Source organism: Nostoc sp. NZL (genome assembly GCF_015714705.1).
GTDB lineage: Bacteria > Cyanobacteriota > Cyanobacteriia > Cyanobacteriales > Nostocaceae > Nostoc > Nostoc foliaceum_A.
Map to the genome: position 1 here is coordinate 1 of NZ_WBKL01000138.1, position 50,324 is coordinate 50,324.

A 50,324-nucleotide genomic window follows, 5' to 3' on the forward strand; every position below is an offset into this window, starting at 1 on the left:
AAGGGGACAAGGGGACAAGGGGAATAACCATGCCCCATTCTCCATCACTAATGACTAATAACTAATGACTAAAAAATGAACTTTATATCAATTTTCTATGGGCTGTTCTTGTTGAGTGTGCTAGGAATTTATTGGTCTTTAGCACAACAGAAATTGCGATTGTGGACGTTGCTAATTGCCAGTTTGGTTTTCTACGCATCTTTGCATATCCAGTACATACCCTTACTATTAGCATTGACGTTTATTAATTTCCGTGTGGGGCTAGAGATTGGTAAAAATACATCACCGGGAAAACATTCTCTTGACTGGCAAATTTCTAATGAAGAGTGGCAATTTGCCCAAGGTGACTGGAATCGTCGTCGTCTAAAACTTTTGTGGTTGGGGATAATTATAAATGTTTTACTGTTATTAGGTTTTAAGTATTTTACCCCTTTAATCAAGTTTGTTTTTCATGTGCAAACAAACTCACCAGATAGCTCTTTTAAGTTGATTGCACCCTTAGGAATTTCATTTTTTACCTTTGAATGCATTGCCTATTTAATAGATGTCTATCGTGGTGCTCCTGCTACTGAGCAGTTTCTCAAATTTGCCACCTATAAATTATTCTTCGTCAAACTTATTTCAGGCCCAATTACGCGCTACCACAACTTAGCAAATCAATTTAATACACTAGACTTCCCCAGTAGCGATAGAGTAGCTGAGGCGCTGTGGTTAATTGCTAGGGGCGCAGTCAAAAAAGGTATTTTGGCAGACCACCTTGGTATTTTTGTCGATTTATGTTTTGGTAACCTACAACGGGCAGGTAGTACCGATCTGTGGTTAGCTACATTCGCCTACGGTTTGCAGTTATATCTAGATTTCAACGGTTACGTAGACATTGCCCGTGGTAGTGCTATGCTTTTCGGCTTGGTTCTACCTGAGAATTTCGACTTTCCTTACTTCAGCACCAATATTTCAGAATTTTGGCGGCGCTGGCACATGACTCTAGGAGATTGGCTACGTAATTATGTCTACTTTCCTTTGGGTGGTTCCCGTCGGGGTTTAGTCCGTACCTGCTGGAATTTATTTCTTGTGATGCTAATCGCTGGTATCTGGCACGGTGCTGCCTTGGGCTATGTAGTTTGGGGAATATTCCACGGGTTAGCCTTGGTGGTTCATCGACTTACAGATACTATGAGCGATCGCTTTGAAAATCTAGAACAATTCTGGCAAAATCCTCTGGGTATCTTTGTCGCTTGGTTCTTGACCCAACTGATGGTTTTTACCTCTTGGATTTGGTTCCGCCTACCTAATCTCCAAGACTCTTCTTTGGTAATTCGGCATCTTTGGGGTTACCCTGCTGACGCGCAGTTTGCTCAAAAGGTTTATGTAGATGCTTTAAATATGAGCCAATACCAACTCACTTGGATACTTCTAACTTTAGGTGCCCTGATGGCTATAGTCTATGCCTTCAACCGAATGCTGAAGTTAGAGTTTAACTGGCCTCTTAAGCTTGTCTTCGTCCCCCTATGTTTCTACGCTGTTTGGTTATTAGCTCCAGAAGGCAGTTTGCCCTACATCTACTTTGATTTTTAAGTTTCTACAAACAATTAAACAGAAACATAAGACAACTTACAACTTATTATTTCGTTACAAATCAACAAAACTTAAAATTTTTCCAGCGGGCTATTTGTAAAGGAATGTAAAGAGAAAGAACTAGGCGATCGCGTCATTGAAACTTATATCTAGTTTCGTATTGAAAGGGCTTACAAAGCTTCAATTCATTACTTTTATCACTATTGTTTATAGTATGAAAACTTTACAGTTCGATGAGCTTTTTAAAGTATTCTGTTACAGAATATTAAGTCAAAGATCGCCTCAAAGTAAATTCATGTAGACTGTGTTTCAACAGGCAAAAAATAAATCTGCTTGTTCCATATTTAACAACCCATAGCACTTATAAAACAATGACCACAACCTTACAACGGCGCTCCGGCGCTAACGTATGGGATCGCTTTTGCGAGTGGATCACCAGCACTGACAACCGCATATATGTTGGTTGGTTTGGTGTACTGATGATCCCAACCCTGCTAGCTGCTACTGCTTGCTTCGTAATCGCCTTTATTGCAGCACCTCCAGTAGACATCGATGGTATCCGCGAACCAGTTGCAGGTTCCTTGATCTACGGAAACAACATCATCTCTGGTGCAGTTGTTCCTTCCTCCAACGCCATCGGCTTGCACTTCTACCCAATTTGGGAAGCTGCTTCCTTAGATGAGTGGTTGTACAACGGTGGCCCCTACCAATTGGTAGTTTTCCACTTCTTGATCGGTTGCGCTTGCTACCTAGGTCGTCAGTGGGAACTTTCTTACCGCTTAGGTATGCGTCCTTGGATCTGCGTCGCTTACAGCGCACCTTTGGCTTCCGCTACCGCAGTATTCTTGATCTACCCAATCGGTCAAGGTTCATTCTCAGATGGTATGCCTTTGGGTATCTCTGGAACCTTCAACTTCATGATTGTGTTCCAAGCAGAACACAACATCTTGATGCACCCCTTCCACATGTTAGGTGTGGCTGGTGTATTCGGCGGTTCCTTGTTCTCTGCAATGCACGGTTCACTAGTAACCTCTTCTTTGGTGCGTGAAACCACCGAAACCGAATCACAAAACTACGGTTACAAATTCGGTCAAGAAGAAGAAACCTACAACATCGTTGCAGCCCACGGCTACTTCGGTCGTCTAATCTTCCAATACGCTTCCTTCAACAACAGCCGTTCACTGCACTTCTTCCTAGCAGCTTGGCCTGTCGTCGGTATCTGGTTCACCGCTTTGGGTATCAGCACGATGGCATTCAACCTGAACGGTTTCAACTTCAACCAATCAGTAATTGATTCCCAAGGTCGCGTTATCAGCACCTGGGCAGACGTAATCAACCGCGCTAACTTGGGTATGGAAGTAATGCACGAGCGTAACGCTCACAACTTCCCCCTAGACTTAGCTGCTGGTGAAGTTACTCCTGTAGCAATGACTGCTCCTGCTATCAACGGTTAATTCTGAAGATTAGCTAAATAAAAAGCGCCTTCCAGAAATGGAGGGCGCTTTTTTGTTGTAATTATTTTAAAACGGAGCGTTTAATAAATCCTGTACTAGATTTTGTTCTATGGCGTATTAAATAAGAAAGATTTTTGAAGCTTGTCGTACTCCTATGAGAAAGCAAGCTATGTGCAGCAGCTACCACACGAGAAAACATGGCGCTTCACTATGTTAGATTCAAGCTACAACTCCTGCGGATGAGGAATTAGGTAATGGCGGCTTCTGTGGAACATGGCTTCAATAATAGCGCTTTTATCCCTCCTTTAGAAAGTGGCGATCGCTTAACCCGCCACGAATTCGAGCGTCGTTATACAGCAATGCCCGATAAAAAAGCAGAATTAATCGAAGGAGTCGTTTACGTGGCATCACCCCTGCGTTTTAGAAGTCATGGTTTACCTCATGGAAACTTAATTGTCTGGTTAGGAAATTACAAAGTTTCCACCCCAGGGGTAGAGTTAGGCGACAATGCTACTGTGCGCTTGGATTTAGACAATGAACCACAGCCTGATGTTTTGCTGTTGATAGATAAACCAGCCAGGGGACAGGCACAAATAAGTGAAGATGATTACGTAGAAGGTGCACCGGAATTAGTAGCAGAAGTAGCAGCCAGTAGTGCATCTATTGATTTGTACGACAAAAAACGCGCCTACCGTCGCAACGGAGTGCAGGAATATATAGTTTGGCAGACTTTAGAGAATAAACTCGACTGGTTCTGTTTGCAGAATGGGGAATATTTGCCACTGGTGGCAGATGCAGATGGTGTGATTAAAAGTAGGGTATTTCCAGGTTTGTGGTTAGCTGTCACCTCACTAATTACAGGAGACATGACGAAAGTTTTAGCAGTACTGCAACAAGGGTTAAATTCAACAGAACATGCTGAGTTTGTTGAGAATTTAACTTAGCAAAACTTAAAAATAATATCTTGAAAAATACAAATTATTAATGTAAAACCTGATATTAGGAGCCGGGAAAGTTTTCCTTTTTTTCATACAGTCTCCCTGAGGAAGTTAGCTAAAAGCATTTGTGGTGTGATGTAATTCCAGAGAGTCCCGGCTATTAGGGAGAAGGTATTTGGCGAAAGCTTTTGAAAACAGCTTGATTCTCAATTCCTGAAAATTAGGAAAGTTTGTTGTCAGCGATTTATAAACAACACAGTTATGACCACAACTCTAGGAAGAAGAGAAAGCGGCAACCTGTGGGATCGTTTTTGTCAATGGATTACTAGCACCGACAATCGGCTTTATATCGGCTGGTTCGGCGTTTTAATGATTCCTACCCTATTGACCGCTACCATCTGTTTCATTATTGCCTTTATTACTGCACCACCTGTCGATATTGACGGCATTCGGGAGCCAGTTTCTGGTTCTTTATTATACGGCAATAACATTATCACTGGTGCTGTTGTACCCACATCTAATGCCATTGGTTTGCACTTTTACCCAATTTGGGAAGCCGCTTCAATGGATGAATGGCTCTACAACGGCGGCCCTTATCAGCTCATTGTCTTGCACTTTTTGATTGGTATCTTCTGCTGGCTCGGTCGGCAATGGGAGTTAAGCTATCGTCTGGGAATGCGTCCTTGGATTTGTGTGGCTTACTCTGCTCCCGTAGCTGCTGCGACTTCGGTTTTTTTAATTTACCCAATTGGTCAAGGTAGCTTTTCTGACGGAATGCCTCTGGGAATTAGCGGCACGTTTAACTTCATGTTCGTGTTTCAAGCCGAGCATAACATCCTCATGCACCCATTCCATCAACTGGGCGTAGCGGCGGTGTTCGGTGGTGCGTTTTTCTGCGCGATGCACGGTTCTTTGGTGACTTCTTCTTTAGTTAGGGAGACCACTGAAAGTGAATCTCAAAACTACGGATACAAGTTTGGACAAGAACAAGAAACCTATAGCATTGTGGCGGCTCATGGTTACTTTGGGCGGTTAATCTGGCAATATGCCAGCTTTAACAACTCGCGTTCCTTGCACTTTTTCTTGGCTGCTTGGCCTGTAGTTGGTATCTGGTTGACGGCATTGGGCATCAGTACGATGGCGTTCAACCTCAACGGGTTCAACTTTAACCAATCAATTCTTGATTCCAAAGGTCGTGTAATTAATACATGGGCAGATGTGCTAAACCGCGCCAATTTAGGTATAGAAGTAATGCACGAGCGGAATGCTCACAACTTCCCCCTAGATTTGGCTGCTGGTGAGGCAGTACCTGTGGCTTTGCAAGCGCCTGTAATTTATAGCTAATACTTAAGTCTTAGCGAAATCAAAACCGCTCTCTGGAAACAGAGGGTGGTTTTTCGTATGTCTAAACCAATACGCTTGGGTTAAGGGCTACTGGCAAAAATTTTGGGTTTTTGAGACGCGATAAATCGCCGTCTCTATTTTTGGTCTTATCTGAACTGTATTGATGTCTAAACAGGTGCTTCAGTGAACTTATATTTACTTAAATTTCTGCTCTTTTGGTACGGGATATCCTCTATACTCAAAAATATTTTTAATTACGCCACATATCTTAAAAACTTCAGGAAGCGTGAAGATTACTATGAAACTCGGTTTCTTTGCTCATATACTGAGTACCATTGCGATCGCACTTGGTTCTACTGCCACTCTAATTCAACCTGGCTATACGCAGGATAATAAGTTTTACTGTGGAATGAGTGGAGGTGTTCCAGCAACACTAGTTCGGACTTCCAGAGGAAACATTCCAGTAATTCGCTGGGTTGACGATTCTTTTCCCCCACCTTGGACTCCCCAACAGCGCTGTGAAGAAATATCTGCCAGATTCCAACGTTTCTACGGCAATGGGACTCTAAATTTCGTCAGGGCAGGAAAACTCAGCAATCAACCTGTATTGTGTGTTGCCAGTTACAAAGGTGGTTCTTGTCTGCCTAACGGAGTGCTAGTAACATTGAAAGTCGGTACTAATGCCCCGCTGACACTACAAAGGTTATTAGATCGTCAAGGTTCGGGTGGCGGCAGACCAATTAACCTGAGCGGTGGCGATAGTAAAGAATTGTTCTCCTACTACCAAGAGGCGGCTTACCTGGATGTAACCAAGTTCATCTCTCAGGTAGAAAGTTCAGGGCAACGCGAATCCTGTCCAGCAGGAAAACCGGCTTGGGAATGTTGAGTAAATCGCAATCTGAACGAACATGGATTGGCGCTTAATGATGCTGATTGCCTGTATTGGCAGTTTATCTATTTCACCGCTAGGCTCAAAACCAAATGTTAGGGCTTTAGATACAAAAAGTTCAACCCAAGGTTCTGCCAAGCAAGTGCAACAACTAGCTGAGTTGATCGCAGTCAAAGTCCTATCAAAAGACTTTTTGGGATCGGGGATTCTGATTCACAAAAAAGGGTCGGTTTATCAGGTGCTTACCAATGCCCACGTACTCAGGTCGGGTAACCCACCTTATCAGATTCAAACTCCTGATGGCTTAATCTATGCGGCTGATTTGTCCAAGATGAGCAATCGCTCTGTTCCTTTCTATTTTAAGGGTAACGATTTAGCTGTATTACAGTTTCGCAGTCCCAAAATTAGCTATACAGTTGCATCTCTCGGCCATGCATCCACTTTGAGTGTAGGAAATGAAGTTTTTGCTGCTGGGTTTCCGTTTGACAGCCAAGGCATCCAAGATACGGGATTTGTTTTCCGCAGAGGTCAAGTTTCTCTAGTGCTAGACAAAGCCTTGGAGGGCGGGTATCGGATTGGGTATACCAATGATATTGTCAAAGGTATGAGTGGAGGCCCACTGCTAAATCGTGCAGGTCAGCTTGTGGCTATTAACGGAAGACATGCTGAACCTCTATGGGGTGAGCCATACATATATCAAGATGGAACACAGCCCGAACCACCCCTGCTCGAACAGATGAGCAAGTATAGCTGGGGTATTCCGATTGAAGAGTTTATGCAGATGGTATCACCATCATTTACAAATAATTATTCTGATACAGATATTCAGGCAGAGGTGAGGCGATGAATTTTACTCGTAGTCTTTCGGCAATACTTGTTGGTGCAGCTGTGGTATTGCTGAAACCTCAAGTTGCCTTATCCTTAACTCCGGTAGAGGTTAACAATATTGCTCAAACAGTTACTGTTCGCATTGATGGAGATGGTGTCGGTTCTGGAGTAATTTTTGAACGTAAAGGTGAAACTTACTTTGTCCTCACCAATCGACATGTAGTGTCCAGAGACGGAAGATATGAGATTCATACCCAAGATGGCGGTAAGTATCCCGTTTATTACAGCAAAGAATTGCCGGGATTAGATTTGGCCGTGTTGCAATTCAACAGTAATAAAAGTTATCCGATCGCTAATTTAGGCAACTCTGACCAAATTAGAGAAGGAATGACGGTTTATGTGGTGGGTTGGGCCGACCGTTTACCAGGTATTGATGAACGCAGCTATCAATTTACTAATGGCAACATTCGCAGTCGCCTGAAAAACCCAGATGAAGGCTATGCCTTGGTTTACAATAACGAGGCGCTTCCTGGGATGAGTGGCGGCCCAGTGTTAGACGAGAATGGACGTTTAGTAGGGATTAATGGGCGAGCTACACAACCAGAAGAGAAGACAGGTACTGTTTTAAGGTTGGGAATTCCGATTAATACCTTTTTGGCAGCCAGAAATAATGTACAACCAGTAACAGCGAGTTCACCAACTCCGGCACCAAAACCAGGTGGTAAACCCAATATAGCTACAGCTGGACAATCAAATACTACAGAAAAACCAGCCCCTAAACGACAACAAAATGCTGAAGACTTCATCAGCTTGGGGGGGGCTAAAGCCGATAAAGGAGATTATAAAGGAGCGATCGCTAATTACAACCAAGCCCTACAAATTAATTCCAACAATCCTGATGCTTACTTCCGACGGGGTGCAGCCTACAATGAACTAAAAGATTACCCAGCAGCTTTTAAAGACTTTGAACAGGTAATTCGCCTCACTCCCAAAAATGCAATTGCTTATGCCTACCGAGGTTTTGTCCGCGCTCAACTAAAAGACTATCAGGGTTCGCTTGCCGATGCTGACAAAGCCATTAGCCTCAACAACGATCCCAAATCTCGTACTTCTGCCCTTAGCTACGCTGTTCGGGGTACAGCTAATTTAGGTTTAAATGACTATCAACGAGCGCTTGCCGATATCGACCAAGTAATACAGCGGCTACCTAACCAACCCGAACCTTACGGTTTACGGGGTATAGTACGCACGGTGCTGAAAGACTATAAACTAGCGATCGCCGATTATAATCAAGCACTGAGTTTTTTAGAGTTCTCCGGGATTGGGATTCGGCTCAATAACGAACAAAATCAGGGACTAATAATTGAACAGGTTAACGACAACTCTCCGGCCTCAAAAGTGGGCGTGAAAGTTGGCGATCGGATTTTGGCAATTGATGGTAAACCCACTATCAAGATGAAAGTGGAAGATGCTACTAAGCTGATTCGCGGTGAGGAGGGTAGTACAATTACCTTGCGAATTAAACGCCAAGGTAGAAGTGACTTTGACCTCAAGGTAAACCGGATATTGATTAGCGATCCCAAAGCTGCGGAAATATACAAAAACCGGGCTATTGCCCGCGCTGGGTTGGAAGATAAACAAGGAGCGATCGCGGATTTGCAAAAAGCCGCAGATTTATATCAGAGGCAAGGAAAAAAAGCAGAATCCCAAACTGTACTCAACTCTCTCAGAGAACTACAAAATATTCCATCAACTTCACAACCACCTACCCCATCAAACCAAGCAGAGCCTGAGACAATTATTGCCACTGCCAACGAGGCAATTGTACGAAATCCTAAAGATGCCAATGCCTATACTAGAAGGGCATCTGGGCGCTATCAGCAAGGAGACAAACAAAAAGCATTAGAGGATTTAAACCAAGCTACTCGCTTCAATCCCAAACATTCCCTAGCTTGGTTTTTTCGCGGTGGCGTATTACAGGAATTGGGACGAAACGAAGAGGCGGTTACTTCCTATAACCAGGCAATTGAAGCTAACAGTGAATGGGGTAAGACCAGTGTTGCTGATGTGTATTTCAGCCGAGCAAATCTTTACTCTGATAGCGGAGACTATCGACGAGCGATCGCAGATTATAACCAAGTACTTCGCCTGAATCCTAAAAATGCTGTAGCCTATGCCTTACGAGGTTTGAATCACCAGCGTCGGGGAGACAATCAAGCAGCAATCAAGGATTTTAACTCCGCAGTTCAGATCGACCCTAATAATGCTGTTGCTTACTTCGCACGGGGTATTAGCTACCATTTCCAGGGAGACTATCAGGGGGCACTTGCTGCTTATGAAAAAGCAACTGTCCAGGATGCTAAATTAATAGCAGCTGTTAACAACCTGGGGCTAATCAAATATGAACTCCAAGATATTGAAGGAGCCATCCGTCAGTTTCAGGCTTCTATTAAGATTGACAGCAAATCCGCAGAACCTCAACTAGCCTTGGCAACAGCATTATATGTTAAAGGCGATCGCGAACAAGCTCTAGAATTAGCAAAAGCCGCTCTGCGCTTAGACAAAAGGTTTGCTGATTTAGACGTTCTCAAGAAAAATCTTTGGGGCGATCGCATCTTAGCAGACGTACAAAAGCTCCTACAGAATCCGCAAATTCGAGCGTTACCATCTCGTCGATAAAGAGTGCTGATTACTGAGTTAGGAGTTAGGAGTTAGGAGTTAGGAGTTGGGATTTAGAATTTTCTCTCCCTGCTCCCTTGCTCCCGCTCTCTGCCCTTTTAGGAAATTAGTAAATTTCTAATAAATCAATCATTTGTTCAGCAGTTTTTAATAAATCATCATATTGACTTTCTTCGGCTGCATAAGTAATTATGTAGGCTTTATTGTTGTTTAAAGTCCAAACTGCTTTCCGTTTTATAGTATATTTATCTTCTTTACCGGAATAAACTACTTCATGTGCTGGGCGATTTGCTAGCTGAGTTAAACGTGATTTATCAATTTTTGCATCCGCCAGAAACTGCGTTATTTCATTAACTCTTGAGCTAGTATATTCATCCAATGAAATAGGTTGTTTTAAATCTTCAATTTCTACAGTCAGGTTGCTTTGATAAGGCTTGTCTACATTTTTTTGAGGTGACCAAAATCTAGCTACATCTGTCGTAGTTGTGTTGTTTTGTTCTATTTTTTCGATTGACCAAGTTTGAGGATATTTTATTTTAATTCCATAAGCAAGATTTTCGTAAATCAAGGAATTTGTTACAAGTGATGGCTCTTGTGAGGTTGAGCTAAATATTTGTTGTAATTTTGGAATCACCAGCACAGTCATAGAAAAGATGATCGCTAACACTGTCAAAGCTAGGGTGATTTTCTTAGTTTTTGACCACTGTTTATTATTTATAGTTAAGTTTGTCAGTGCTTGTAAAGCTGTAGGTGCTGACTGGTAGCGTTGACCAAAATGGTATTTCACCATCCGATCTAAAATGTCTGCTAGTTGAGGACTGACTTGGGCTTGGTTACGCCAAATAAATTCTAATGTTTTCGGGTCAATTGGTAGTTTGAGAGGGAAAATACCAGTCAGTGCTTGAATTCCAATCATTCCCACAGCGTAAATATCGCTGCAAAGTTGTGGCTGTCCGTTATATTGTTCGCTAGGCATATAACCAGGAGTGCCAACGGCCACTGTTCTTCCCTGATTATTAGCCATTAAGGTGCTGATTTCTTTTACTGCCCCAAAGTCAATTAAAAAAAGCTTGCCATCAGCAGCACGTCTGATTAAATTGGCAGGTTTGATATCGCGGTGAATAACGTTCTGTTGATGGACAAACTCTAATATTTTCAATATGTCCCATAAAAAAGCAATTACTTTCTCTTGACTCCATTGTTGACCAGGTTTTAATTCTGTGCTTAGGTCATCACCCTGTACGTATTCTTGAACTAAATAAAATTCTTGATTTTCTTCAAAGTGAGCCAACAGTCGCGGTATTTGCTCGTGGTTGCCTAACCTATAAAGAACATCCGCCTCCGTATCGAATAACCGCATTGCTTGTTGCAAAGCTTGCGGGTTAGTAAATTGAGGCTTGAACTGCTTGACAACGCAATGAGGATTACGAGGTAAATCCATATCTTCAGCCAGATAAGTCTCCCCAAACCCTCCCTGTCCCAATTTTCTGACGATTTTGTAGCGCCCTCGGAGCATTGTTCCTAGCATTAAATTCACCTAGGCTCTTGTCACCTATCACTCATCGAATGATTGATACTGATTTTCTCACAGAATTTAACATAGAGTCCAAAACTACAAGCTTTAGTCAGTTCAAGGGTGTATGATCAGGAACGAAAATAGGTTCTGGGTTGGAGTTGTGAGAGGTTATTTTCTAAAAATATTGTGTGCTTTTGATTACATTTAATAAAATATTACTCGTTATATATGAGTAAAATATTGATTTTAGATTTCCAGCGGGTTTTTACTAAGCAATTCAATATAAAATCTAAAACTTAAAATCCAAAATAAACATGGCAGACCTAACTCCGAATTCTAGTTTTAGTTTGACACTGCGCTTGCAGATTCCCAATCGTGTAGGAATGTTAGCGTCAGTAACCCAGGCGATCGCAACCACTGGTGGTAATCTTGGTCAAATTGATTTAATCGAGCAAAGCCGCAAAGAGTCTACCCGCGATATTACCGTTGATGCTGCTAGTACCGAACATGCTGAAACCATTGTGCAAGCAGTAAAAGCATTGCCAGACATCAAGCTACTCAGCGTCTACGATCGCACCTTTAATTTGCATCGTGGTGGCAAAATCAGCATTACTAGCAGAATTCCCCTGAAGAGTGTGTCTGATTTAGCAATGGCTTACACACCCGGAGTTGGTCGAATTTGTACTGCGATCGCTCAAGATCCAGAGGAAGTTTACAAGTTAACCATCAAACAAAACACTGTTGCCATTGTTACCGATGGTAGTGCCGTTTTGGGTTTGGGAAATCTCGGCCCAGCGGCTGCTCTCCCAGTCATGGAAGGCAAAGCAATGCTGTTCAAGGAATTTGCGGGGCTAGATGCTTTTCCGATTTGTCTGGCCACTCAAGATACAGAAGAAATTATCCAGACAGTCAAGAATATCGCTCCAGTTTTTGGGGGTGTGAATTTAGAGGATATCGCTGCACCTCGCTGCTTTGAAATTGAAAAGAGATTACGCCAAGAGTTAGATATCCCCGTTTTTCATGATGACCAGCATGGTACAGCAATTGTCACCTTGGCAGCATTGTTTAATTCCCTAAAACTGGTACATAAGTCAATGGCGGAAATCCGCATCGTGATTAATGGTGCTGGGGCGGCTGGAGTAGCGATCGCTCGGTTACTGCGGAAAGCTGGCGCAGAAAAAATCTGGATGTGCGACTCTAAAGGAATTATCTCTACCAGTCGCACCGATTTGACAGAAGAAAAACTCGAATTTGCCGTGAAAGCTCAAGGTACATTAGCGGGTGCAATGCAAGGGGCAGATGTCTTTATTGGAGTCAGCGCACCGGGAGTTTTGACACCAGAAATGGTGCATTCGATGGCGAAAGACGCAATTGTGTTTGCAATGGCGAATCCCATTCCAGAGATTCAGCCAGAATTAATCAGTAAAGATGTGGCTGTGATTGCTACCGGTCGCAGTGATTACCCGAATCAAATCAATAACGTTTTAGCTTTTCCTGGGGTATTCCGTGGTGCTTTAGATTGTCGGGCCCATACAATTACCACCACAATGTACCTAGAAGCTGCAAGTGCGATCGCTTCTTTAGTCAAGCCTTCAGACTTGAATCGGGAACATATTATTCCTTCTGTCTTTGATGAGCGTGTCGTCACTGCTGTTGCTGCTGCTGTACAACAAGCCGCACGTCAAGAAGGTATCGCTCGGAATTAATTACCTAAAAGAATTACTCTTACGGGATGGGCATCTCACCCGTCCCTGAACTTGGGAGCAATGCGATTTTGTGAGGTGAGGCAGGAGGCAGAGGGCAGGAGGCAGGAGGCAGAGGGCAGGAGGCAGGAGGCAAGAGACAGAAGGGTTTCAAGACTTAATCTTTTGAATACTTGACACTAAAATTCCTTGAAACCTATCGACTTCTTCCAAAACAGGAGTAAATAGTTCAGGCGATGCTAATCCGACTTCCTTAGAAATAATCAATTGAGTATCAAGTTCTCGAAGCGAACCTAAAGCAATGTGTAGAAATTGGATATATTCGTTCTGCGTCCGTCTTCCATAACCTTCAGCTATATTTGATGGCACGGAAACTGCCGAGCGTCTAATCTGGCTAGTTAATCCGTAAAGTTCAGATTTCGGGAATTTTTCGGTAAGTCGATAGCAGTTAATGGCAAGCTTGACACCACGCTGCCAAATAAATTGTTCTCTGTAACTCATGGCGCAAGAAGTTTGAAGTAGGAAGTTGGGAGAAATTACATCATTATACACCTCCTGCCCCCTGCCCCCTGCCTCCTGCCTCCTGCCTCCTGCCTTGAACGCAGAATTCTCACAAAATCGCGTTGCTCCCCCTGAACTTTTAGGCTGCAATCAATTTGCGCTATGAACTGATGTTAAACAGATAAGAATTGATGCATGATTGGTGATTAGATGAGTTGGGGCTACCAATTTAGGAGCAAAGTCACACATCTAAAACACCACTACTTTGTCAACTGTTTGCAATGAAGTATCAAGTTGGGGACGAGTTTTTACAAGAACTGCCACTGATTTTAGGGGGGCCAATCCTCAAACATACTGAGCCAGATTCAGTGACGGTATGGATGGCACTGAAACAGTCTTGTCAGGTAGAACTTAAGATTTATGACACAACAAATGATGGTAAAGCGCTAGGAAATTGTTTATTAGAGGGGAAACGCTCTACCGTTGCTCTGGGTAAGTATCTTCATGTACTTGCGATCACGGCTTGGTCTACAGTTGGACATCACCTAACTAGCCATTGCATCTATGCATACGACCTCCAATTTACTGTTGCTGACCAAAAGCAAACTCTGCAACAAGCATTATGCTCAAACTCCTTTCCTACAGTCAGCATCAGCTACTTTGAGCATCAAAAACCAACCTTTGTTCTGCCGCCAAACCATCTTCAAGATTTGCAAATTATCCATGCTTCCTGCCGTAAACCTCATGGTCATGGGTTTGATGCACTGCCGATTCTTGACAGTTTGATTGAGGCTTCAGCTAATCAACCCCAACACCGCCCCCACCAGCTATTCCTTACCGGAGATCAAATTTACGGCGACGATGTAGCAGAACCATCCTTGTGGGTTGCCAGTACCCTTGGTGATGCCCTCTTGGGTTGGGAAGAACAACTTCCTGTGAATGGAGTATACTGCACTCCCCAGCAGCTACCCCCCGGACAGCGGGCTGATGTTGCGACAAATCAAGCAGGTTTGACCGCAGGATTACATAATAAATCTGATAAAGTTAACAGTCATCTTTTCAGCCTGGGTGAGTACTACGCTACTTATTTACTAGCTTGGTCACCAGTGTGCTGGCCGGTTGCATTTCCCAAAGGACACCAAGTAATGCGCGATCGCCATGCTATCAAAGACTGGAATCGAGCAGTGCGGCATTTGCGCCAATTCATTTATACGCTTTGGAAAGTGCGCCGCGCCCTTGCCAATATTCCCATGTACACCATCTTTGATGACCATGATGTTAGTGATGACTGGAATTTAAACCAAGCTTGGTGTTTGCGAGTGCTGGGGCGTCCCTTGGGGCGAAGAATAGTCCAAAATGCATTATTAGCCTACACGGTTTTTCAAGGGTGGGGCAATACGCCAAAGCAATTTACAGAAGGTCAATCCGGTGAAAAGCTGTTGGCGGCTGCCCAAGCTTGGTCAGCTTCCCAAGGGAAGGATGCAAAGGCTGATCAGGCGATCGCTCGTTATGTAGGTATGCCAGCCAACGATACCCACACAGATTTACCTATTTTAGTCCGAGACGGTCCAGTATTCATTTTGGATCGACATCCTGAAGCAATCACTTGGCACTACATAGTTCGGAGCAATTGCCATGAAGTAATCGTGTTGGATACACGAACTTGGCGGGGTTATCCAGCCGATCAAAAAGCGATCGCACCGCCGATGCTGCTGTGTCCAAAAGCTTTTGAGCAACAACTAGTTTTACCTTTACAAGAAATAGCGGAACAAACTCAGATTCAAACTACGTTTGTGATTGCGCCCACAAATGTATTTGGATTACAAGTGATAGATTGGATTCACCACTGGCATTTGCAACGCGAAAAAGTTTTTTCAACCGATGTTGGAGATGCTTGGAACATCAATGTTGAAGCACTGGCGAAATTCCTAACCACCTTGTTTGAGGAACGTCAACAAGTCGTTATTCTATCCGGGGATATTCACTACAGTTCGGTTGCTCACTTATCTTATGCACGCACTCATTCCAAATTACAATCTGTCTTGGTGCAGTTAACCGCTAGTGCATTGAAGAATGAAGAGATTTTGACGCGGCTTATTCATACACGATTGAAAGATTGGCTACTACCAGAAAAGGTGCGACATTGGATAGGGTGGAGTAATCCACCCAATATGGTAGAAATTTCAGAGAAACAATTACACCATAATCGCCAGATTCTGACTAATTCTGACTGGCATTGTGTGCTGGAGTGGATACCTCGAAACAGTGTTCAGACTTCTGCCTACACAGCAGATATATTATCGTTGATAGCTCCCTGGAAACGAGCCGAAAATGCCAAATGGAAATGGTTACAACCCCTGATGTTTTGGAAATCTCGTTGTATTCAGGAGGGGCGAGAAGTAGTTGGATTTAATAATTTAGCTCTGGTTCACTTTGAGTTAGCAGATGGAAGTAGTTCTGGCAAAGTTATTCAAGATTTGTACTGGTTTTCTTCTTGGTATCCAACCCAAGTTGTTTATAGCCGTTTTGAGAGCCAGTTAACGCCCAATCAGTCATTGTTACGATGACAAGCTTTGCGATCATCGGAAAAAAACTCTGTTACCAAAATTGTTACGAGTGTGTTCTTGTTGGGCAGCTAATTTATCATGATATATAGTTAAACTCCTCATACCACACTGAAAGCCGTGAAACATCATGTTTTGCGGTTTTTCCCTTTTCAAGAATGAGATAGGGACGTTAACGCGATGTCTAAGACGGGCTACGCCTACGCAGTTTTCCCCCAGACATAACTTTGTGTCCACACTCTTGCGCTAAAGTTGCAAATGAACGTGCATCTAAAGCCAGGAGGAAAGAGTTGTGAAAGCAGTCTTGATGACAGCAGCTGGCAGTCCAGAAGTTCTGCAAGTACAGGAAGTGCCAAACCCTGCTATTCCCGTAGGTAATACTGAACTTTTAGTGCGTTTGGTGGCGGCTGGCGTTAACCCCATTGATACTAAACTTCGTAGCCGGGGCACTTTCTACCCCGATCGCACGCCGACAATTTTAGGATGTGATGGTGCAGGTGTAGTCGAAGCAGTGGGTGCTAGTGTTCAGCGTTTTCGCCCAGGCGATGAGGTATATTTTTGCTATGGCGGCTTGGGCGCACACCAAGGTAATTATGCTGAATATACCGTTGTGGATGAGCGGTTTGTGGCACGTAAACCCGCGTCTATCTCCTTTGCCGAAGCAGCAGCAGCGCCTTTGGTGTTAATCACTGCCTGGGAAGCTTTATACGAACGGGGACGATTGGAACCTGGGGAACGGGTTTTCATTCATGCGGGTGCTGGTGGTGTCGGTCATGTAGCAATTCAATTGGCGAAACTCAAAGGTGCTACTGTTTCCACCACAGTCAGTTCTGAAGAAAAAGCTAATTTCGTCAAACAACTAGGTGCCGATCATGTAATTTTTTACAAACAAACAGACTTTGTGCAAGCGGTATTAGATTGGACTGGCGGCGAAGGCGTAGACTTGGCTTTTGATACCGTAGGCGGCGAAACCTTTCATAAAACCTTCCCCGCAGTGCGAGTATATGGCGATATTGTGACGATTCTCGAACCAGATGCCAATACTGTTTGGAAAACTGCTAGGCTACGCAATCTCCGCATTGGTTTAGAATTAATGCTGACACCAGCGTTGCTAGGATTAGAAGAAAGCCTCCAGCACCATGCAAAAATTCTCGAACAATGTGCTACCTGGATTGATGAAAGCAAATTAAAAATCCATGTTAGTCACAAATTTCCCTTGAAAGAAGCGGCTAAGGCGCACCAACTAATTGAAAGCGGTTCTGTGACGGGTAAAATTGTTCTACTGATTAGCGACGATTGATCGAACAATTTGCATAATTTATTTTTTAAACGCATAGGCGCTTCTCTACGAGACGCTACGCGAACGCCTTCCCGCAGGGTAGGTACGCAGAGGTTAAACGCAAAGGTACGCAGAGGTGTTTCTTGGCGCTACTCTGCGCTTTCCTTCTCTGCAAGACGCTTTGCGATTGCGCTCCTTTGCGTTTTATCAATTCTCCTCTTCCTCCCTCTACCAACGTGGGCAGCACAGACGCAACCAGAACGCACACCCTTAACTCTGGAATTATTACAAGAACGTCTACGCACACCCACACTCCGCGAAGGCAATTTGACGGTAGATTTGCAGAAGATGGTGATTGATTTGCGCCCAGAAAATACTAGCTTTCGTGATGCCTTTTACCAACTACTACGAAAAGAACTAGGTGCAAAACCTCTAGGTTTAGACCTTAGCTATACTCTGATTTTAGGAGATTTTGTAGGCAGCGATTTGGGTTTAAGAACACCTTTGTATGCCCAAGCGATCGCTGCGATTTTCACCGCCACCGAACAAAAAGAACTAGAGCGTTTGCGCTTCGTTTGTCTGGAGTCACTCACGAACTCTAAAGATTGTCGATCGCTTTTGGGAACAAAGTCAACTCCATCGAGTGAAATTTCCGTTTTTCGTGGTGTCTTGACACTGGTGCAAACTCGTTTCAATGGCGAAATGAAGTTCTCTAATACATTCTTTCTTCAGTCTGTAGATGCCCAAGGTGCAACTTTTCTCCAATCCACTAACTGGGCTGAAACTCGATTTGGTCGTCCCGTCAGCTTTAGCGGTGCTAAATTCAAGCAACGAAGCAATTTTCAGGGCAGTATTTTTTTTGAAAAAGCTAATTTTAAACAAACCCAATTTCAGGAACTCGCTGATTTTCAAGGCAGCATCTTTGAAAAGGTTACCAACTTCAACCAAGCAAATTTTAAACAATTGGCTAAATTCAATAGTGGGCAGTGGCAAGAAAATGCTGATTTTTCTGATGTCCGCTTTGCGAATCAAGCCCAGTTTACTAAAGCAAATTTTAATCAGTTCCTCCTTTTAACAGAAGCTACTTTTGAGCAAGCTGTCATATTTCGAGAAGTGGAGTTTAATCAATCAGTAAATTTGCAAGGTGCAAGCATTCTCAATCAAGCAGATTTTAGCGATGCGAGGTTTTCTACAGAAGCTTGTTTAAGCGTACCTAGTTTAACTTTTAACTCTAATCAAGCAAAAATTTTAGGTAATCCTGGTCAGATTGGTAAGATGTTCTGCATCCCTACATTGCAAGGTAATCAAAACATCTTGCGGAATTTAGGACAAAATTTCCGTCAGCAACAACAAGTTGCCGATGCTAATGAACTGGAATACACAAAACAACAACTGCGATTAGTAGAAATGAGCCGCAGTTTGACAGCTACAAATATTAACAGTGCAACTGTTGCAAGTTTGATTAATCTGGGTTTTTCTGCAACTCAAGCCGAAGCGATCGCCCAGCGTCGTCTGATAAAATTATTTCGTAACAGTAGTGAGTTACTCACCTTAGCAGACATCGATTTAGAAAAATACACACAACTAAGCGATCGCTTAATTGTTAGTGAACCTCTTTCCATTGTTGGGTGGTTACTGCAAGCTTGGAGTTGCTTGGGGTTGAGTGTACTGCTGTTGTTGAGCGGCTATGGTACGAATTTTTGGTTAGTGTTTGGCGTGGGAGGAGTTGCGATCGCTTATTTCGGCTTACTGTTTTGGTTAGTAGATCGCTATCGTCGGCTGCATCCTGTACCAATTATTCCTACATCTTATGAAACCATTTCGATATTAGTGAGTTTTAGCGTTTTAGAATTCTTGAGCTTACTAGCCATCTTTCGCAATGCTCAAAAACCTTGGCTGACATTGGGGTGTCTTTTACTTATTATTGTCCCTGTCCCAATGGCTTTATTGATTCGACTTTACCAACAAGGTCGTTATCACAATTTAATGGACGTTTCTTACTTCACAGAAGACGGCACATTTCGCCAGTTACGATTGTTGATTGGACGTTTGCCAGTGATACCAAGGAATCAGACATTTCGGGAACGATATATGCCTCTGTTGTGCGATCGCCGTTGGAACTGGCTCAACTACTATGATTTTAGTCTCAACAACCTAGTTAAATTAGGATTTAACGACATTCGCTTGCGAGACGAACACCTACCTGGCATCATCTCTGCACTAGCTTGGTATCAATGGAGTTTGGGTTTAATTTACATTACTCTGGTTTTGTGGACACTTTCTCGCACAATTCCGGGATTGAATTTGCTGATTTATCTGAAATAATCCCTGCATCTGAACCTTATACCAGTGACTGCGCTATTTATTGCTATCAGCATAGCGGTATAATGTCGAACAAAAGTGATAGAACCCTAGATAAATGCAAATTAAGTAAATATCTAAAAATTTGACAAATTTACCAAAAGATTATTCATTGCAATATAGTATTTTACCTAAATTGAATTTCATTATACAAATATCTTAGTTAATTTCCTTAACTTATTGTCTAAAAACATCTACAACTTTGATAAAAATACCAAAATATTTTGCATTGCCCTTCAAAATGAAATCACATACATTGTTAATGTAAGTAGCATTAATTAAATAATGAATTATCTGCACTTAAAAAGATAACCAAATAATCTAATGGCTACTAACTAGTGTTGCTAACAATAAAGACAAGAAAAAAGTCCTTATAAAGACTTAATTTTGTCTATTTTATGTAGCTATGCTAGCAAGATTTTTATCCCAAGAATAGGAGGCTTAATCCTAATGGCAGATTTGAATAATGGTGGTAGCGATAACTCCTCTACTAGTGGGAACAATCCGCTTAGAGATTCACCCTTCGGTCGTTTGAGTGAAGTTCTCAGTGATGAACAACTCACCAATCTATTCAGTGGTGTTGGAAATGGAGAAGGTGGCGGTAGCCCTATTGGCGGCGGTGGCGGTGGCAGTCAGCCTGATTTACCCTATGGTGGTAATCCTTTCGCTGGCGACAACTTCTGGAATATCTTTGCAGGCGGTGTGAACCCATCCGCAGGCGGTGGTAATCCAGGTAGTGGCAGAGACCCTTTGACTGGTGCTGGTAGCCAGACTGGTACTATTAGCACAACTGAAATACCGGACGGGTTCAGTTTGAGGGTTACTATTGACAAGCTAATTGAATCAAGACTTGACAAGGAACTGGGTGGTGAACAAATCCCATCATTTGGCGGTAGTGGACAAATCCCATCATTTGGTGGTAGTGGACAAATCCCATCATTTGGCGGTAGTGGACAAATCCCATCATTTGGTGGTAGTGGACAAATCCCATCATTTGGCGGTGGTGGACAAATCCCATCATTTGGCGGTGGTGGACAAATCCCATCATTTGGCGGTGGTGGACAAATCCCATCATTTGGCGGTTGATAAATACCGTTCGCTTAATAGAATTCTTGCGAAAACTAACAGATAAATAGAGGAGAACAATAATGAGTTCTTCAGTACATAGTATGCTAGTACAGTTTGGCGCAAATAAACATACCATTCGATAAAACTGAGAAGCGTGTATTATCGGTGATGTGCCTTCTGCATTCTTGTACTAGTTTGCTATTTTACGCCTTTTAACTCTTTACAGATAAGGATTTAAGGAATACTTTCTGTTAGTTTGACAGTAAGATGATTAAAGCCTTTATTTTAGAGATATTTTGGGTTTAGCAAATTCATAATTGGTATAACAGGTGCTGAATACCCCATAATTTTTTTTAAGTAAAAATAGGAGAATTAGTGCCAATGGAAGCGTCTGCTATCAATCCCATTAGTGGTGAAGTTAGCCCCTTAAATGCAGGCGACGGTAGCAACCTGTATAGCGTTAGTTCCTTTGCTGCCAATAACAGTTTCTCTGCTGAAGGCAACCTATTGACAAGTGGTAGCAATCTATTCATAGGTAACGGCAACAATCCCATTCCAGGTGGTGGTATTAACCCGTTTGCAGGCGATGGTGGTAGTAAGCTTCAGCAATTAATATTTGATCGATTAAAGTTAATTTTGGGTGATAGCTTTTTTAAGGATATTGACAACACATTGGCGGGAGGTAGTAACCCGTTTGCAGGTAGTGGTTATCCTATTGCTGGTGGGGCTAACAATCCGTTTGCAGGTAACAGTAATCCTATTACAGGTGCCGCTAGCAATCCATTTGCAGGTAACAGTAATCTTATTGCGGGTGCTGGAAGTCTGCTTCAACAATCCCCTTTCGATCCGTTGAAAGAAGTCCTTGGTAACAATATACCCTTTAGTAACGCTGGGAATACATCTAATACTGGTAGCCAAACCTTTAATGAGGGCAACGCACCGGTTGGTAATGGTAACAAGAACTTTGGTAATAATAACGCAACCATTGGTAATTTTAACTCGGATTATGGCAGTAACAGCGCAACCATTGGGAATGGGAACTGGAACTTTAATAATGAAAATACAACCATAGGTAATGGCAACTGGCTATTTGCAAAGAGTAACACAACCCTTGGTAACGGCAACTGGTATTGGGACAACGGAAGTAACAACGCAACATTAGGTAATGGTAATTGGCACTTTGACAGTAACAACACAACACTAGGTAATGGTAATTGGCATTTCGGTAGTGATAACGCAACGATTGGAAATGGTAACTGGGACTTCGGCAGTAATAACACAATTATTGGTAATGGTAACTGGGTTTTTACCAGTGGAAATGAAATTATTGGTAATGGCAATTGGTTAGTGGATAGTGAAAAAACAATAATTGGAAAAGTCAACAATACCAGCAGTTTAGATTTATCTCTACAAGAGATTAAGACTGATGTTAACAATCTTATAGACTCTCTGATAGGTAAAATGGGTCAAAATTTTCTTGGGTTAACAGGAGATTTTGATGTATCAAGTAGCCAGACGTTTAACCGACTCATCTCTTCTAAAAGTGTTGGTATTAATGACACAAATATATCTAACGACATTGAGCAACTTCTGGCATCACTTAGCCCAATTCAAGGGAATATGATCGATTATCAGCCTGTGCAAAACCCTCAGTCTGTCCCAGAACCTGTTTCTTCAGTGTCATTGGTAGTAATTGGACTCGTATGTTTGCTGTTATCACTGTTTAAAAAACAACAACTAACGTAAATTTAATTCTTCTAACCTGATTGCGATCGCACTAAGTAAGTTGTGCGCGGACAATATGGCTTAGATAGCGATAAAAGCCAAATTCTACATAATTATCAATGCCAAAAATACGCATTATTGGCAGTATTTTTGAGTTTATTTAATTCTACCAATTATTTCCTATTTTCTACTTCCTAGCCCAACAGGTTCTTGGAGATTATTTTCCTCAGTTGAGTAATAGTAATTGTATCGTTCAGTCTGGGGAGTAACTCCATTTACCACCTGTCCAAGGACATTTTGACCAGATTTTTCTAAAAGCTCCTTGGCAATACTGGCGCTAACAGAATCAACAACCCCTGGACGAACTACAAACAAAACACCATCAGCCATTTGACCTAGAGTAGCAGCATCAGCAGCAACGTTTAATGATGGAGCATCAATAATTACGAAGTCATAGTAGACAGATAAAGTTTGGATTAATACAGCCATCTTTTTCGAGTCCAGAAGAGAACCTGGATTAGGAGGTGTAACTCCAGAAGTTAGGACATACAAATTATCCATTACTTGTTTGATAGCTGTCCTTATTTCAGCTTGTCCAACAATCAAATTGCTTAGACCTTGATTATTAATCAGTTCCCAGATTTTATGCTGAACAGGACGGCGCATATCTGCATCTATCAGTAAGACTTTCCGCTCCATCTGAGCCATTATTAGAGCTAAATTAGCTGCTACCGTTGATTTGCCTTCTCTGGGTACAGAACTAGTGACAACTATAACTTTTACCTCCTTATCAGCACTCATAAACTTCAGATTTGCCCGTAACATTCGGTAAGCTTCATTAATGGGCGATCGCGGCATATCTCGAACTACAAGTCTTTTGCTATATAACTCTAGCTCTTCATTTCCACGAATCATTTTTTTTGAGTTATTAAATTCAGGAATAGTCCCTAATAAAGTAAATTTCAATAGCTCCTTCGCTTGCTCAACATTCTTAACTGATTTATCTATGGTTTCCAAAATATACACAGTTGCCAAAGCTGCTAAACTTGCCAATATTCCTGTACTCAAGTACAAAAACATTGGGGAAGAAATTGACTCTTCCGGTACTTCGGCTTTGGATATCATGCTTGCATTACCTAAATTTTGATTTTCAGCTATTCGGCTTTCTTGCAGCTTTTGTAGTAACAATGAATAGGTAGATTGCGCGGCTTGTACTTTACGTTCAAACTGGCGCTGTTGTTGTTCTAATCTCGGTAGATTATTCAAACGTTGTTTATAAGCAGCTTGTAAACCAGATAAAGTAGTAATTTGGCTTGCTAAACCCAGACGGTTTGACTCTAATTCTACAAGCCTTGCAGAAAGCTGCTGTTGTAACTCTCCCAGTTGAAAGTTATGATTTAATTGTGCCTGAGTTGTTCCTACAACGTTTTTTATCCGTTCTTGTAGTAGCTCATTTAAAGACTGCAATTTGTATCCCAAATCGATAATTTGTGGATGGTCGTCTTGCAAAGCAGTGCGTCTAGCTGCCAGTTGTGATTCTAGCTGTTGAATTTCTTTCAGAATATCTTGTACCCCTGAAGTTTGGCTAAGAGAAGTCATAAGTACTGCTTGCTTGGAGTTCATGCCTAATTGTTGGCGAATTCCTTGAGTTTGTGCTTCAGCATCAGCAAATCTAGATTGAGCTTCACTAATTTGCTGTTGTAATGCTGTAATGACCTCCAATGAATTAGTTGCTTCTTCTTGTAGAGAAACAATTTTGTGCTTTTCTTTAAACCCTGCTAGTTCTGCTTCTGCTTGTCGAACAACTAATTCCGCATTTGGTAATTGTTTTTCTATAAACTTACGAGCGGTGGTTGCTTGACTTCTATGAGCAGATATATTGTATTCTAAATAGACATCTATTAGAGTATTAACAACTTGTGCGGCTATTTTTGCATCTTTATCCTTATAAGAAATACTTAGAATATCAGCCCCATTAATTTCCTTTACTGTGAGCATTTTCAAAAACTGGTTAATTTTTAAATTAATATTCTTCTCGTCCTTCAGTTTCAGTTTATTTATAGTACTTCTAACAACTGGGACAGAGCGGATAACTTCTGCCTCTGTATTAAGAGGATTATTTTTGTTATCAACTAATGGTTCTAATTTACCCATTTCTGTCCCTAGTCCTGTTAGAGAAGAAACAGTGTTTACTCTTTGGAACCTTAACTTTCCTTCTGCTAAGAAATAAGGCTTTTCGAAAAATGTAGCTACCTGTAAAATTATGAATATACAAGCAAAAACACCTAAGCCAGGAATCCAACGGCGCTTCAGAATTTGTGCATATTTATCAAAGGTTCCAGAAGATTCTTTTATTGACATAATTGATTATTGTGAGATAATGGCTGTGTTTGAAGTGAAAATTAAGTTGCTAAGTAGAAGTTTTTAGAAACCATGAACACAAAACTCAAGCTCAAAATTTCGCCTAAGTCTTAATATTTTGCTTCACTTAAGAGAACGATAAGCACGGAAAAAGTTTGACTACACTTATGAGTAAAGGAAAAATAAAAATTAAAGTGAGCGCTGCCACAACTCTATCTAATAAAGATTTGATTAATCTGCGGTATATTTTTAAATTAATGCCCGAAAACTTATTACCATTCATAAATAGATCCTTCAGTCTTAAAGTATTTTTTCCCTCTTATTTGCGCCTATAAGTGAAATTTTTTCCCAAATCACTTTTCAAGACATATTGGATAAACGCCTAAATCTTGATAGTACTTATTGAGTCGTTCAAAAACTAATCTTTCATCATATGCAACTTTGACCCGCTCACGGCTAGCTTTACCATAAGCTTGTCGCAATTCATATTTAGATAATAGTGTTTTCAAAGCCTCAGCTAACTTTTCACTATTTTTAGGTGGCACAATTAAACCAGTTTTTCCATGTACTACTGCTTCTCGACATCCTCGAATATCTGTAGTAACAACTGGTAAACCCATTGACATTGCTTCTACGATAGATCGGGGTAATCCTTCATGAGTGAATGTAGGCAGCACAAAAATATCTAACAGCCCTAACAGTTCTGGTATATCTTGACGTTCGCCTGTCAGAGTAACATGTTGCTCAATTCCTAAAGTGTGAATTTTTTTTATCAATTCTGTGTGGAAAGGTTCAGGATCACTACTTAGTGGAGAACCAATTATTAGAACTTGTAGATTAGGGAAGTAAGGGAGTAATTTGGCTGCGGCTTCAATCAAATATCCACTTCCTTTTTTATGGATTATACGTCCAATTGTGCCAATAATTAAGTCTTTACTATCAGGAATCCCCAATGATTTTCGTAATAGTGTTTGATGTGTGGAATTGAGGCGATCGCGTTTAAAACGATCAATGTCTACACCGTTACCCAAATAACATACTTTTTCCGATGGACAAAGACCTAATTTTTTAGCTGTGGCTATATCTTCATAATTTTGGGTAAGGATTAGATCAGTTATAAAAGCAGCAAGTTTCTCAACAATAAAATAAAACCCGTATTGACTAGGTGAAGATTGATCATGAAATGGAAAACCGTGAGCAGTGTAGACAATTCGTTTAACACCAGCCAGTTTCGCTGCAATGCGACCTAATACAGCAGCAATTGGAGTATGTACATGAACAAGGTCATACCGATTCTTTTGAATTAATTGCGTCAGTTGATAAATACTTCTCAAATTCAAAACAGGAGATATCTGACGATCAATTAAAATTGGATGAACTATATATCCTTGTTGTTGTAATTCTTCAACCTCTGAACCTGGAGAACAAGCTATTTCAACCGATAGATTATGAGACAAAAAGTAATCAATTTGAGGTCGTAAAAGCGCCTGAGCAGTACTTCCAACTGCACAGATATGCAGTATTCTCATTATTTACTACTCCCCACTCTCACCCAAGAATTTTGAGTTGATCGAGTACTCGTGTTCTGATAATAAGAACAATACCAAGCTACAAAACGTTCAATTCCTACCTCAATAGGCGTACTAGGTTTAAAGCCTATATCCTTGACTAGATCATCAATATCCGCATAGGTAACGGGGACATCACCAGGTTGTAAAGGTAGCAAATTTTTTTGTGCTTTCATTCCCAAACAGTCTTCCAGCACTTCTATAAAGTGCATTAATTCAACTGGTTGATTGTTACCTATGTTGTAAATTTTATAAGCAGCCTTACTTGTACCTGGGTCGGGTGCATCTCCCGACCAGACGATATTTGGCTCAGGGATTTTATCCATCACTCGGATAATACCCTCTACGATGTCGTCAATATATGTAAAATCTCGGCACATCTTACCGTAATTAAACACATCAATCGGTTGCTTTGCCAAAATTGCTTTAGTAAACAAAAACAGCGCCATATCTGGACGACCCCACGGCCCATAGACAGTAAAGAAGCGGAGTCCAGTTGTTGGTAGACCGTATAAATGGCTATAACTATGAGCCATTAACTCGTTAGCTTTTTTGGTAGCAGCATATAAGCTAACTGGATGGTCTACATTGTCGTGAATAGAAAAGGGTGTTTTAGTATTAGCACCGTAGACAGAACTAGAAGAGGCAAATACCAAGTGCTGAACGGCTGAATGGCGACAACCTTCGAGGATGTTAATAAAGCCCACTAAGTTACTGTCTATATACGCATGAGGATTCTTGATGGAGTATCGGACACCAGCTTGTGCTGCTAAATTGACCACCACATCAAAGCGTTGTTCGGCGAAAAGTTGGCCTATAGCTGCTGAGTCTGCCAAATCCAATCTATAAAAACTAAAACTTGGGTTTTCCTCTAGTTGAGCTAAACGGTCTTTTTTAAGGAAGACATCGTAGTAATCATTGAGGTTATCTAGACCAACAACTTCATCACCTCTGGTTAATAGGCGTTGGCTAAGGTGAAATCCAATAAAACCAGCAGCACCAGTGACTAAAACCTTGACCATAATATTTTTCCTATAAGCTCCAGTAATGAATATGGGGTGGTAGTGTAGTTTGGCTAAAAATGGACTTGATATCCATTAGCACTCCACCTGGGCGCAAACAGTTGAAAAGTTGTTTGCAAGGCATATCTAAATAAGCCTGATGACTGACTGCAAATATTACTCCGTCTAAATCAGATAGGTTATGCCAATCTACTAAATCAATGCCATATTCCTGGTATGCTTCATCAGGATCTACCAGAGGATCATGTAAGAGTGGTTCAATACCAAATTGCTGTAACTCGGCGACCATATCCGGTATGCGACTATTGCGGATGTCGGGTACGTTTTCCTTAAAGGTGAGACCGAGAATTCCTACCCGCGCTTCTTTAATCGATAGGTTAGCTTCAACTAAAAGTTTGACAAAACGCTGACCAAGATAAGTACCCATACTGTCGTTAATCCGACGACCGGCTAGGATGACTTCGGGATGGTATCCCAGTTCTTCTGCTTTAGTAGTTAGATAGTAGGGATCAACCCCAATGCAGTGACCACCAACAAGTCCTGGTGTGAATGGCAAAAAGTTCCATTTGGTATTTGCAGCTGCTAAAACGTCGTGGGTACGGATACCAATGCGATCGCATATTAGCGCCAGTTCGTTCATCAAAGCAATATTCAAGTCTCGCTGGGTGTTCTCAATGACTTTGGCAGCCTCAGCTACTTTAATTGAGGAGGTGCGATACACACCCGCATCAATAATGGTCGTGTAGACACTTGCGACTCGTTCCAGAGTTTCGGCATCTTCCCCAGCTACCACTTTGACAATCTTTTCTAGTGTATGAGCTTTGTCACCCGGATTAATCCGTTCTGGAGAGTAGCCCAGTTTGAAATCAACACCCAGCTTTAAGCCTGATACCTTGGCCAAAGTCGCTCCGCAGATATCCTCTGTCACCCCTGGATACACAGTGGATTCGTACACCACGATCGCTCCAGGTTGTAGCACTTTAGCAACGAGTTCAGAGGCTTTAATCAGCAAGCTGAGGTCAGGGTTATGGTTGCGGTCAACAGGAGTTGGTACAGCAATCACAAAAAAGTTTGTATCTACTAGATCATAAAGGTCGGAAGTAATGATTAGGCTAGAGTTTCTTAACTCATCGGTGGAGACTTGACCTGTGCGATCGTGACCTTGATTTAAACTTTTAACTTTCTCTAAATTGATATCAAATCCAATAGTATTGGGAAATTTTTTAGCAAATGCCAGGGCAACGGGTAGACCAACGTAGCCAAGGCCAATAACTGCAATGTGGTTGCTCATGTCTTAACAGGAATATATTCAAAATATCCGAACTTTGACAATTGCCATTTTGAGAATTGGCAATTTTTTGATAATTAAGATAAATCTCGTTTTTTAATTTTGGAATTTGAGGAAAGTTAATACAGCAATTATCGATAATATCTCACTTTTACAAATACGCTGGGCTATTATAAATCGCGCTTCATCTTGCATACAAACGTAGTCAGACTAAGCGGACTCTAGGAATTCGAAACCAACGGAGGTGGGTTTTGTCTATATAGCTGCGAATTCCATTCGCCAGGGCAGGCGTGTTTTTATAAAAGTGAGATGCTTCCGCAATCCTCTTCTTCTACGTCAATTTTGTAGTACTTTTTTATTTGAGTAATGCCAATTTGGCGAAGCTTCTACAAATAAAAAGACATAACCGCATCTATTTAATTGTCTGCCTGTATTTATTCTTACTTTGATGCTTTGTTTGGCAAGCGGTCAGTTTGAAATACGTAAGCATCATCTTTCAAATCTTGCTCTGCTAATTGATGCCCAATTTCTTGATCATTTATACTGACTTCATCAACTTTGAGCACTTGGTTGACAGAAAAATTATTACCGGAGTCAATGCCTTGCTGTTGAAAGTTCATCCTGTCTAACTGACTAATATATTTGTTTGGTTATTAAATCTAGGATTCCCTATCGTTTAAATAATGTAACATTCATCTTTCCCAAACCAAAAACTCTAGTTTTTAGCTTGTGTGACCAACATATCATCCTTTTTAATTGAGTTATAAAAAGGGGACAAGTAATTGCAAATTTTTTAAGATGCTGATTGAGAAGAGAGCCTCTCTATTTCCTCACCCAACTGTCGCCGGACTGATTCAAGCAGATTTGTATCCCGCGTCCAGTTCTTCCAGTCAAGACCGACACGCCGAGCTAATCGAAGCCCCCATTCTTGGCGATGTCTAGGATGGGCTACGCCTACGCCATTTTTGAGAATTTCGAGATATTCGTAATCTTCTACCCCTTCTCTGAGCCACTTAAGTCTCATGGAAGGGACAACTCCTGTCAAACCTACCTGTTTACCAGGATAAAACAACATCCCTTCACCAGGATAATAGTCTTTCTTCTGGGAATAAGTTTGAATATCCTTCCACGGATCTTTTGTCCATAGGTCAACTCGCCAGTATAAAATCCCTGTCAGTCCCAGGCTTTGGCTAATGAAGCCTGGGTGAATTCTGTAGTTGATTGGTTCAAAGTCTATTTGCCATTTAGGAGAGTAGCCATCCTGTACCAAAGCGTTGTAAGACCAAACTTTGTCTCCTTTTTGCAGAACCTCAGATATTTGTTTTGGAGCCTCATCATAAGATTCTGGCAATACTACCCAGATATCTACAGCGGAACGTCCAGTTCCAGAACCATCATCATAAAGCGCGGGTGTAGGAGTCATGGCTAGAGCTGTTGCGATTCCAGCTTGGTGAAAATTTCGCGCCCATTCCTTTACTGGTTTAATCAAATTTGGACAGTTATCAATTTCATCAGCATATCTAGTGTAGAGAAATAGGCTAGATTCATGTTTAGCAGCAGTAGTTTTAATCTTTTTAAGAGAAGGGGCTGGAGACATTTTGCAAGTACTAACGTTAGCCCCGCTCCAGAAAGGAAGACTCCGAGAACGGAGTCCCCAACGTTTCATTAATTCAGGTTCATCTGCTGGATCAAAATGCGCGTCAGGCATTAACTTATGTTTGAGAAGCTCTACCATGTCGCTTTTATCTTGATGTTCATAGAATGTAAATTCAGAATTGAGCGATGGTTTTATAGGTAACTCAAAATTCCAAACTTTCAAGTTAATTTTTCCTGCGATCGCTCCTTGGTCACTGCTAACAGTGAAAGTTCCCTGATATTGACCGGCTTGAGTGTCGCGGGGTACAAAAATGTCTACCCAAATGGGTTGGTTATTCCTAGCTTTGAGGTTGAATGGAACTGCATCCAATTCAGCACCTTTAATATCTGCTTGGTTTTCAGGATTAATAAACGGAATTAGTCCATCGGCATACCATCCAGTACCTAAAGGTGGATTGCTACTGCCTTTCTTGTTAGGGCTGGAATGAGTAACATGGACGTAATGTTCTCGGTAAAGTGTAATGTTCTTATTCGGAATTACCTGATTGTTTGGGCCAGACAAGTCAGAGACTGAAACGTTGACGTTTGTGAGGCCACTATTAGGTGCCCGGATTCCGATTTGAAATGGTTCATATTCCCCACGAGCGGCATACAAATCAATGCTAGTTTTATTTTTTGGTAGGTCTTCTCGTTTTATCCTTTCTAAATTTGAAGTTACCCATACGAAGGGATGATCAGCGAAGGATGAGTTGTTAGCTAATAGGTCGATGCTTGAACAAGCAAATAAAGTCAATGCTGTTCCTAGCATCCAAATGATAAGTTTGAATTTGTTAAAAAGCCTTGTTTTTCTTTTAAAAATATGTGACATTTCAAGTCATCCTAATTTATTAGAATATGAATCTGCTTTTTTTGACGAACCGCAAAGAGCGCAAAGGGCACAAAGTGTAAAAAGAGAATATTTCATAAATGTTTGAGTATTGGTATAGTAATGATGGCTAAACTTCTCACTAGAAACCTTTAATTATTTACGTCGTTCTACTTCCGTGGCTAAGTTTTTATTTGGGGTCTAAATAGCCTAATGTAACTGTTTTGAATTTTGAATTTTTTAATGGTTTTCTTCTAACCAAGCCTGAAACATCAACACATCCCACAAATCATTTTGCCAGTCTCGCTCAGATGAAAGATGTTCTGCCCATTTTTGGCGAATTGGTTGTGGGTTCAAAAATCCTTCTTGCTGTAGCCGACGTTCATCTAGGAGGGCTTCTGCCCAGTCTCGTAAAGGAACACGCAACCAACTATCAATCGGCATCCCAAACCCCATTTTGGGGCGCTCAATCAGGTTTTTAGGTACATACTTATCCAAAATTTGACGCAATAGCCACTTACCCTGACCATTACGGATTTTCATCGACAATGGTATGCGCCAAGCTAATTCCACTACGCGGTGATCTAAAAATGGTATCCGACTTTCTAAGCTCACACCCATGCTGGCTCGATCAACTTTGACTAGGATATCGTCTGGGAGATAATTCACTGTGTCGTGGTACATCATCTGTGGGATGAAGTCGGGTAACTGCGTTAATTGTTGGCGATCGCAGTCGTTCATCAAAGGCTTTAAACTATTTACTACTAATGCTTCTCGCTCTTTCCAATGAGAAATCATGCCTGTGTACAAAGCTTTGGCATCAGAAACCGCCAAGATTTCTGCAATCCAGTGCAATTTATCCCCAGGAGTAGGTTGCTTGAGTTTAGCTGGTAGTAAGCTATGAAAGTTAACCAAACCACGATTCCAAGTTTGAGGCGATAAGCTAGACAGGGTGCGTGCAGCAGTCTGGCGCAAGGTTAGAGGTATCCAGCCAATTTTCTGCCAAGTGCTGTCACCCCAAAAATAGCGTTTGTATCCCGCAAAAAGTTCATCGCCGCCATCCCCGGAAAGGCTGACTGTTACATGCTGTTTAGCAAGCTGGGATATTAAGAAAGTCGGAATCTGGGAATCGTCGGAGAAGGGTTCATCATAAAGTGTCGGTAGTTTAGGAATGACAGCAAGTGCATCTTTTGGGGTTACATAAAGTTCTGTATGGTCTGTGCCTAAGTGCTGTGCCACTGCTTTGGCATAATGTGCTTCATTGTAGCTATCTTCATCAAAACCAATGGTAAATGTTTTCACCGGTTGGCTACTTTGAGCTTGCATTAAGGCTACCACTATGGAGGAATCAACCCCTCCTGAAAGAAAAGCTCCTAATGGCACATCTGCAACCATCCGTAGTCCTACAGCATCTTGTAATAATGCTTCCATCTGTGCAACAGCTTCCATTTCCGACCCGGTGAAGGGTTCATTAACACCCAACTCTGCGGCTTTTATTGCAGACCAGTAGGGAACAGGATTAGGGTGAGTATCCACGCCATTCCAAGTGAGGACTGTTCCCGGTGGTAACTTATAGATGCCTTCGTAGATTGAATAGGGTGCAGGTACGTAGTTATTTCGGAGAAACACTGCTAAGGCATCACGGTTGATTTTCGCCTGGAAAGCGGGATGGACTTTCAGGGCTTTTAACTCGGAGCCGAATAGAAGGGTTTGACCCATCCAACCATAATAGAGAGGTTTTTCACCCAAGCGATCGCGCCCTAAATGCAAAATTCGCTCTTGACGATCCCACAAGGCAAAGGCAAACATCCCATTGCAGCGCCCAATTGCTCCATGTAATCCCCACTGACTAAAGCTAGCCAGCATCACCTCAGTATCAGAACGTCCCCGAAAATGATGGCCTAGTGATTCAAGTTGACACTTTAACTCTAAAAAGTTATAAATCTCGCCATTAAAAACAATTACATACCGACCATTCGCAGAGATCATCGGCTGATGTCCTTCTGGCGAAAGGTCTACAATCGCCAGTCGTCGATGCCCCAAGGCAATCCCTACCTCTGCATCAACCCAACTCCCGCCATTATCTGGCCCTCGATGTAACAGTGTGTCTGACATCTGCTGAACCACATAAGACAGTTCATCAGAGTTGACTCGTCTAGAAATATTCCAAAAACCAGCAATGCCACACATTGAATGTTAGCCTTTCAATTTAGTTTTTTTGCAAGCACGTTGTCGTATAGCGCCTCATATTGAGCCACAACAGAGTTTAAAGAAAAACATTCGATCACCCTTGCCCGTGCTGCTTTTCCTAAAGCTTCTCTGCCCTCCTTACCTGTATCTATCAATGCTTGCCAAGCATTCGCTAATGCCTCTGGATCTCTTGGAGGCACAACTTTTCCTGTATCACTAACAATCCAAGCCGAGTCTCCCACATCTGTTACTACACAAGGAACACCACAAGACATAGCTTCGCCAATTACATTAGAAAAAGCTTCTCCAGAGGAAGAGGAAGAGGCAATATCGAAAGCAGCAGTTAAACGGGGCACATCATGACGTTCACCTAGTAGATGTATCTGTTTAAGAAGCCCTAATTCATGGATTAACTCAAATAAAATATTATTTTGCCAATCTACTTGATTGCCAGCAAGAACAAATTGGACATTGGGATAATTCTTAAGTAGTAATGCCGCAGCCTGAAGAAAATTAAAATGATCTTTTATCGGATGGTAACGACCAATCATACCAATCAGTAAAGCATTTTCAGGGGTATTTAGTTCTGAACGAACACTGAGGCGAGCCTTAGCTGATGGTGTGAATTTATCTGTTTCAAACCCATTGGGGATTACGCAAGTTTTATCGATAAGATAACCACTTTTTTCATGTTGTTCAGCACTATTTTTAGAGTTATAAATAATTTTTTTAGGAAACTTGGAAAACTGAGCACACAGTTTAATAATAATAGTTGTTTCCGGCTTCTCTAACTCTAAAGAATAAAGAGAATGACGCACATTCCATAAAATTGGCACCTGTTTGAATATAAAAAGTCTGGCAAACTGTGCAGCTAAGTTTCCATGATACATCCAACCTTGAATTAAGTCAGGTTTGAGTTTACGTACTATGTGAATCAATTGCCAAATGTTAGCTAATTTAGGTTTTCCTTGTTTCATTCCAATGGTGTAAATAGGAATACCTAAAGTCGCAATGCGATCGCCCCATGTACCACGATCCATCAAAGAAATTACAACTGGACTAAACTGCTTTCTATCTATTCTGGAAAGAAGTTTATAAAGCATGACTTCAGCCCCGCCCGTGGAAAGTCCTGTAATGATATAAATTATTTTCATAATGGATTTCCTACTTTAAACCTTTGCTCTAACTGACTTGCCGCAGTCATAGCAGCCATTAATGAGAACATTATTAAAATGTAGCGTTCCTCTAAAATATTATGGCTAAATAGTCCCCAGAGAAGAATAAAAGCAGCAAAAGCCAAGCCAATATATTTACTTTCCCCATGTGCGTGTTGTGTAACTGCATATACTAAAACAGGTAGAATAAAAGCGCCTAAAATCCCGTGATCGGTCATATAGTATAAATAAATATTGTGTGTAGATATTCCCATATTCCATGTTAAAGTTGAGCCAATTCCATTACCGAGAAATGGATGTTTAGTAAACATCTGCCAAGCTAACTGAGCCACTTCTAAACGAGAATCAGCAGAGTCTTCAGAATCAGAAGCTGAAATGTTTTGAAACCATGAAATTCTTTCAAGAGAATTTTTATTCAAGCTCAAGTTTTGTAATACTTCTGCTGACCACTGTGAGCCTAAGCTTATAAATATCGTTCCTATTCCCAGCACCCAATAAAGTAATTTATTAGGATGCAATACACGGGTGATGGTAAAAATAATAACTGTAACTAACCAGCCAAGAATAGCTCCTCTAGAAAATGTCAACAACACCCCAATACCAATGATAGATACGAAAGGTAAACGATATATTGGGTGCAATAGACTCACGCTAAAAATCATGCCAAGTACTAACGCTGCACCATCATTGTTAGGATTTAAGTAAAATCCAGCAGACCGGCCACCAGTACCTAATGAGTTAAATGCAATTGGGTTAAAAAATTCGTAACCGTTATTGAATACAGCCATTAAGACTGCGATAAAAATTGCCCATCTAGTCCAGATGTGAATATCGTTATTGCTGGAAAAAATTAGGGCCATGATTATAATAAATATTACTGACAAAATCCGCTTTCTTAATTCTTCAACAACAATTTCACCAGGTATCGATAATAATACGAACCATAATAAAGAGATAAATATAAAGCCAAGGCACCAAGTAATTACAGGGACTGGAATGTATTTGGTTTTTGTAAAAAGCAATGGAGTGGAGGCTAGAGCAAATAACATGACCCAAAATAAAGGAGGTTGAGAGAAGCTTCCTGATGTATATAAATAGGAACTAATTTCTGTAAAAAAAGTGAAAATAGCACTTACTGCCAGGACACATTGATAATAAAAGAGTAAATCGTATTTTTTATTTAGAGATGAATTCATGAGATATATCAAGTAAAGCAGCTTCGGTTTTAAGGACTAATTTAGCTACTGAGAAATTGTCAATAATTCGCTGTCGAATTTGAGTGCGATCGCACTCATTATTACCAAGCTTTTCTATCAACTTTTTCATAGCAGTTTTCAGTGCTTCTGGATTTTTAGGAGGTACTACTACATCCATATCACCAACAATCAAAGCGGAATCACCTACATCTGTTACTACGCAAGGTACACCGCAGGACATCGCCTCTCCAATTACATTCGGGAATCCTTCTGTATAGGATGAAGAAACAACAATATCTAGAGCGTTGTAAATTGCAGATATATCAGCACGTGCTTTTATCCAGATAACTTGATTAGAGATACTTAATTCATCAGCCATCTGACGTAGTTCTCGTACATAGTTTTCCGAGCCACTACCCACACAGACAAAACGCACATCCTGTCTATCTTTAAAGAGTAATGCTGCTGCTCTAAGAAATGTGGGATGGTCTTTCCTTATATCTAGTCGCCCCACCAAACCAAGCAAAATCGTGTCTTCAGGAATTCCCCACGATTTTCGTACTTTTATCCTAGCTCCTTGATCGGGTTTAAATAGTTCGATATCAATACCATTAGGAATTACCATCATTTTGTTAGAAGGAAATCCATGAGTCAGGTAATATTCTCGACCAGCATAGGAATTGACAATAATCAGCTCAGCAAAGCGGGCTAAAAGGCGCTCTAATCGGAAAAGCAAACGCCCTAACCAATTGTAAGAATTAGAATCTACATTAGATGAGCGTATTCCCCAAACCATGCGGGTTGAAGGAAAAAATGGCTTTAAGAAGATAGTGAATAAATTCGGTATCCCAATATATCCATGCAATACATCAGGATGTATACGTTGAAGATGCTTAACAAGATGTAAAAAGAAGCCAAATAAATGCCAACGTCCTTGTTTATCTAAACAGATAATTGGGATATCACTATCTTTTAAGTCTTTATCTAAAGATAATAACCCACTAGGGTAAAAGCATAAAATGGTTATATCAAAGCATTGTTTGTCAAGAGCTTTTACCAGCGTCACTAATTGCCTTTCTGCTCCTCCATAGTTAAGGTCACGAATAAGGAATACAATTTTCTTTTTCATATATTTAAAAATAAAAATTTGTTATTAATTTTCAGGATTTCTTTTTAATAACTTTCTGGCTTTTGACGCATCTGGAAAACCTCTCTCTAAATCTCTCTCCTAAAAGGGGAGAGACTTTGAATTTTCCCACTTCCTGCGTCGGGAAGAGGGTTAGGGAGTTAGATTTTTTGTGGGCTTTTCCACATGACCCAAATTGTTATTAATAATCTGAGCTAACAATTGTTCCCACATCCCCATTATTTTCTCTACACTGAATCGTTCGATTATTTCTGGCGCACGAACAGCTAAAGACTTCCGTTCTTTTTCGTCAGACATTAATCGTTCCATTGCTGCGGCTAATGCTGACACATCTTCATTTAGAACCAAAATGCCATCTATGCCATCACGAATAATCTCTCGTGGTCCACTGGGACAATCTGTAGAGATGACTGGTAACCCACATGCCATTGCTTCGCAAAGGGCATTAGGAAAACCCTCAAAGCGGGAAGACATAATAAAAATCTCCGCTTGCTGCAAAAAACCATAATTATTTTTCACCATTCCAGGAAAATGAACGCGATCGCTCAATCCAAGTTGGTTACGCAAAGCTTCCAACTCTGGACGTAGTATGCCATCTCCTAAAATAGTCAATGTCCATTCTGGATAACGATCCTTCAGTTGTGCAAAGGCTTGCAGCAACAGATCAAAGCCTTTCTCTGGGACAAAGCGTCCCATCGCAATCAGCGATCGCTCTCTTAAAACCTTGTCTGATAAATGTTTTTCTATAGGTGGTAATACAACCATATTAGGGATAATACAGCTATTAGTTTGCAGCTTTAATGAAAAAGAATCTCTTGCTCTTTTAGTTTGAAAAACAATCCGATCTGCAAATGGATAAGTTTGTTGTCGTAGTTGTTTCCAATTTCCACCTAAAGAACTTTTGCTCGGATTACTGCGTTCAGACACTACCACTGGTATATTCAAGTATCGTGTTGCGAGTAAAGTGATCACATTAGTTTTAGATGTGAAGCTAATCACAGCATCTGGGGCGCTGTTGATAATTGCATTTCGTAATGTTCCGATGCGCTTCAAATTATTATAAATACCGATAATCACATTGGAAGATTTGCTAGCAATGCCTAATGGAGTGTAAAAAACACGATTGTCTAAATCAAATTGGGATATTTTATTATCATCAAATGTCAATATAGTAATTTGCCATTCCTTGGCTGCCCAGTAATTTGCCATGATTGACATGACACGTTCTGCACCACCATAAGTAAGTGAATAAATAATCAGTGTTAGCCTCATTTTTTAAAGTAAATATTTAACAAATAATGTTGCTTTTAATTTTCAGAAGCACTTATTAGTTTTTTGTTGACATAATACGTTAAAAAGCAGAATGAAAAAACATAAACACAAGTAGTAGATAAAGCAATACCTATAACACCAAACCATTCCATGAAAACATAATTTAGAAAAATATTGATAGCTAAGTTACAAGCAGAACCCCACATCAATATATGATTTAATTGCATTGCCGAAATTAACCTCACAGCCAAAATTCCTGCTACATAAAAAGGTATTTGTAAGGCAAAGGAATTTTGGATTTGAGCTACTAAATAAGTATCATTAGCTGTAAATGAACCTCTTTGAAAGAGGATCTGAACTATAGGCTCGGAAAATATAAACAAGAATCCTGCTAGTAGAGTAGTTGTAACAAAAATGATTTGCATATATCGTTTAAGTGTGCGACGTGTACCTATCCAATCCTTAGAAGCTACCATTTTGGAAAAATAGGGAATCACAGCAGTACTTAATGCTGTGGTAGCTAAAGATATCGGGAAGGCAATTAGCTTGTTACCGTAACTCAGTGCTGCTACGCTACCAGGTGACAGCATTGCTGCCATAGATTGATCTACTAGACTTGTACTACACATCAAAAAACCGCCCGCAATCATTGGTAAATACTGGCTAACAACCTGATGCAGATGAGGATCAAACCCATACCATTTTGGAAGCCATGAAATGCCTTGTCGGTGCAGTGCTGCTCCTAAAAGAGTTATTTCTACTGCTGCACCGCAGACTAGCCCTGCTGCTAAAGCGAAAATACCCCAAGATTTAAGCATCAAGAGCAATAGCACGCTAATAGTTGGAGTGATAATTGGTGACAAAGCTGCTAGGGCAAAACGCTCTCCTGCATTCAATACAGCACCCCAGATGATAATAATCCCACTTAAGAGAACAAAAGGTGCGATCGCACAGAGCAAACGAAAAGTCATATCTAACTTTTCGGGGCTGAACCCAGCAGCAATGTGTGGTAAATACAGGGGTGCACTAGTTACCATCAGTATCGTCGTGATTCCTAGCAGTCCCAAGCCGCTGATTGTGGCTCCACAGAAAAGCCTTTGAGCCGCCTTTATACCTTCCTGTTCTCGCACCTGCATATAAGTAGGTATAAGAGCAGTATTAAAAGAACCAGCAATTACATTGGTGATAAAAGAAGGAACTAACAAAGCAATTAAAAATGCATCTAAATCGTCCCCAGTACCAAATCTCTGAGCAACCACCAATTCTTTACCTACAGCCGCCACTTTAACCAATGCTGTCAATAAACCAACTATCATCGCTGCACCAAAAATTTGGCGATTGATAGAGCCGCTTGTCAGTTGCTTCCAGTAATCAACTAAGCTTTGCAAACGCCACATTTTCATACCGCAGTTGAAACGATTTAGAATTATTCAATCTAAAATTTAAAATTCGATAAACGTGGTAACGGTAATTGAGATAAACTCATATAAATTTTCAGCAAATGTAAATATAGTTTGCCCTTCATCGTGATGCCATTAATACAGTTAAAGTTCTTGACAATCTCTCCACCAAATTTCTCTTTAAACTGATTAATGCCGAGTTTTTCCTGATCTGTATTTCCGGTATACCAGCCTCCAAAATCATAAACCGAAATTCCTAAATTTTTAAATCTCAATATATCCTGCCAGTGATGGTAACGATTTGCCCGCCCTAAAATCGATTGATAGGAAGTATCGTTACTATTTTTAAGTGATGCAGAATGCAAAAGACGAACTCTATTGTTACTACGATAATAAACATGCCAAACTAAAGATTCACCATTTTTTAGCTTGACATGTGAAATCTCAATTACCCCAGCATCTATACGATTTTTTAGCTGGGTTCGATTAATCTTGTTTAAACCTTTTTGGGTGGCGAATAAATCATAAAAATCTGAGAATTGATTGAAAGTCTTTGAGTCAATATTCTCCCAGGTTTCATATATAACTTCATCTTTTTGCTCTGCTCTTCTAATTTTATACCTATCATTGCTACTGATACTTTCCCAGAGTTCATCATGACTTTTGGTTAAGTCAATTAACCTTGTGTAAAATTCATCAGACTGGCCACCTTTAATGGGGTGTATCCATTGCCTATAATGAAGTACATCCACATTACCTAATTCTTGCGGAGCTTCATCAAACCAGACTTCTCCTACTGAAAAGATAAATTTTTTTGTGACAATCAACATGTTTTTTCCTCACTTTGTGTTTCAAACTAAACTCATTAATGCAATAACTATAAATTCATAATTTTGAAACAGGAAGTTAATCCTTTTCGCACAAATGCTCGGATTGAATATGGGTCAATCACAAATCGATAATGCTTTCCGTCCACACATGCTATCCATTTATTTTTGTCAATTTCGTGAGGATCAATATGGTGCATACCGATTTGATTCCAACCTAACCCACTTGCTTTGAGAACTGGATTCTCTCTAACTTGTTTTTCTTGATAATTTGTTGTTGTCAGATCAGTTATTTCAAGAGCTAGAACTTTATTCCCATAAATTCGCTCACAATCCTGGGTATATCTAAGAATTTTGTCATCAGTTACTACAACTCTACCGGCTGGTCTTGCTATATTTTTATTCCCCTTTATAACAGGACTTTTAGGATGCTCAATCCAGGAATCCGTCAAGTTTTTAGAATAATAAAGACGGAGAGTATCTCTAGCTTCTGATGTTGCAGTCAATAGCCACCACAGATTATTGTATTGAAAAATGCTAGGGTCTACAAAATCATTTTGATCGAGTAAGGTTTTTATAAATGTCCATTTTGTCGGAAAACTAGTTGCTTTATATAAACGAATAGAACCAGCTTCAGAAGTTTCTGGAATCATATAATATTCGTTTTGGAATTTGAATACGTATGGATAAGACAAATGGAACGGCTCATCAAGTACAATTTGTTGGTAATTCCATTTATATGCATCAGTGCTAGTTGCTAATCCTATTACTCCTTTATTCTGAAGACTATTCAATACTTCAAAGAACATATACCAAATACCGTCCTCACAAACCATAAATGGATCAGCAACAAAGTTGGCTGGAACATCTGTGATATCCTTAGCAGTCAAAACTGGATTACTAATTTTTTCTGGAGAAGCAAAATCAAAAAGAGATTCGCCTATATAAATTCCAATTGACCATTCACTTCTTCTTTTAACAAAAGTCTTGGCTATATTTTTCATGCCAGCCAAATATCTATCTTTAAGCCTAAATACTCTATTGGATACCTGTGAATTAGTGTTGAGCTTATAGGTTTTGTACATATTTATTCTGCCGAGTCAGGTAGATTTTATTGATATTTACGACCAACAGTCTTAAGTTATTCTCCTTACGGTTTCATCTGTGCCAATATTCTGACAGAAGTATTACTGGAAATAGTTGCTGCTGTATAACTTTCTAAGTGTTTGGGTTTATATCCTGGTACTAGTTGCTGAAGGAGAAACAGGATAAAATTCGTATCGTTTTTAGCTGCTGCTTGACATAAAGTTTCTACAGTAATAGACAGATTTTCTGGAATCATCCTACTAGCATTTTGGGCTACTAATAGTTTTTCGTGTTGAGTTGGTTCATATTCTTCTCCTGGAAGAAATAATTCCTCAAATAACTTTTCACCTGGGCGTAGACCAGTAAATACAATTTCAATATCTTGGTTTATTTCGTATCCTGAAAGGCGAATTAATTCTTTGGCTAAGTCAACAATTTTCACGGGTTTACCCATGTTCAACATTAAGACTTCACCACCACGACCAAGTACAGTAGCTTGCAAAACGAGTTGAACTGCCTCTGGAATAGTCATGAAATAACGACAAATATCTGGATGAGTAACAGTTACTGGTCCGCCTGCTGCAATTTGTTTTTTAAAGGTGGGAACTACACTACCTCGACTGCCTAAAACATTGCCAAAACGCACAGTTACATAAGGCTTACCGCTTTCTTTTGCGGCTTGTAGCACCAACATTTCGGCGACTCTTTTGCTAGCACCCATAACATTGGTAGGATTAACTGCCTTATCTGTAGAAATCATCACAAAATGTTTCACATTATATTGCAGTGACAGTTCTAGTAAATTTTTTGTCCCCATTACATTGTTGGTGATTGCTTCTACTGGATTTAATTCCATTAGTGGGACGTGCTTATGAGCCGCAGCGTGGAAAATTACATCAGGTTTGAATAGCTCGAATGCATGTTCTAATCGAGACTTAAAGCGGATATCAGCAATGAAGGTAGAAATACGAGGAGTGTTTTTTGGTGATTTGCCATCATTTTCGAGAACTTGAACAAGTTGTTCTAGTTCTTGTTGGATATTGAACACAGAATTTTCTCCATGTCCCATAAGGATCATTTCAGCAGGATTGCATTTAAAAATTTGACGGCAAAGCTCGCTACCAATTGATCCACCTGAGCCTGTGATTAGTACTGTTTTATCTTTAAGGAATTGAGCAACTTGCTCAATATCAATTTGTACAGGTTCTCGCCTGAGTAAATCTTCAATACGTACATCCCGAATGCTGTCAACTCGCACACGACCATTGAGGATTTCATGTATGCCTGGTAAAGTGCTAGTTTGAGTTCCAGTTGCTTTGCAAATATTTAGGATTTCCCGAATGACTCCACCTGTAACTGTAGGCATAGCAATGATAACTTTATGGATTTTGAGAGATTTTAAAACATCAGGAATTTGATAGCGATCGCCTACTACAGGAATCCCGCGGATGTATGCACGAAATTTGCGCGGATCGTCGTCAATAAAAGCAACAGGATGAAACCCCAGTTGAGGATTTCTTTGCATTTCTTGTACAAGCGAAACGCCAGCATTACCAGCACCAACTATCAACACGCGGTCTTGTGGCTTAAATACTGCACGTTGCTGACTGATTTTTTCTACAATCCGAATACTAAAACGCACTCCACCAATAAAAATACACGAAAGTAACCCGTCGATTAATGGTAATGATTGTGGCAGTGTATTCAATGTTAAGTATGGTATAAATCGCATTGCATCAAAGAATACTGCTTGAATGACTACCGCAATACCCATTAGCATCGTTATATATAAAAGTTCCTCAATACTCGCATAGCGCCAGTAAAGTCTATAAAAACCAAAATTCCAGAATACAGTTAGTTTGACTGCTAAAAAAAGAATTGTTGCAATTCCTAATTCTGCTTTATACTCTTGGATGTAAAAGTCACCATTTAAACATAGATTTAGAGCTATAAAGGCGGTAAATGAAAAAACAATAGTATCAAAAACAAACAAATGCTTATTTTTTAAATCTAGCAATTTGATCAATAAGCTGCGAATTAATTTTTGAGGTAGCCAGTGAGAAACAAATAATAAGCAATCCATGTATGTAAAAGCCTCTAGGATAATCTATGTTAAGTAGAAATATTCCAAGTTTATTAAGACAAGAAAATCTAGTCAATTGATCAAAGATAAAGGATGTTTGCAATGTGAAACTACCCTAGAAGAATAATCTTTTTAGGGAATTTAAAATGATAGCAAGTATTTAAATTGATACTGCAACTTTAATGCCTATATGTCAATATATTTCTGTTGTAGCTAGAATTACATCTCTTCATTTAAAATTTCTTAATTACATACCTTTCTTAGGAGATATCAAGATTTAAATAAATCCTATTTATTTATAAATAAGATTGTTAACCACAAAGCAAAATTTGCCGCCCCTAAAGTATTTGGTATTTACAAAACTGTTGAAGAGGATTTTTACTAAGCTTATTAACTTTGTAGCAGTTTCTTATCAGTTACGTCATGCCAAATTGGCGTAAATTGTACATATAAAAAGACATAACCGCATATGCTTAATTGTATTTTAGTAGTTATTCTTACTTCTTAAATCAGGAAACCCGCTCAACTCATCGGTTTATTGGTACGTGTCGATGGAATAGATCAATGTGACTTTTCACTGTATCTGGAAAACCTCTCTCTAAATCTCTCTCCTAAAAGGCTACGGTGTACACACAAGTAATATCTGAAAGAGTTTCAGGCGTTATAGACCCCTTAAATTGTCATTACGAGCGCAGTGATAACGGAGCGAAGTAATCACATAATCCCGTAGTTACAGCGATTGCTTGTCTACGACACGCACTTGCGTTCGTCGTTCCTCCTCGCTGCGGACAGGCTTTCAGAGCGAGAGCACAACCTAAAGCTAGAGGACGAAACCAAGTGTCAGGTAGAAATTCAGGACTTGTGTGTACACCGTAGCCTAAAAGGAGAGATACTTTGAATTTTCCCCCTTCCCGTGTCGGGAAGGGGGTTAGGGGGTTAGGTTTTCATGGGCTTTTCCACATGATGTGAAAAGCCAGATTGATCAATATAGTTCAGTTAGCGTCAAAAACCATAAACTGCGTAGGTTGGTTTCTAGCTTGCTTGTCTAGTAGGGATACGAAGTGAAACCAACAAATCACCGAAAATGTTGGGTTACCCTGCGGGAAGCCGCTTTACCTCTATGTTCCTCAACCCAATTTAGATTCTCTTTAACCCAAGCGTATTGGTTTCTGCATGCAACAAACGTTAGGGGCGCACAGATGTTCGCCCCCACAAGTTGATTATTTAGAAGTCTTTATTTAAGTTCCCAACTAAACTTTTGCTTCCAAAGACTTGAGTAACTCGGTATTCACACCCGATTCACGAGTCAGGGCAATTTTGCCAGTGCGCGCGATTTCTCTCAAACCAAATTTTTGCAACACCTGCACGATCGCTACCATTTTACCTGGATCTCCCACAACTTCTAAGGTGAGAGAATCTTCCGCCACGTCCACGACTCGCGCCCGGAAAATCTGAGATAGTTCGATCACTTCTGAGCGATTGCTGGTACTAGCATTCACCTTCAAAAGCATCAATTCCCGCTCTACGCAAGGAGTTTCGGTAATATCCTGTACTTTAAGGACATTGACTAACTTGTATAGCTGTTTGGTAAGTTGCTCGATAACGCGATCGTCACCAGGTACAATCATCGTAATTCGGGAAACTCCTCCCTGTTCAGCAGGGCCAACAGCAAGGCTTTCAATATTAAAACCACGACGAGCAAATAAACCAGAAATGCGGGAAAGAACACCCGCCTCATCTTCTACGAGAACTGAAAGGGTATGTTTCATCTTCGCCAACAGAGGCTAGAACAGGATTTGAGTAAGGCAGAGACTAGTACCGCTTTGCAGAATTCACTCATTCAAAATTCAAAATTCCTTGAGTTTTAAACTCTTGACATTTTGTCAAATGTATGTGTTTTTCTGTTGTGGCGTACTACTGCACTAATTGTAAGTGCGACCTTTTATTGTAAACTCAATAGCTGCACTCATCGCACTCTCAAGATAAATTGAGCAGAAATCATACTGCAAGGAGGAATTTTATTGAATGCATCTCTTTTCATTGGCAGATGCGGCATTTTTGTAAAGCTTTTATACTCAGATTTAATGAACCTCTAATAGGAGAAAAATTTTTATGAGTTGGTTAAAAAGACTATTTGGAATGGAAAAACCTCAAAATGCAGAAGTAAATCCTACTCCGCAGTCAATAGCGCAAGCTCCTAGTGCTAACGTTGCGCCTACTGCTACTCAATCGATACCCCCAGAACGTGTGGGATTAAGCGGCGAATATGATCAAAGTGGATTGGCAAAGCGGGTAGCTTTAGCATTTGATCAAGATCCCCAACTCGATGATGTTAATACCCTTTGGGTTGCTCAAACGGGTAGCACTGTAGTGTTGAAAGGTAAAGTTCCCAGTCAAGAAATTCTCAACAAGATGATTTCTGTAGCCCGTTCTGTGCATGGCACTACAAATGTTGACACTAACCAAGCCACGATTGGCTAGGTGTTAAGGAATTAAAAATTCAATAGTGGCGATCGCACTGCTTACCCCATCGCTTCCATTGCATAATATTTAGGGAGTAACCAATGGTTGGCGATGCCTGCGGCGGGCTTCGCCTATACTAACCCACCTCTCAATCCTATCTAAAATAGCTTGGTTGACTTGTTCAGGGCATTCGTCATGGGGACAATGCCCTACATCCTCCAAATTCAGCACTTCCAACTTTTCGTTGTACTGGGCGAATTGGCTAGCCAGGGCTGGCGGAACAAACCGATCCTTTTGTCCCCAAATTAACAACATGGGAATTGTTAAGGTTGGTAATACTGTCTTGACACTGGGACTAAAGTTAATTCCGATCGCAGCTTTGAACAAAGCACTAAAAGCCCTCGCCGAACCTCTATCTTGGGGAGGCCCTGCTAAAATTTCTATGAGTTCATCGGTAATCGCCTCTGGGTTAGCGTAGGCAAGACTAGCCCAGCGACGCAACACCCCAGGACGGCGCACGAAGTTAAATACAGGTTTCAGAATCAACGGCGAAGCGACAATATTTTTAATTGCTCTAACAACTGGTTGCAGCACAGGCGGAATTGCTTCTTGCTCTAGTGAAGGGTCGGGTAAACTCATCATCACCATACCCAGCACCATATCGGGGTGAGTGGCGGCGGCGGCCATCGAAATCAGTGAACCGTTGGAATTACCTATTAATATTGCTGGTTCACGGATAAATGTTTTCCAAAAATCGTAAACCTGCTCAACCCAGAGTTCGATACTGTAATTAGCTGCGGCTTTTTCAGAAGCGCCAAAACCCAGCATATCGATGGCGTAAACTGTATGATGCTCACCCAACACTTCTAAATTATGTCGCCAATGACCAATGGAAGCGCCAAAGCCATGTAGCAATATCAGGGGTGTTGTTTTCTGGTGATTTTGGCTAGGGCGAATGTAAGTGTAGCGGGTTTGCCAGCCGCGCCAAACCCAATCCCTTTGATTACCAACCCGTTCTTGCCAGTGTAGTGTAGTGGTCACACTTACCTCCGATTTATCAGCGTGAAATTCTATTATAAAAAATGCCTGAAAACCCCGTTACTTCAGTACCGAAGACTGGAAGTCCTGACTATTGACATAGCTCACGATCGCTTTTTGTCACTTTCTGGTTAGTCTTAAAATAATCCTGTAGTAAATCGCAAGCCCGCGACAGTAATTTTTCTAGTTTGATATCTTCCAAATCCTGAAAAATTACTGTACCGCTAGCACTTCCTGCGGCCAGAGTCTTACCGTCAGAACTGAAACTAATGCTGGTTAACTCACCTTTATCACCTTTCAAGGCAATCAGCAGCCTCCCTTCTCGGTTCCAAATCCTTACTTTGTCATAACTGCTAGCTGCCAGAGTCTTGCCATCGGGGCTAAAACTCACACTGATGAAACTATCGCCATCGCCTGTAAGATTATTTAGCAGATTCCCGTCCCGGCTCCAAATTTTGGCCGTGCTATCAATACTAACTGAAGCGATCCCCTTACCATCAGGTGACCAAGCAACCCCATTTACCCGGCGACTATGACTATTTAAGCTGTATAGCAATTTACCATCAATACTCCAGATTTTCACGGTTTTATCATCACTGGCTGAGGCTAGCAACTTACCATCTGGGCTAAAACTTACCCAATTCACTGCATCTTGATGTCCTTGCAAGGTGTTGAGTAGTTTACCCTCATGACTCCAAAGCTTTACTGTTTTATCTTTACTAGCCGAGGCAATTACTTGACCATTAGGCGACCAAGCTACACCCAGGACGGTATCTTGATGTCCTTGCAAGGTGTTGAGTAGTTTACCCTCACGACTCCAAAGCTTTACTGTTTTATCTTTACTAGCCGAAGCAATTACTTGACCATCGGGGCTGAAACTAACTCCCCAAACTTGACCTTGATGCCCCGTGAAAATACGGAGTAGTTTACCGTCTCGACTGAAAAGTTTTATAGTTTTGTCTTGACTTGCTGCTGCTAAGGTGAGATCGTCAGGGCTAAAACTGATACTAGTTATCCAGTCATCATTCTCGGCTTTGGGTTTTCGTAGTAACACATCGTCCCAACGCCAGAGTTTAATAGTTTGGTCTCGACTTGCAGAAGCAAAGGTGCGGTCGTCTGGGCTGAAACTAACGCTCTTAATCCAATTATTATGTCCCTTCAAAGTGCCGAGCAATACACCTTCAGAACTCCAAAGTTTGATCGTCTCGTCGGTACTTGCTGAAGCGATGGTGTTACCATTGCGGCTAAAACTGACGCTGGTAACTCCAGCAGTATGCCCTAATAAAGTTCTCAGTAGTTTACCCTCCAGATTCCACAGTTTGATTGTCTGGTCTAAACTAGCGGAAGCAATAGTTTTACTATCGGGTGACCAAGCTACAGCCAAAACTGCATCATTATGAGCTAGGAAGGTTTTGAGCAACTCACCGTCCCGGCTCCAAAGCTTGATGGTGTTGTCAGCACTCCCAGAAGCAATGGTCTGTCCATCGGTTGACCAAGCGACACTTAAAACTGTACTGGTATGTCCGTTTAAAGTTTTGAGTAATTTCCCGCCCTGACTCCAAAGTTTTACTGTCTTGTCTGTACTTGCAGAGGCAATAAGCTGACCATCAGGGCTGAAACTAACACTATTCACCAGAGCTTGATGCCCTAATAGAGTGGCTAGTAGTTGACCTTCTCGACTCCACAGTTTCACCGTCTTATCTTGACTAGCAGAAGCAAGGATTTGATTATCAGCGCTGAAACTGACGCTATTGACTACATCCTCATGCCCCGACAAGGTTTTGACTAAGCTACCATCAGGATGCCAGAGTTTAATTGTAGTGTCTGCACTAGCCGAAGCAATTAAAGAGCGATCGCGACTAAATATAGCACTATTTACCCCAGATATATGCCCGTGGAAACGATTGTACTCTCTTACCCCAGAAATTGCTTGATAGAGAGTCGTTAGCACTTGTTTTCTTGTATGAGAATCTACCCAGATTGCTTGTTGTAATTTTTTTCCTGCCTTCAAACCTTCCTTTAAGGCATCGATACCATTTTGTGAGGCAAAGAGGGCTTCACTTGATACACTCAGGGTTTTAATTTCGCTATCTACTGCTGTGAGCATAGAGACACTTAATCCGAATATGGCAAGTACAGAAGCAGTCAGGGCGATTGTCAACAAACGATTTAATTTACTTTCACTGAGTCTTTGTGCTTCTTGACTCTCTACTAGCCGCGCCATTAATATTTTTAGGTGCGGCTCTCCTTGCTGGCGAATAAACGTAGCTATGTAGTCATGTACCAGTTGATAACGGTCAAAAGGATTCTCTGGTAACAAAACCACCAAGCCAGATTTGACAAAAATCTCCAACACCAAATCTAATTTATTGCTATTTGTGGTTGCATCTGCGACTAATGCTTGCAAATCTCGTTCCAATTCAGCGCGAGTCTTCAGGGGGCGAGTTCCTTTTTCATCTGTGAGCAAATACAGTAATAATTCCGCCACCTGCTGATTTTCAACACCGCAATCATTAACAACTTCATCCAAATAGCGCTTAACCAGTTCTTCTTTAGTACCACGCTGCTGATATTCTGCCAGAGTTGTAATATTCTCCGTTTGCAGTTGCGCCCCCACTACCTGTAACTCAATGGGACGCACTTCACCCAATTCCCCGGCTAAATCTTGTACGAGTTGTTCAACTAAAGCAGGTTGTAAATGAAAGTTAGCTTTCTCTGTTAAACGCTGGATAATTAACTTCGCATCATCAGGCGAGAAGTTCCCCAACTTGTAAAGCACATTATTACTGAGAATGTCATTGCCAATAATCTTCAGGCTAGGCAAATCATTGCACTCTAGCAAGTAATGGATATAATCGACCCGCAGCGATAAGATAACCTTCAGCGATAGAACATTCAAACATTCTCCCAGAAACTCAAAGAATTGCTTCCTTTGGGCTGGTTCGGTGTAAACAAAGAAAAATTCTTCAAATTGATCAAAAATTAGCACTGTGCGGAGGTTGTGCTGTTCGTTTTCGCGGAGTTGGGAGAGGAGGGAGTGGGGAGTGGAGAGAGACGCGATTAATCGCGTCCGTACAAAGTGGGGATTTTGAGTATTTGAGGTCGAAATTCCGAGTTCCGAGGTCGAAGTTCCGAGTTCCGAGGTCGGAGTTCCGTGTTCCGAGGTCGGAGTTCCGAGTTCCGAGGCTGAAGTTTTGAGTTCCGAGGCTGAAGTTCCGAGTTCAAAGGTCAAACGTTGAGGTTTTGAACTCAAAACTTGAAATTCTAACTCTCCCTTGTCCCCTTGTCCCCTTGTCCCCTTGTCTCCCTCATCCCCCTCATCC

General features: G+C 41.0%; 34 protein-coding genes. 14 read left to right on the forward strand and 20 right to left on the reverse strand.

The genetic code is table 11. From position 1 onward, the window contains the following. Positions 1-75 precede the first annotated feature (75 nt). The 7 genes from F8R90_RS19515 (at position 76) to F8R90_RS19545 (ending at position 9,707) form a co-directional block, all read left to right on the forward strand. Positions 76-1,575 carry an MBOAT family O-acyltransferase gene (locus F8R90_RS19515; protein ID WP_196512054.1) on the forward strand — a complete coding sequence of 500 codons (1,500 nt, stop codon included), beginning with the start codon at positions 76-78 and terminating at the stop codon, positions 1,573-1,575. Between the two features lie 371 nt (positions 1,576-1,946). Continuing rightward, positions 1,947-3,029: a photosystem II q(b) protein gene (gene psbA, locus F8R90_RS19520; protein ID WP_190895360.1), complete on the forward strand. Its 1,083-nt coding sequence runs from the start codon at positions 1,947-1,949 to the stop codon at positions 3,027-3,029. A 254-nt stretch (positions 3,030-3,283) separates the two neighbouring features. After that, a complete protein-coding gene (locus F8R90_RS19525; protein ID WP_196512055.1) occupies positions 3,284-3,973 on the forward strand; it encodes a Uma2 family endonuclease in 690 nt (229 codons plus the stop codon). 255 nt (positions 3,974-4,228) lie between these two features. After that, positions 4,229-5,311 (forward strand): photosystem II q(b) protein, encoded by a 1,083-nt coding sequence (gene psbA, locus F8R90_RS19530; RefSeq protein WP_196512056.1) that lies wholly within the window; start codon positions 4,229-4,231, stop codon positions 5,309-5,311. Between the two features lie 298 nt (positions 5,312-5,609). Beyond that, complete coding sequence (locus tag F8R90_RS19535; protein WP_196512057.1) at positions 5,610-6,197, forward strand: COP23 domain-containing protein; 588 nt, start codon at positions 5,610-5,612, stop codon at positions 6,195-6,197. 22 nt (positions 6,198-6,219) lie between these two features. Then, on the forward strand, positions 6,220-7,047 hold the full coding sequence (locus tag F8R90_RS19540; protein ID WP_196512058.1) for a S1 family peptidase: 828 nt from the start codon (positions 6,220-6,222) through the stop codon (positions 7,045-7,047). Continuing rightward, positions 7,044-9,707 carry a serine protease gene (locus F8R90_RS19545; RefSeq protein WP_196512059.1) on the forward strand — a complete coding sequence of 888 codons (2,664 nt, stop codon included), beginning with the start codon at positions 7,044-7,046 and terminating at the stop codon, positions 9,705-9,707. The genes F8R90_RS19540 and F8R90_RS19545 overlap by 4 nt, the downstream gene beginning before the upstream one ends. 106 nt (positions 9,708-9,813) lie before the next feature. Here F8R90_RS19545 and F8R90_RS19550 read toward each other — a convergent pair whose 3' ends face one another. Further along, positions 9,814-11,235, reverse strand: a complete 1,422-nt coding sequence (locus F8R90_RS19550; protein ID WP_196512060.1) for a serine/threonine-protein kinase — start codon at positions 11,233-11,235, stop codon at positions 9,814-9,816. A 302-nt stretch (positions 11,236-11,537) separates the two neighbouring features. On the opposite strand from F8R90_RS19550, the gene F8R90_RS19555 reads away from it, so the two are divergent. Then, positions 11,538-12,929: a malic enzyme-like NAD(P)-binding protein gene (locus F8R90_RS19555; protein WP_190895366.1), complete on the forward strand. Its 1,392-nt coding sequence runs from the start codon at positions 11,538-11,540 to the stop codon at positions 12,927-12,929. Between the two features lie 147 nt (positions 12,930-13,076). On the opposite strand, the gene F8R90_RS19560 is transcribed toward F8R90_RS19555, so the two are convergent. Continuing rightward, positions 13,077-13,427, reverse strand: coding sequence for a four helix bundle protein (locus F8R90_RS19560; protein WP_026103962.1), 351 nt, complete (start codon positions 13,425-13,427; stop codon positions 13,077-13,079). Between the two features lie 281 nt (positions 13,428-13,708). On the opposite strand from F8R90_RS19560, the gene F8R90_RS19565 reads away from it, so the two are divergent. The 5 genes from F8R90_RS19565 to F8R90_RS19585 all read left to right on the forward strand — a co-directional run bounded on the left by F8R90_RS19565 (position 13,709) and on the right by F8R90_RS19585 (position 22,445). Continuing rightward, on the forward strand, positions 13,709-15,994 hold the full coding sequence (locus tag F8R90_RS19565; RefSeq protein ID WP_196512061.1) for a PhoD-like phosphatase: 2,286 nt from the start codon (positions 13,709-13,711) through the stop codon (positions 15,992-15,994). 289 nt (positions 15,995-16,283) lie between these two features. Beyond that, positions 16,284-17,291: a zinc-dependent alcohol dehydrogenase family protein gene (locus F8R90_RS19570; protein WP_196512062.1), complete on the forward strand. Its 1,008-nt coding sequence runs from the start codon at positions 16,284-16,286 to the stop codon at positions 17,289-17,291. A gap of 9 nt (positions 17,292-17,300) precedes the next feature. Further along, a complete protein-coding gene (locus tag F8R90_RS19575) occupies positions 17,301-19,595 on the forward strand; it encodes a pentapeptide repeat-containing protein (RefSeq protein WP_442946751.1) in 2,295 nt (764 codons plus the stop codon). Between the two features lie 486 nt (positions 19,596-20,081). Then, positions 20,082-20,717 carry a hypothetical protein gene (locus tag F8R90_RS19580; RefSeq protein WP_196512063.1) on the forward strand — a complete coding sequence of 212 codons (636 nt, stop codon included), beginning with the start codon at positions 20,082-20,084 and terminating at the stop codon, positions 20,715-20,717. Positions 20,718-21,080: 363 nt separating this feature from the next. Next, positions 21,081-22,445: a hypothetical protein gene (locus F8R90_RS19585; protein ID WP_196512064.1), complete on the forward strand. Its 1,365-nt coding sequence runs from the start codon at positions 21,081-21,083 to the stop codon at positions 22,443-22,445. Positions 22,446-22,604: 159 nt separating this feature from the next. Here F8R90_RS19585 and F8R90_RS19590 read toward each other — a convergent pair whose 3' ends face one another. The 16 genes from F8R90_RS19590 to ilvN all read right to left on the reverse strand — a co-directional run bounded on the left by F8R90_RS19590 (position 22,605) and on the right by ilvN (position 45,269). Further along, complete coding sequence (locus tag F8R90_RS19590) at positions 22,605-24,785, reverse strand: GumC family protein (protein ID WP_196512065.1); 2,181 nt, start codon at positions 24,783-24,785, stop codon at positions 22,605-22,607. Positions 24,786-25,138: 353 nt separating this feature from the next. Continuing rightward, the gene (locus F8R90_RS19595; RefSeq protein ID WP_196512066.1) at positions 25,139-26,314 is read right to left on the reverse strand and encodes a glycosyltransferase family 4 protein; all 1,176 of its coding nucleotides are present in this window, start codon (positions 26,312-26,314) and stop codon (positions 25,139-25,141) included. Continuing rightward, complete coding sequence (locus F8R90_RS19600; protein ID WP_230966491.1) at positions 26,314-27,375, reverse strand: NAD-dependent epimerase; 1,062 nt, start codon at positions 27,373-27,375, stop codon at positions 26,314-26,316. Before F8R90_RS19600 ends, F8R90_RS19595 begins: the two co-directional genes overlap by 1 nt. A 10-nt stretch (positions 27,376-27,385) precedes the next feature. After that, positions 27,386-28,666 (reverse strand): nucleotide sugar dehydrogenase, encoded by a 1,281-nt coding sequence (locus F8R90_RS19605; RefSeq protein ID WP_196512067.1) that lies wholly within the window; start codon positions 28,664-28,666, stop codon positions 27,386-27,388. A gap of 437 nt (positions 28,667-29,103) precedes the next feature. Then, on the reverse strand, positions 29,104-29,283 hold the full coding sequence (locus tag F8R90_RS19610) for a hypothetical protein (RefSeq protein ID WP_196512068.1): 180 nt from the start codon (positions 29,281-29,283) through the stop codon (positions 29,104-29,106). Between the two features lie 173 nt (positions 29,284-29,456). Then, positions 29,457-31,067, reverse strand: coding sequence for a DUF4091 domain-containing protein (locus F8R90_RS19615; RefSeq protein ID WP_230966493.1), 1,611 nt, complete (start codon positions 31,065-31,067; stop codon positions 29,457-29,459). A 297-nt stretch (positions 31,068-31,364) separates the two neighbouring features. Continuing rightward, the gene (asnB, locus tag F8R90_RS19620) at positions 31,365-33,314 is read right to left on the reverse strand and encodes an asparagine synthase (glutamine-hydrolyzing) (protein ID WP_196512070.1); all 1,950 of its coding nucleotides are present in this window, start codon (positions 33,312-33,314) and stop codon (positions 31,365-31,367) included. 14 nt (positions 33,315-33,328) lie between these two features. Next, positions 33,329-34,468 (reverse strand): glycosyltransferase family 4 protein, encoded by a 1,140-nt coding sequence (locus tag F8R90_RS19625; protein ID WP_196512071.1) that lies wholly within the window; start codon positions 34,466-34,468, stop codon positions 33,329-33,331. After that, a complete protein-coding gene (locus F8R90_RS19630; RefSeq protein WP_196512072.1) occupies positions 34,465-35,685 on the reverse strand; it encodes an O-antigen ligase family protein in 1,221 nt (406 codons plus the stop codon). Before F8R90_RS19630 ends, F8R90_RS19625 begins: the two co-directional genes overlap by 4 nt. Beyond that, positions 35,666-36,814, reverse strand: coding sequence for a glycosyltransferase (locus tag F8R90_RS19635; RefSeq protein ID WP_196512073.1), 1,149 nt, complete (start codon positions 36,812-36,814; stop codon positions 35,666-35,668). Before F8R90_RS19635 ends, F8R90_RS19630 begins: the two co-directional genes overlap by 20 nt. 150 nt (positions 36,815-36,964) lie before the next feature. Next, positions 36,965-38,104 (reverse strand): glycosyltransferase family 4 protein, encoded by a 1,140-nt coding sequence (locus tag F8R90_RS19640; RefSeq protein WP_196512074.1) that lies wholly within the window; start codon positions 38,102-38,104, stop codon positions 36,965-36,967. Between the two features lie 35 nt (positions 38,105-38,139). Then, positions 38,140-39,501: a murein biosynthesis integral membrane protein MurJ gene (gene murJ, locus F8R90_RS19645; protein ID WP_230966495.1), complete on the reverse strand. Its 1,362-nt coding sequence runs from the start codon at positions 39,499-39,501 to the stop codon at positions 38,140-38,142. A gap of 38 nt (positions 39,502-39,539) precedes the next feature. Next, the gene (locus F8R90_RS19650; RefSeq protein ID WP_196512076.1) at positions 39,540-40,334 is read right to left on the reverse strand and encodes a hypothetical protein; all 795 of its coding nucleotides are present in this window, start codon (positions 40,332-40,334) and stop codon (positions 39,540-39,542) included. Positions 40,335-40,381: 47 nt separating this feature from the next. After that, on the reverse strand, positions 40,382-41,416 hold the full coding sequence (locus tag F8R90_RS19655) for a glucosamine inositolphosphorylceramide transferase family protein (protein WP_196512077.1): 1,035 nt from the start codon (positions 41,414-41,416) through the stop codon (positions 40,382-40,384). A 65-nt stretch (positions 41,417-41,481) separates the two neighbouring features. Continuing rightward, positions 41,482-43,500: a polysaccharide biosynthesis protein gene (locus F8R90_RS19660; RefSeq protein ID WP_196512078.1), complete on the reverse strand. Its 2,019-nt coding sequence runs from the start codon at positions 43,498-43,500 to the stop codon at positions 41,482-41,484. Between the two features lie 1,250 nt (positions 43,501-44,750). Then, complete coding sequence (ilvN, locus tag F8R90_RS19665) at positions 44,751-45,269, reverse strand: acetolactate synthase small subunit (RefSeq protein ID WP_190895404.1); 519 nt, start codon at positions 45,267-45,269, stop codon at positions 44,751-44,753. 343 nt (positions 45,270-45,612) lie between these two features. Here ilvN and F8R90_RS19670 point away from each other — a divergent pair, with 343 nt between their 5' ends. Beyond that, positions 45,613-45,981, forward strand: a complete 369-nt coding sequence (locus tag F8R90_RS19670; protein WP_190895405.1) for a BON domain-containing protein — start codon at positions 45,613-45,615, stop codon at positions 45,979-45,981. Positions 45,982-46,050: 69 nt separating this feature from the next. On the opposite strand, the gene F8R90_RS19675 is transcribed toward F8R90_RS19670, so the two are convergent. Both F8R90_RS19675 and F8R90_RS19680 read right to left on the reverse strand, forming a co-directional pair. Further along, complete coding sequence (locus F8R90_RS19675) at positions 46,051-47,004, reverse strand: alpha/beta fold hydrolase (RefSeq protein ID WP_196512079.1); 954 nt, start codon at positions 47,002-47,004, stop codon at positions 46,051-46,053. A gap of 88 nt (positions 47,005-47,092) precedes the next feature. Continuing rightward, on the reverse strand, positions 47,093-50,324 hold a 3,232-nt coding region (locus F8R90_RS19680), incomplete at its 5' end, for a WD40 repeat domain-containing protein (RefSeq protein WP_269141777.1).

Bases quoted from the DNA above. Each gene is read 5' to 3' on its own strand.
- F8R90_RS19515 (WP_196512054.1), top strand. From the start codon at position 76: ATGAACTTTATATCAATTTTCTATGGGCTGTTCTTGTTGAGTGTGCTA.
- psbA (WP_190895360.1), top strand. From the start codon at position 1,947: ATGACCACAACCTTACAACGGCGCTCCGGCGCTAACGTATGGGATCGC.
- F8R90_RS19525 (WP_196512055.1), top strand. From the start codon at position 3,284: ATGGCGGCTTCTGTGGAACATGGCTTCAATAATAGCGCTTTTATCCCT.
- psbA (WP_196512056.1), top strand. From the start codon at position 4,229: ATGACCACAACTCTAGGAAGAAGAGAAAGCGGCAACCTGTGGGATCGT.
- F8R90_RS19535 (WP_196512057.1), top strand. From the start codon at position 5,610: ATGAAACTCGGTTTCTTTGCTCATATACTGAGTACCATTGCGATCGCA.
- F8R90_RS19540 (WP_196512058.1), top strand. From the start codon at position 6,220: ATGGATTGGCGCTTAATGATGCTGATTGCCTGTATTGGCAGTTTATCT.
- F8R90_RS19545 (WP_196512059.1), top strand. From the start codon at position 7,044: ATGAATTTTACTCGTAGTCTTTCGGCAATACTTGTTGGTGCAGCTGTG.
- F8R90_RS19550 (WP_196512060.1), bottom strand. From the start codon at position 11,235: ATGCTAGGAACAATGCTCCGAGGGCGCTACAAAATCGTCAGAAAATTG.
- F8R90_RS19555 (WP_190895366.1), top strand. From the start codon at position 11,538: ATGGCAGACCTAACTCCGAATTCTAGTTTTAGTTTGACACTGCGCTTG.
- F8R90_RS19560 (WP_026103962.1), bottom strand. From the start codon at position 13,427: ATGAGTTACAGAGAACAATTTATTTGGCAGCGTGGTGTCAAGCTTGCC.
- F8R90_RS19565 (WP_196512061.1), top strand. From the start codon at position 13,709: ATGAAGTATCAAGTTGGGGACGAGTTTTTACAAGAACTGCCACTGATT.
- F8R90_RS19580 (WP_196512063.1), top strand. From the start codon at position 20,082: ATGGCAGATTTGAATAATGGTGGTAGCGATAACTCCTCTACTAGTGGG.
- F8R90_RS19585 (WP_196512064.1), top strand. From the start codon at position 21,081: ATGGAAGCGTCTGCTATCAATCCCATTAGTGGTGAAGTTAGCCCCTTA.
- F8R90_RS19590 (WP_196512065.1), bottom strand. From the start codon at position 24,785: ATGTCAATAAAAGAATCTTCTGGAACCTTTGATAAATATGCACAAATT.
- F8R90_RS19595 (WP_196512066.1), bottom strand. From the start codon at position 26,314: ATGAGAATACTGCATATCTGTGCAGTTGGAAGTACTGCTCAGGCGCTT.
- F8R90_RS19600 (WP_230966491.1), bottom strand. From the start codon at position 27,375: ATGGTCAAGGTTTTAGTCACTGGTGCTGCTGGTTTTATTGGATTTCAC.
- F8R90_RS19605 (WP_196512067.1), bottom strand. From the start codon at position 28,666: ATGAGCAACCACATTGCAGTTATTGGCCTTGGCTACGTTGGTCTACCC.
- F8R90_RS19610 (WP_196512068.1), bottom strand. From the start codon at position 29,283: ATGAACTTTCAACAGCAAGGCATTGACTCCGGTAATAATTTTTCTGTC.
- F8R90_RS19615 (WP_230966493.1), bottom strand. From the start codon at position 31,067: ATGCTAGGAACAGCATTGACTTTATTTGCTTGTTCAAGCATCGACCTA.
- asnB (WP_196512070.1), bottom strand. From the start codon at position 33,314: ATGTGTGGCATTGCTGGTTTTTGGAATATTTCTAGACGAGTCAACTCT.
- F8R90_RS19625 (WP_196512071.1), bottom strand. From the start codon at position 34,468: ATGAAAATAATTTATATCATTACAGGACTTTCCACGGGCGGGGCTGAA.
- F8R90_RS19630 (WP_196512072.1), bottom strand. From the start codon at position 35,685: ATGAATTCATCTCTAAATAAAAAATACGATTTACTCTTTTATTATCAA.
- F8R90_RS19635 (WP_196512073.1), bottom strand. From the start codon at position 36,814: ATGAAAAAGAAAATTGTATTCCTTATTCGTGACCTTAACTATGGAGGA.
- F8R90_RS19640 (WP_196512074.1), bottom strand. From the start codon at position 38,104: ATGAGGCTAACACTGATTATTTATTCACTTACTTATGGTGGTGCAGAA.
- murJ (WP_230966495.1), bottom strand. From the start codon at position 39,501: ATGTGGCGTTTGCAAAGCTTAGTTGATTACTGGAAGCAACTGACAAGC.
- F8R90_RS19650 (WP_196512076.1), bottom strand. From the start codon at position 40,334: ATGTTGATTGTCACAAAAAAATTTATCTTTTCAGTAGGAGAAGTCTGG.
- F8R90_RS19655 (WP_196512077.1), bottom strand. From the start codon at position 41,416: ATGTACAAAACCTATAAGCTCAACACTAATTCACAGGTATCCAATAGA.
- F8R90_RS19660 (WP_196512078.1), bottom strand. From the start codon at position 43,500: ATGGATTGCTTATTATTTGTTTCTCACTGGCTACCTCAAAAATTAATT.
- ilvN (WP_190895404.1), bottom strand. From the start codon at position 45,269: ATGAAACATACCCTTTCAGTTCTCGTAGAAGATGAGGCGGGTGTTCTT.
- F8R90_RS19670 (WP_190895405.1), top strand. From the start codon at position 45,613: ATGAGTTGGTTAAAAAGACTATTTGGAATGGAAAAACCTCAAAATGCA.